At 60.9% G+C, this 41,980-nt stretch carries 37 protein-coding genes and 1 pseudogene (1 of these 38 cut by a window edge); 21 read left to right on the top strand and 17 right to left on the bottom strand.

Features of this window, described 5'->3' with window-relative positions; translation table 11 throughout:
* Positions 1-417: 417 nt before the first annotated feature.
* Positions 418-1,737, top strand: a complete 1,320-nt coding sequence (locus FIV38_RS11350; RefSeq protein WP_029295432.1) for an MFS transporter — start codon at positions 418-420, stop codon at positions 1,735-1,737.
* A 183-nt stretch (positions 1,738-1,920) separates the two neighbouring features.
* Positions 1,921-2,553 carry a flavin reductase family protein gene (locus FIV38_RS11345; protein WP_029295430.1) on the top strand — a complete coding sequence of 211 codons (633 nt, stop codon included), beginning with the start codon at positions 1,921-1,923 and terminating at the stop codon, positions 2,551-2,553.
* A gap of 164 nt (positions 2,554-2,717) precedes the next feature.
* On the opposite strand, the gene FIV38_RS11340 is transcribed toward FIV38_RS11345, so the two are convergent.
* Together FIV38_RS11340 and FIV38_RS11335 are read right to left on the bottom strand one after the other, a co-directional pair.
* Positions 2,718-2,999, bottom strand: coding sequence for a hypothetical protein (locus tag FIV38_RS11340; protein ID WP_032866945.1), 282 nt, complete (start codon positions 2,997-2,999; stop codon positions 2,718-2,720).
* Between the two features lie 8 nt (positions 3,000-3,007).
* On the bottom strand, positions 3,008-3,349 hold the full coding sequence (locus FIV38_RS11335; protein WP_029295426.1) for an antibiotic biosynthesis monooxygenase family protein: 342 nt from the start codon (positions 3,347-3,349) through the stop codon (positions 3,008-3,010).
* 327 nt (positions 3,350-3,676) lie between these two features.
* Between FIV38_RS11335 and FIV38_RS11330 the strand changes: the two genes are divergently transcribed.
* Positions 3,677-4,606 (top strand): AraC family transcriptional regulator, encoded by a 930-nt coding sequence (locus FIV38_RS11330; RefSeq protein WP_029295424.1) that lies wholly within the window; start codon positions 3,677-3,679, stop codon positions 4,604-4,606.
* A 32-nt stretch (positions 4,607-4,638) separates the two neighbouring features.
* Here FIV38_RS11330 and FIV38_RS11325 read toward each other — a convergent pair whose 3' ends face one another.
* The 4 genes from FIV38_RS11325 to edd all read right to left on the bottom strand — a co-directional run bounded on the left by FIV38_RS11325 (position 4,639) and on the right by edd (position 9,732).
* On the bottom strand, positions 4,639-6,066 hold the full coding sequence (locus FIV38_RS11325; protein ID WP_166647890.1) for an ATP-binding protein: 1,428 nt from the start codon (positions 6,064-6,066) through the stop codon (positions 4,639-4,641).
* A gap of 16 nt (positions 6,067-6,082) precedes the next feature.
* Positions 6,083-6,853, bottom strand: a complete 771-nt coding sequence (locus FIV38_RS11320; RefSeq protein WP_186350717.1) for a response regulator — start codon at positions 6,851-6,853, stop codon at positions 6,083-6,085.
* Positions 6,854-6,952: 99 nt separating this feature from the next.
* Positions 6,953-7,909: a glucokinase gene (locus tag FIV38_RS11315; protein WP_146492555.1), complete on the bottom strand. Its 957-nt coding sequence runs from the start codon at positions 7,907-7,909 to the stop codon at positions 6,953-6,955.
* On the bottom strand, positions 7,906-9,732 hold the full coding sequence (gene edd, locus FIV38_RS11310; RefSeq protein ID WP_146492553.1) for a phosphogluconate dehydratase: 1,827 nt from the start codon (positions 9,730-9,732) through the stop codon (positions 7,906-7,908). The genes FIV38_RS11315 and edd overlap by 4 nt, the downstream gene beginning before the upstream one ends.
* Positions 9,733-9,953: 221 nt before the next feature.
* Here edd and gap point away from each other — a divergent pair, with 221 nt between their 5' ends.
* From gap to FIV38_RS30915, 8 genes and pseudogenes are all read left to right on the top strand, one after another.
* Entirely contained in the window at positions 9,954-10,955 is a 1,002-nt protein-coding gene (gene gap / locus FIV38_RS11305) for a type I glyceraldehyde-3-phosphate dehydrogenase (protein ID WP_029295415.1), read from the top strand.
* 217 nt (positions 10,956-11,172) lie between these two features.
* Positions 11,173-11,691 carry an RNA polymerase sigma factor gene (locus FIV38_RS11295; protein ID WP_092237871.1) on the top strand — a complete coding sequence of 173 codons (519 nt, stop codon included), beginning with the start codon at positions 11,173-11,175 and terminating at the stop codon, positions 11,689-11,691.
* Between the two features lie 82 nt (positions 11,692-11,773).
* Positions 11,774-12,742: a FecR family protein gene (locus FIV38_RS11290; protein WP_070994454.1), complete on the top strand. Its 969-nt coding sequence runs from the start codon at positions 11,774-11,776 to the stop codon at positions 12,740-12,742.
* A gap of 115 nt (positions 12,743-12,857) precedes the next feature.
* Positions 12,858-15,425, top strand: coding sequence for a TonB-dependent receptor (locus FIV38_RS11285; protein WP_092237874.1), 2,568 nt, complete (start codon positions 12,858-12,860; stop codon positions 15,423-15,425).
* Positions 15,426-15,552: 127 nt separating this feature from the next.
* Complete coding sequence (locus FIV38_RS11280) at positions 15,553-16,161, top strand: biliverdin-producing heme oxygenase (protein ID WP_092237877.1); 609 nt, start codon at positions 15,553-15,555, stop codon at positions 16,159-16,161.
* Positions 16,162-16,390: 229 nt separating this feature from the next.
* Entirely contained in the window at positions 16,391-16,795 is a 405-nt protein-coding gene (locus FIV38_RS11275) for a YbaN family protein (protein WP_092237880.1), read from the top strand.
* Between the two features lie 124 nt (positions 16,796-16,919).
* A pseudogene (locus tag FIV38_RS30920) lies at positions 16,920-18,200 on the top strand (methyl-accepting chemotaxis protein); the annotation flags it as partial.
* A gap of 102 nt (positions 18,201-18,302) precedes the next feature.
* A complete protein-coding gene (locus FIV38_RS30915; protein ID WP_371128906.1) occupies positions 18,303-19,058 on the top strand; it encodes a methyl-accepting chemotaxis protein in 756 nt (251 codons plus the stop codon).
* A 43-nt stretch (positions 19,059-19,101) separates the two neighbouring features.
* On the opposite strand, the gene FIV38_RS11265 is transcribed toward FIV38_RS30915, so the two are convergent.
* Positions 19,102-19,665 (bottom strand): nitroreductase family protein, encoded by a 564-nt coding sequence (locus tag FIV38_RS11265; RefSeq protein ID WP_092237887.1) that lies wholly within the window; start codon positions 19,663-19,665, stop codon positions 19,102-19,104.
* A 148-nt stretch (positions 19,666-19,813) separates the two neighbouring features.
* Between FIV38_RS11265 and FIV38_RS11260 the strand changes: the two genes are divergently transcribed.
* The 5 genes from FIV38_RS11260 to FIV38_RS11240 all read left to right on the top strand — a co-directional run bounded on the left by FIV38_RS11260 (position 19,814) and on the right by FIV38_RS11240 (position 27,775).
* Positions 19,814-21,244 carry a di-heme oxidoreductase family protein gene (locus FIV38_RS11260; RefSeq protein ID WP_070994459.1) on the top strand — a complete coding sequence of 477 codons (1,431 nt, stop codon included), beginning with the start codon at positions 19,814-19,816 and terminating at the stop codon, positions 21,242-21,244.
* A gap of 31 nt (positions 21,245-21,275) precedes the next feature.
* A complete protein-coding gene (locus FIV38_RS11255) occupies positions 21,276-22,340 on the top strand; it encodes an imelysin family protein (RefSeq protein WP_029295394.1) in 1,065 nt (354 codons plus the stop codon).
* Between the two features lie 2 nt (positions 22,341-22,342).
* Positions 22,343-23,440: a DUF1513 domain-containing protein gene (locus FIV38_RS11250; RefSeq protein WP_029295392.1), complete on the top strand. Its 1,098-nt coding sequence runs from the start codon at positions 22,343-22,345 to the stop codon at positions 23,438-23,440.
* Positions 23,441-23,575: 135 nt separating this feature from the next.
* Positions 23,576-24,739, top strand: a complete 1,164-nt coding sequence (locus tag FIV38_RS11245) for an efflux RND transporter periplasmic adaptor subunit (RefSeq protein ID WP_092237889.1) — start codon at positions 23,576-23,578, stop codon at positions 24,737-24,739.
* Between the two features lie 3 nt (positions 24,740-24,742).
* Positions 24,743-27,775, top strand: coding sequence for a multidrug efflux RND transporter permease subunit (locus FIV38_RS11240; RefSeq protein ID WP_029295388.1), 3,033 nt, complete (start codon positions 24,743-24,745; stop codon positions 27,773-27,775).
* Between the two features lie 221 nt (positions 27,776-27,996).
* On the opposite strand, the gene FIV38_RS30345 is transcribed toward FIV38_RS11240, so the two are convergent.
* The 5 genes from FIV38_RS30345 to colR all read right to left on the bottom strand — a co-directional run bounded on the left by FIV38_RS30345 (position 27,997) and on the right by colR (position 31,766).
* Positions 27,997-28,224 (bottom strand): hypothetical protein, encoded by a 228-nt coding sequence (locus tag FIV38_RS30345; RefSeq protein WP_029295386.1) that lies wholly within the window; start codon positions 28,222-28,224, stop codon positions 27,997-27,999.
* Positions 28,224-28,940 carry a lipopolysaccharide kinase InaA family protein gene (locus FIV38_RS11230; RefSeq protein ID WP_070994462.1) on the bottom strand — a complete coding sequence of 239 codons (717 nt, stop codon included), beginning with the start codon at positions 28,938-28,940 and terminating at the stop codon, positions 28,224-28,226. Before FIV38_RS11230 ends, FIV38_RS30345 begins: the two co-directional genes overlap by 1 nt.
* Before the next feature lie 4 nt (positions 28,941-28,944).
* Entirely contained in the window at positions 28,945-29,625 is a 681-nt protein-coding gene (locus tag FIV38_RS11225) for a class I SAM-dependent methyltransferase (RefSeq protein ID WP_092237893.1), read from the bottom strand.
* A 187-nt stretch (positions 29,626-29,812) separates the two neighbouring features.
* Positions 29,813-31,093: a sensor histidine kinase gene (locus tag FIV38_RS11220; RefSeq protein WP_029295380.1), complete on the bottom strand. Its 1,281-nt coding sequence runs from the start codon at positions 31,091-31,093 to the stop codon at positions 29,813-29,815.
* Positions 31,083-31,766: a two-component system response regulator ColR gene (gene colR, locus FIV38_RS11215; RefSeq protein ID WP_029295378.1), complete on the bottom strand. Its 684-nt coding sequence runs from the start codon at positions 31,764-31,766 to the stop codon at positions 31,083-31,085. The genes FIV38_RS11220 and colR overlap by 11 nt, the downstream gene beginning before the upstream one ends.
* Before the next feature lie 201 nt (positions 31,767-31,967).
* Between colR and FIV38_RS11210 the strand changes: the two genes are divergently transcribed.
* On the top strand, positions 31,968-33,905 hold the full coding sequence (locus FIV38_RS11210) for an LTA synthase family protein (protein WP_092237896.1): 1,938 nt from the start codon (positions 31,968-31,970) through the stop codon (positions 33,903-33,905).
* A gap of 164 nt (positions 33,906-34,069) precedes the next feature.
* On the opposite strand, the gene groL is transcribed toward FIV38_RS11210, so the two are convergent.
* The 4 genes from groL to FIV38_RS11190 form a co-directional block, all read right to left on the bottom strand.
* Positions 34,070-35,716, bottom strand: a complete 1,647-nt coding sequence (gene groL, locus FIV38_RS11205; RefSeq protein WP_029295372.1) for a chaperonin GroEL — start codon at positions 35,714-35,716, stop codon at positions 34,070-34,072.
* A 49-nt stretch (positions 35,717-35,765) separates the two neighbouring features.
* Positions 35,766-36,062, bottom strand: coding sequence for a co-chaperone GroES (locus tag FIV38_RS11200; protein ID WP_003175874.1), 297 nt, complete (start codon positions 36,060-36,062; stop codon positions 35,766-35,768).
* A 229-nt stretch (positions 36,063-36,291) separates the two neighbouring features.
* On the bottom strand, positions 36,292-36,768 hold the full coding sequence (locus FIV38_RS11195; RefSeq protein WP_092237900.1) for an FxsA family protein: 477 nt from the start codon (positions 36,766-36,768) through the stop codon (positions 36,292-36,294).
* A gap of 66 nt (positions 36,769-36,834) precedes the next feature.
* The gene (locus tag FIV38_RS11190; protein WP_092237903.1) at positions 36,835-37,566 is read right to left on the bottom strand and encodes a HugZ family pyridoxamine 5'-phosphate oxidase; all 732 of its coding nucleotides are present in this window, start codon (positions 37,564-37,566) and stop codon (positions 36,835-36,837) included.
* Positions 37,567-37,641: 75 nt separating this feature from the next.
* Between FIV38_RS11190 and FIV38_RS11185 the strand changes: the two genes are divergently transcribed.
* Entirely contained in the window at positions 37,642-38,400 is a 759-nt protein-coding gene (locus FIV38_RS11185) for an SDR family oxidoreductase (RefSeq protein WP_029295359.1), read from the top strand.
* A 96-nt stretch (positions 38,401-38,496) separates the two neighbouring features.
* Here the strand turns inward: FIV38_RS11185 and FIV38_RS11180 are convergent, their stop codons facing one another.
* Positions 38,497-39,504, bottom strand: a complete 1,008-nt coding sequence (locus tag FIV38_RS11180; RefSeq protein WP_029295357.1) for a DUF481 domain-containing protein — start codon at positions 39,502-39,504, stop codon at positions 38,497-38,499.
* A 165-nt stretch (positions 39,505-39,669) separates the two neighbouring features.
* Between FIV38_RS11180 and FIV38_RS11175 the strand changes: the two genes are divergently transcribed.
* From FIV38_RS11175 to FIV38_RS11165, 3 genes are all read left to right on the top strand, one after another.
* Positions 39,670-40,023: an MGMT family protein gene (locus FIV38_RS11175; protein ID WP_029295355.1), complete on the top strand. Its 354-nt coding sequence runs from the start codon at positions 39,670-39,672 to the stop codon at positions 40,021-40,023.
* A gap of 43 nt (positions 40,024-40,066) precedes the next feature.
* Entirely contained in the window at positions 40,067-41,599 is a 1,533-nt protein-coding gene (locus FIV38_RS11170; RefSeq protein WP_029295353.1) for an AmpG family muropeptide MFS transporter, read from the top strand.
* Between the two features lie 220 nt (positions 41,600-41,819).
* Positions 41,820-41,980, top strand: partial view of a proline--tRNA ligase gene (locus FIV38_RS11165; protein WP_029295351.1) — the 5' portion only. It continues 1,555 nt past the right edge of the window; 161 of the gene's 1,716 nt are visible here — the first part of the coding sequence; its start codon is at positions 41,820-41,822; its stop codon lies off the right edge, out of view.

Genomic DNA, 41,980 nt, shown 5'->3' with positions numbered 1-41,980 from the left:
ACGGCCTCATCGCTGCTATCTACACAACTTTCAGAAACTGACGAACTCTCCTGTGGCGAGAGGGCTTGCCCCGCGCTGGGCTGCGAAGCAGCCCCAAAACCAGCCGCTGCGGTGTATCTGGTACAACGCATTCTGCTTATTGGGGCTGCTTCGCAGCCCAGCGCGGGGCAAGCCCGCTCGCCACAGGGAAGGTCGTCAGTCTCGGAAGGTTGTGTAGATACCGATGCTGCGATAAGGACAGTCGCCATAAGCGGATTTCCGCTCATCACCCAGAAATCATCAGCGACTTTCCGCTCAAAAATTCCCCCCAACCCTTCTAAACCGGGCCTTCACCTGCTTGGCACAGCTCCTGCTATAGCTTGCGCCAGGCTGCGCTGACGCGCGCTCCACAAAAACAATGACATGAAGGATCCTTCAATGGATAACTCCAACTCCCTGCCTCTGGGGTCGGCCGCCGTGCCGGCAAAAGAACGCACTACCTCCAGCCGGATCAAGTCGATCTTCAGCGGATCGGTCGGCAACATGGTCGAGTGGTACGATTGGTACGTCTACGCCGCCTTCTCGCTGTACTTCGCAAAAACCTTCTTCCCGAAAGGCGACACCACTGCCCAACTGCTCAATACCGCCGCGATCTTCGCCGTAGGCTTCCTGATGCGCCCGATCGGCGGCTGGTTGATGGGGCTGTACGCTGACAAAGTCGGGCGTAAAAAGGCCCTGATGGCCTCGGTCTACCTGATGTGCTTCGGCTCATTGCTGATTGCCCTGAGCCCGGGCTATGAAATCATCGGTATCGGCGCGCCGATCCTGCTGGTATTTGCCCGTTTGCTGCAGGGCCTGTCGGTGGGCGGCGAATACGGCACCTCCGCCACTTACCTCAGCGAGATGGCGACCAAGGAACGTCGTGGTTTCTACTCCAGCTTCCAATACGTGACCCTGATCTCTGGCCAGCTCATCGCATTGGCGGTGCTGATCGTGCTGCAACAGCTCCTCACCACCGAAGAACTGTATGCCTGGGGCTGGCGTATCCCGTTCGCCATTGGTGCCCTGTGCGCGGTGGTGGCCCTGTACCTGCGACGCGGCATGGAAGAAACCGAATCGTTCACCAAGAAGGAAAAAGCCAAGGAAAGCGCCATGCGCACCTTGATGCGCCACCCCAAGGAACTGATGACCGTGGTCGGCCTGACCATGGGCGGCACCCTGGCCTTCTACACCTACACCACCTACATGCAGAAGTACCTGGTGAACACAGTCGGCATGAGCATCTCCGACTCCACCACCATTTCTGCGGCCACGCTGTTCCTGTTCATGTGCTTGCAACCGATTGTCGGCGGCCTGTCGGACAAGGTCGGTCGCCGACCGATCCTGATTGCCTTCGGCATCCTCGGGACGCTGTTCACCGTGCCGATCCTCACCACCCTGCACACCGTCCAGACCTGGTGGGGTGCGTTCTTCCTGATCATGGCGGCGCTGATCATCGTCAGCGGCTACACCTCGATCAACGCGGTGGTGAAAGCCGAGCTGTTCCCTACCGAAATCCGTGCACTGGGTGTAGGCCTGCCTTACGCACTGACCGTGTCGATCTTCGGCGGCACCGCCGAATACATCGCGCTGTGGTTCAAGAGCATCGGCATGGAAACCGGCTACTACTGGTACGTGACCGCGTGTATTGCCGTGTCGTTGCTGGTCTACATCACCATGAAAGACACCCGCAAGCATTCGCGGATCACCACCGACTGACCAGCAAGATGCAGTAAACCCTGTGGGAGCGGGCTTGCCCGCGATAGCGGTGAATCAGTCAACGGATGTATCGACTGACACTCAGTTATCGCGGGCAAGCCCGCTCCCACATTGGGTTTCGCAGTTCACACAATTGCGTGCACTATCGTGTCCTTTCCGGAACCACCAGCAGGAACCCTGTCCATGCCCGACGATATCCACTTCTACGAACCCGCCAACGGCCACGGCCTGCCCCATGACCCGTTCAACGCCATCGTCGGCCCGCGGCCAATTGGCTGGATTTCCTCCCAGGACAACGAAGGCCGCCTGAACCTGGCGCCCTACAGTTTTTTCAACGCGTTCAACTACATTCCGCCGATCATTGGTTTTTCCAGCGTCGGGCGCAAAGACAGCCTGAACAACATCGAGCAGACCGGCGAATTTGTCTGGAACCTGGCCACGCGCCCACTGGCCGAGCAGATGAACCAGAGCTGCGCCGCCGTGTCACCCGAGGTCAACGAGTTTGAACTGGCCGGGCTGACGCCGGTGGCGTCCAAGGTGATTGCCGTGCCCCGAGTGGGCGAAAGCCCGGTGTCATTCGAGTGCAAGGTTACGCAGATCATTCAGCTGCAGCGGGCTGACAAGGAACTGGTGCCCAGTTGGCTGGTGCTTGGCGAAGTGGTCGCGGTGCATATCGCCAAATGGCTGCTCAAGGATGGGGTATACGACACGGCGGCTGCCGAGCCGATTCTGCGAGGTGGTGGGCCGGCGGATTACTTCCAACTGGGCCCGGAAGCGCTGTTCAAGATGTACCGCCCTGGTGCCGGCAAACCCTGATTGGATGGAATGCAATTAAAAATGTGGGAGCGGGCTTGTGTGGGAGCGGGCTTGCCCGCGATAGCGGTGTATCAGTCGACTCATGTATCGACTGACACTCAGTCATCGCGGGCAAGCCCGCTCCCACACAAAACCCGCTCTCACATTTGGAGCAGTGGCGCTCTTTAGTTTGCTGCGGTCGCCCAGGCCAACTGACCCTCTTCATCGATATCGATCAAGCGCTCCAATTGCTGGGCCGCCGCATCGTCAGCGTCATCAGCAGTCTTGAACAATTGGCCATCGAGGATCTTGTGAAAGCGCGGGGCGCTCATGCCATCCAGTGCCTTGACGGCGATGGCGGCGCTATAGCCCCCCTGGTCTTCACGCACTAGGGCGGAAACAGCTTCGTGGTGGGCAAACTCTTTACGTGCCATGTTGCAGGTCCTGGCCAATGGAAAGTCGGCCATTCTAAACCCTAACCGGCCAATTGCAGGTACTCGCCGTAGGCATTGGCCGCGGATGCGTCGGTGAAGGTCTGGAAGTCCATGCTGCGCACGACCATGTCGTTCAACAGCTCGGTAAACAGCATCAAGGCCGGCGAGTTGAAGTAGGCACTCATCGCCTGTTCACTGCTCCAGAAACCTGAGACCAGCCATACATCGGGGTCAACCTGAGAGTGCTGCAACGAGAACTGCAGGCAACCCTGAGCCTGGCGGCCCGGTTCGATCAAACTGCTCAAGCGCGCACCCAGTTCGGTGCTGCACCCGCTGCGGGCGCGGATAAAGGCCATATGGCTCGCGGGAATGGGGGTGGACATGTTCGACTCTCCCGTTGAGAAGTGATGCTCGGCAGGCACTGTGGGGGCGTGCTGCCACAGGATCAAAGATACGGGCGCCTGCCCCTGGCCGGTTAGTCGATTCCTGCCGGCTTATTGCACAATCCTGCCAGAAGCCTGGAAAGACGGTTTGGCGCCCGCCTTTATTCCACGCATAGGCGCCTTGTTTCAGGGAGATGACAGGCCATGGGCTTGCCTGATTCAAGACGCGCCGCAGGATCAGGCAAGGATTGTGCAGAATCGACCTAACACGACTGGAACACGCACCGCTAAGCTGTGCCCATCAAAGAAGCATGCAGAGGACGCCCCATGTCGTCGCCCGAACAGCAGTCCATTCCCCTCGATGCCGAGATGGAAAAACAGCGCGCCGAACTGGCCGGTATCGTGCACAGGCATACCTGGGAGGACGGTTCCTACGGCACGGCGATCACGTCGTTGTACCTGAACCGCCACAACACGCCGCGCGATTTCATGCCGGTGCTGGTGGAACCCGCCCTGTGCATCCTCGCCAACGGCAGCAAGGAGGTGCGCCTGGCCGACGAAATCTTTGCCTACGACCCGCTCAACTACCTGGTGTTCTCGGTCGCAATGCCGGTGGCCGGGCGGGTCATCGACGCCACGCCCGAAGACCCCAACCTGTCGGTGCGGATCAATATCGACCCGGCGCAACTGACCGCCTTGATTGCCGAAGCCGGCCCGATGGGCGTGCCTACACGCCCGACATCGCGCGGGATGTATGTCGACCGGATCGACACCCAGTTGCTTGATGCCGTACTGCGCCTGGCACGCCTGCTGGATACGCCCAAAGACATCGCGATGTTGGCGCCGTTGATCAATCGCGAAATTCTCTACCGTCTGCTGCGTGGGCCACAGGGCTATCGCCTGTACGAAATTGCCGTGGCCAATAGCCAAAGCCATCGGGTCAGCCGTGCGATCACCTGGTTGAACGGTAACTACGAACAACCGCTGCGCATCGACGACCTGGCCAAGGAAGTGAATCTGAGCGTGTCGACCCTGCACCATCGCTTCAAGGCCATCACCGCCATGAGCCCGCTGCAGTACCAGAAACAGCTACGCCTGCAGGAAGCACGACGGCTGATGATCGCCGAAGGCCTGGAGGCCTCGGCGGCGGGGTATCGGGTGGGGTATGAAAGCCCGTCGCAGTTCAGCCGGGAATACAGCCGTTTGTTTGGCGCGCCGCCGTTGCGCGACTTGGCCAGGCTACGCCAGAGCATCTGACCCAATGCTCCTACAGGGTGACGCGGTGTTGTTTAGTCCAGGGTCCGGGGCAGTTGCAAGGTCACCCGTAGGCCACCTTCGCGCAAATTCTGCAGGCTGACTTCGCCGCCATGGCTGTGGGCGATATTGCGTGCAATCCCCAACCCCAAGCCATAGCCCTGCTGCTGACCGGCCAGGCGAAAGTGCGGTTCGAAGACCTGTTCCAAACGCTGTTCCGGCACACCCGGCCCCTCGTCATCCACATGCAGGATGAACTGCGCACCATCGTCCTCGATACGCAGGTGAGCGTTCTGCCCGTACTTCAAAGCATTGTCGATCAGGTTGCCAATGCAGCGCTTGAGCGCCAGCGGCTTGCCCGGGTAGGCCGTCAGCGCCCGACCGTGCTGCGTCACCCGCCCATTGCCATGGGGCGCCAGGTACGGTTCCACCAGACAGTCGAGCACATGATTGAGGTCCACCGGCTCGATGTTCTCGTGGATATCGGTGTCCTTGACGCACTGCAACGCGCCCTTGACCAACAGTTCCAGCTCATCCAGGTCACGGCCGAACTTGGCTTGCAGCTTTTCATCTTCCAGCAGCTCCACGCGCAGCCGCAGGCGTGTGATCGGCGTGCGCAGGTCGTGGGAAATTGCGCTGAACAACTGGCTACGTTCGGTCAGGTAGCGGCTGATCCGCTCGCGCATGGCATTGAACGCACGCCCCACTTCCACCACTTCGCTACCACCACCTTCGGCCACCGGTTCCACGTCGGCGCCCAGGGACAGGTCCCGCGCCGCCCGCGCCAGGCGCTTGAGCGGCCGGCTCTGCCAATGCACCAGCAAACCGATAAACAGCAGCAGGAAGCCACTGGTCAGCACGATAAACCACACCTGTTGGGAGGGCAGGCCCTGTTCTTCGAGGCTGGTGTAGGGTTCGGGCAGCAACGAGGCGATATACAGCCACTCGCCGGCGCCCAACTCGATCTGCGTCACCAGCACCGGCGGGTTGACCGGTTCCAGGGTCAATGCGTAATGCGCCCAGGAACGTGGCAACTCATCGAGCTTGAGCCCGGCATTGAAAATGCGCAGGTCTTCGGCACTGACAAACTCCACCGAAAAATGCACGTCACTGCCCAGGGTCTGGCGCAGCACTTCATCCACGGCACCGAGCACCGCCTGTTTGCGCGGGGTTTGCGGCAGGATCTGCATATCCAGGGGCTTGTCGTTGAGCGTTACGACAAAGCGCGTACCGCCCATGCTGCGCAACTGGTCAAGCACCAGCGGCCGATAAGCCACCGGCAGTGAGCGGAAATAGCTGACGCTGGCAGTCATCGAGTGGGCCAGGCTGCGGGCGCTGGTGACCAGGCCTTCGAGCTGGGTAGCGCGCAATTGCGACACCCAGATCACACTGGATAAAGCCTGGGCAAACAGCACTGCCAACAGGGTCAGCAGCAGCATGCGCCCCAGCAATGAGCGCGGCACCGGAATACGCCGGCGCTCAGTGGGCATTGCTGGCAACCACACTGGCCGCCAGTTGGTAACCGCTGCCACGTACGGTGCGGATCAACCGTGGAGGTTTCTCGGTATCGCGTAGGCGTTGTCGCAGGCGGCTGACCGCCATATCCACAATTCGATCGAGGGGCATCAGGTCACGGCCACGGGTGGCGTTGCCAATGGTGTCGCGATCAAGGATTTGCTGCGGATGATCAAGGAACAGCTTGAGCAGGGCAAAGTCGGCGCCGGACAGGATGACTTCCTCACCATCGAGGTGAAACAGCCGATGGCTGATCATATCCAGCCGCCACTCATCGAACACCAGCACATCGCCGCCGGTACGTTCCTGGCCAAACTGGCAGCGGCGCAGCAGGGCCTTGATGCGGGCCTGCAATTCTCGCGGGCTGAAAGGTTTGCCGATGTAATCGTCGGCGCCCAGTTCCAGGCCGATGACCCGGTCGGCTTCGTCGGAACTGGCGGTGAGCATGATGATCGGCACCTGGGCCTGGCGCGGGTGCTGGCGTACCCAGCGGCAGAGGCTGAAGCCGTCTTCGTCGGGCAGCATCACGTCGAGGATCACCAAGTCGCACGGAGCCTCGTCCATGGCCTGGCGAAACCCCGCGCCATTGGGCACGCCCCGCACCTGAAAGCCGGCGCGGCTGAGGTAGGTTTGCAGCAACTCGCGGATTTCCTCGTCGTCATCGACGAGGAGAATGGATTTACTGATTACGCTCACGGGGGCCTCCTTGTTGTTATGGGCCAAGCCTTGAAGCATGGGTTGTTCTCAGGGGCCTCATCGCGGGCAAGCCCGCTCCCACCGTTGGAATGCATTCTCCTGTGGGAGCGGGCTTGCCCGCGATGAGGCCATCACTGCCTACGCAAATGCCTGTTCGAGCGCCACACCCGCGCCGGTCAACCCCGAATACGGCGCCGTCACCAACCACACCGGGATCCCCTTGAAGTAGTCACTCATGCAGCCTTTGTCAGAAAAGCTCTTGGCAAAGCCACTGTTGATAAAAAACTCGGCAAACCGCGGGATCACCCCACCCACGATATACACACCGCCCCGGGCACCCGTGGTCAGCACGTTATTGCCGGCGACGCGGCCCAGCCAGATGCTGAACTGGTCGAGGACCTCCAGCGCAACCGGATCGCCAGCCAGCCCCGCCGCTGTAATCGCCTCTGGGGTTTCCATTACCGCCGGATGACCGTCCACCGCACAGATCGCCCGGTACAAACGTGGCAATCCGCCGCCGCTCAGGGCCGTTTCGGCGCTGACATGCCCGATCTCGTTGTAGATGTGCTGCCACAACTGGGTTTCCCGGGGGCTGCTCAAGGGCAGGTCGACATGCCCGCCCTCCCCCGGCAACGCTGCCCAACGGCCGGCGCCCAGGTCGAGCAAGGTGCCCACGCCCAAGCCCGTTCCAGGGCCAATCACCACCGCCGGGCGCCATGGTTCCGGGGTGCCGGCGCACACCACGCGGTATTCGTCGGGTTGCAGGCGGGTCATGCCCAGGGCCATGGCCGAGAAGTCATTGACCAGCAGTAGCTCGTCCACTTGCAGGGCCTTGCAGAACGCGGTCTTGCTCAGGCGCCAGTGGTTGTTGGTGAACTTGAACTCATCACCGCTTACCGGCCCGGCGACCGACAGGCACACCGCGCCTATGGAGCCCGGCTCCAAGCCTTCCTCGGCGAGGTAGACCTTGATCGCTTCCTCGGGGCTGGCGTGATCCGCCGTGGCCAACACTCGGATCGAATGCAGTGCCTGGTCCCGCCACAACGCGAACCGGGCGTTGGTACCGCCAATATCACCTACCAGCGCAAGCTTCACTTAAGTGTCTCCAGGGCAGAGGTAAAGGCGCTGGCGCCCTGCTCTGCGGAGCTTGCGGCCAGACGCATAAATGCAAACAGCTCGCGACCGGCCCCCACGTTATTGCCCAACAGGCCCGTGGCAGGCGCGCGCGCTGCAAATTCTTCGGCGTCCACCTTAAGCTCCAGGGTGCCTTTGACGCCATCGACGCGAATGATATCGCCATCCCGGACCCGCGCCAGCGCCCCACCGCGCTGCGCTTCGGGGCTGACGTGAATCGCGGCGGGAATCTTACCCGAGGCGCCGGACATGCGCCCGTCTGTCACCAGTGCCACCTTGAAGCCACGGTCCTGGAGCACGCCGAGGAACGGCGTCATCTTGTGCAATTCCGGCATGCCATTGGAGCGCGGGCCCTGGAAGCGCATCACGGCGACGAAATCCTTCTCCAACTGGCCGGCCTTGAACGCATCGGCCAGGTCCTGCTGGTCCTGGAACACCACGGCCGGCGCTTCGACGATTTGATGTTCGAGGGCCACCGCCGAGACTTTCATTACCCCACGGCCGAGGTTGCCTTGCATCACACGCAAGCCGCCCTCCGGGGAGAAGGCACGGGCGACGGGGCGCAGGATGGTTTCGTCGAGGCTTTCGATCGGGCCTTCGCGCCAGACCAGTTCACCGTCCACCAGGAACGGCTCGCGGGTGTAGCGGCTCAGGCCGTGACCGGCGACGGTGTTGACGTCTTCGTGGAGCAGCCCGGCTTCCAGCAGCTCGCGGATCAGGAACGACATGCCGCCCGCCGCCTGGAAGTGGTTGATGTCAGCCTTGCCGTTCGGGTAGACGTGGGACAGCGTCGGCACCACTTCCGAGAGGTCGGCCATGTCCTGCCAGGTAAGAATGATGCCCGCCGCCATGGCGATCGCCGGCATATGCAGGGTGTGGTTGGTCGAACCGCCGGTGGCGTTGAGGGCGACGATGGAGTTGACCAGGGATTTTTCGTCGACGATCTCGCCAATCGGCGTGAAGTTGCCATTGGCCTTGGTCAAGCGCGTGACCTGGTGCGCAGCTTCACGGGTCAGCGCATCGCGCAGCGGCGTGTACGGGTTGACGAACGAGGCGCCCGGCAAGTGCAGGCCCATGACTTCCATCAGCAACTGGTTGGTATTGGCGGTGCCGTAGAAGGTGCAGGTGCCGGGGCTGTGGTAGGACTTCATCTCCGATTCCAGCAGCTCTTCACGGCTGGCCTTGCCTTCGGCATAGCGCTGACGCACGTCGGCCTTCTGCTTGTTGGAGATCCCCGACGGCATCGGCCCACCGGGCACGAAGATCATCGGCAGGTGGCCATAACGCAGGGCGCCCATCATCAGGCCTGGGACGATCTTGTCGCAGATCCCCAGCATCAGCGCGGCGTCAAACATGTTGTGGGACAGCGCTACCGCCGTGGACATGGCAATCACTTCGCGGCTCAGCAGGCTCAGCTCCATCCCAGGCTCGCCCTGGGTCACGCCGTCGCACATGGCCGGGGTGCCACCGGCGAACTGGCCGACCGAGCCAACCTCGCGCAGGGCTTTCTTGATCTGTTCCGGGAAGTGTTCGTAGGGCTGGTGCGCCGAGAGCATGTCGTTATATGACGAAACAATTGCCACGTTGGCAGCGTTCATCATTCGCAGGCTGTTTTTGTCTTCGGTGCCGCATCCGGCCACGCCGTGGGCAAAGTTGGCGCATTGCAGCTTGCCGCGCATCGGCCCGTCGCTGGCCGCGCCGCGAATCAGCGCAAGGTACGCCTCACGGGTTGCCCGGCTGCGGGCGATAAGGCGTTCGGTGACCTCAAGTACGCGGGGATGCATGTGTAGAACTCCAGGCTAACGGATGTGGCGACCTGAAAGTCTATGCTGGTCAAAAGCCCGCCGCGCAGAGGTTGGCAGGGAGTTACTTGACCAATCGGACCAGTTGATTCAGGTCACTCGTTGTAGATTGAACAAAATATTGCCACTAAAAAGGCTTGTTTTCTATTTTTATGCGAATAATCTTGTAATTCTTACAACAAATCGACGACAGGCGCTTTCAAATGACTCTTCGAATTGCAATCAATGGTTTTGGCCGCATTGGCCGCAACGTCCTGCGCGCACTTTATACCCAAGGCTACCGCCAGGATTTGCAGATCGTCGCCATCAACGATCTGGGCGACAGTTCGATCAATGCCCACCTGCTCAAATACGACACCGTCCATGGCACTTTCGATGCAGAGGTCGCTCACGATCAGGAAAGCCTGACCGTCAATGGCGACCGGATTGCCGTCAGCGCCATTCGCAACCCCGCCGACCTGCCGTGGGCTGCACACAAGATCGACGTGGTGTTCGAATGCACCGGCCTGTTCACCGATCGTGACAAGGCTGCCGCCCATATTAGCGCCGGTGCGCGCAAGGTGATCATCTCTGCCCCGGCCAAGGGCGCGGATGCGACCGTGGTCTACGGGGTGAACCATGACATTTTGCGTCAATCGCACCAGATCATCTCCAATGCGTCCTGCACCACCAACTGCCTGGCGCCTGTCGCCCAGGTGCTGCACCGCGAACTGGGCATTGAAAGCGGCCTGATGACCACCATCCACGCCTACACCAATGACCAGAACCTGACCGACGTCTACCACACCGACCCGTACCGCGCCCGTTCGGCCACGCAGAACATGATCCCGAGCAAGACCGGCGCCGCCGAGGCGGTGGGCCTGGTACTCCCGGAACTGGCCGGCAAGCTGACCGGCATGGCGGTGCGGGTGCCGGTGATCAACGTGTCGCTGGTGGACCTGACCGTGCAATTGAAAAAAGAAGCCACGGCCGATGAGGTCAACGCGCTGCTCAAGGAAGCCAGCCAACACTCGAAAATCCTCGGTTACAACACCTTGCCGCTGGTTTCCAGCGACTTCAACCATAACCCGCTGTCGTCGATCTTCGATGCCAACCACACCAAGTCCAGCGGCAAGCTGCTCAAGGTATTGGCTTGGTACGACAACGAATGGGGCTTCTCCAACCGCATGCTGGATAACTGCCTGGCGCTGTGTAACGCCGAATAACTCCACTGAAAACCTGATCGACCCGATCACTGTAGGAGCGAGCTTGCTCGCGAGAAACGCAAAGGCGCCACGCTCATTCAGGATGCCAGCGTTATCGTTGACGATCTTCGCGAGCAAGCTCGCTCCTACAGGGTTGAGCAGATTGCAGCAAAGTGATACTTGCCATTTGCGTTGATGATAAGCATTATCATTAACTGCCTATCGGTCTGGTACCCCCGTGAGCCTATCTCGCTTCAATCAAGTCTTCCTCAGCCAACGGCTGGTGCTGCTGCGAACCCTGCAGCGGATGGTGAACAACCACAGCACCGCCGAGGACCTGTTGCAGGAAACCTACCTGCGCGTGACGCGGGCCCTCAGCGAACGACCGATTGATCACCTCGAACCTTTCGTGTTCCAGACCGCGCGCAACCTGGCTCTGGATCATCTGCGCTCGCGCAGGATCCAGTCCCGCACCTTGCAGGAAGATGTCCCGATGGACGTTCTGCAAAGCGTCGCCTCCCCAGTCACCGCCCCTGAAGATGCCGCCCACGCCGAGCAATTGCTGGAGCACCTGAGCGTCAGCCTCGGGCAGTTGAGCGCCCGTCAGCAACAGATCTTTATCCTCAGCCGCCTGCACGGCTGCAGCTATCAAGAGATCGCCGACCAGTTGCAAGTGTCCTTGAGCACCGTGCAAAAGGAACTGAAGTTGATCATGGCCATCTGCATAGGTGTGGCCGAACGACTCGATCACCCTTAAGCTTTGTCGGGACAAGCCGACAGAAATGTCGCAAAAATACGCAAGACACTGAATAAAACGTGGCGAAGACCCGAGGAACACCGTGACGGACCCGAACAAACTGCATCCCCATGAGCTGGCTCATGAGGTGTTGCAACATGCGGCTATGGACCAAGCCCTCGACTGGCTGATCGCGTTGCAGTGCCCGCAGCCTGGGCAGCAAGCCGAGTTCCAGGCCTGGCTGGATGCCGACCCGAGTCACGCCCAAGCCTTCGCCAAGGCCCAGGCCGCCTGGGGCGGTGCGCCCGTGCACAGCGCCGCCGTGGCCCTCAATGCACCACGCAAACCCAGCGCCTGGCGGCGGATCAAGCCGCACTGGAAGCCCCTGGCCACGGCGGCGGTGTTGCTGCTCGGGCTGTTCAGCTTCAGCAACCTGCCGGTACGCCTGCAAGCCGACCATTTGACCGTGGTCGGCGAGCGCCAGCGCTTGCAACTGGATGACGGCTCCAAGGTACTGCTCAATACCAATTCGGCGTTTTCCAGCACCATCGACGAGCATCAGCGCATTGCCCGCCTGTATCAGGGCGAGGCGTTTTTCGAAGTCGCCGCCAACCGCGGCCTGCCCCTGCAAATCGACGCCGGCCCGGTGCGCGCCAGCGTCAGCGATACGGCATTTGCCGTGCGCTACCTCAACGGTGAGGCGCAGGTCCAGGTGCAACGCGGGGATGTCGACCTGAGTACCACTTTCGGCAACAACCGGGTGCGCCTGAGTGCCGGCGAGAGCATCCGCGTCGGCCCCAAGGGCTTCGGCCAGCCAGCCAAGCTCGATGCCACCAAGGAACTGGCGTGGGTCCAGGGCCGGCTGATCTTTGAAAACTGCCCGATGAGCGAGGTGCTGGCTGAGCTGCGGCGCTATTACCCGGGCTGGATCGTCAATACCAATGAGCAACTGGCCAGCGTCGCCGTGACCGGCAATTACCGCCTGGACCAGCCGCTGGACGTGGTGCGCTCCCTGGCCCACATCACCTCGGCCAAGCTCTCGGAATTCCCGGCGCTAGTCATTCTCAACTGAGAATAATTATTTTTACTCGATAGCCCCTGCTGGTACGTCTCGTCTTAGCCAATGCAACTGATTCCTATTTGATTCAGGCTCGCAACTATAAGACTCGTCCCTCGGAGCGCTCTCGATGTCCTCTCGTTTCAACCGCCGGTCCTCTTCGCCTACGCTGTGCCTGCTGACCGCTGCCATCCTGCTGGCGGGCAGCCCGATGCTGACGGCCAATGCCGCCGAACCTGCAGCGCGCAGCCACGCCAATTACACTTTCAGCATCGAGCAGCAACCCCTGGTATCGGCACTCAACGCCTTTACCGCCGTCACCGGCTGGCAGATCGGCCTGCCAGCCGAACTGGGCCAAGGGGTTTCCTCCCCCGGCGCGCGCGGTTCGCTGACCCCGGAAAAAGCCCTGGACCGGCTGTTGGTGGGGACCAATCTGAACTACCGCAAACTGGGCAATAACAACATCGTCCTGGAAAAGCGCACGGCGGGGAGTGCCATCACCCTGCAACAAATGACCATCAGCGCCACCCGCACGGAACAGGCGGTCGATAGCGTGCCCAGCACCGTCAGCGTGCATGAGCGCGAGGAACTGGACCGCCAGAACGTCAACACCATCCGCGAACTGGTGCGCTACGAGCCCGGTGTCTCGGTCGGCGGTGCCGGCACCCGCTCCGGTAATTCGGGCTACAACATCCGTGGTATCGACGGTGACCGCATCCTCACCCAGGTGGACGGCGTAGAAGTCCCGGACAACTTCTTCAACGGCCCGTACGCCAAGACCCGCCGCAACTATGTCGACCCGGAAATCGTCAAGCGTGTGGAAATCATCCGCGGCCCGGCCTCGGCCCTGTACGGCAGCAGCGCCATCGGCGGCGCCGTCAGCTACTTCACCCTAGACCCAGATGACATCATCAAGCCCGGCCAGGACGTGGGCGCACGCCTGAAGACCGGCTACAGCTCAGCCGACGAAAGCTGGCTGACCTCCGGCACCGTCGCCGGGCGCGTCCAGGACTTCGATGGCTTGCTGCACCTGAGCCAGCGCAATGGTCACGAGATGGAGTCCCACAACGGCAACAACGCCACCGGCCTGGCCCGCACCGGCGCCAACCCGGAAGACGTACGCACCACCAACGTGCTGGCCAAGCTGGGCTGGAACTACGGCGATGAAAACCGCCTGGGCCTGACGTACGAAAAGTACAAGGACGATCGCGACATCAATCAGAAAAGCGCGGTGGGTGGGCTTTTCCTCCAAGGTCAAGGCATGAACTTCTATCGTGACCGTCGCGGTAACGACACCATCACCCGCGAACGTTTTGGCCTGGAAAACAAGTTTGCACTCGACGCCCCGTTTGCCGATCACATCAAGACCAGCCTCAACTACCAGATTGCCAAGACCGACCAGTCCACCGCCGAGATCTATCAGGTGGGCCGTCGCGTGCTGCGTACCCGTGACACTCTCTACGAAGAAAAACAGTGGGTGTTCGACGCCCAACTGGACAAAGCCTTCGCCATCGGCGACACCGATCATGTCGTGACCTATGGCACCACGATCAAGCAACAGAAAGTCACCGGTTCGCGCGAAGGCGCGGCGACCTGCCTGGCTGTCGGTGCCGGCTGTACGGCCATCGGTGCCCCAAGCCCATCGCCCAGCGACAGCGTGAAAAAAGCCAGCGACTTCCCTGACCCAACCATCAACAGCTACGCGCTGTTCGCCCAGGATCAGATCAGCTGGAACGACTGGACCTTCCTGCCCAGCCTGCGCTACGACTACATCCAGCTCAAACCCAAGCTGACCGAAGAGTTCCTCAACACCACCGACCCGGACCGTGAGTTTCCCCACGACGACTCGAATAAAACCTGGCACCGCTTCTCGCCGAAACTCGGCGTGACCTACGCGTTGACCGAGCAATACACCTGGTTCGGCCAGTACGCCGAAGGTTTCCGCACACCATCGGCCAAAGCGTTGTACGGCCGCTTTGAAAACCTGGATGTAGGCTATGTCGTCGAGCCCAACTCCAACCTCAAGCCGGAAACCAGCAAGAGCTATGAAACCGGGATTCGTGGCAATTTCGACGCCGGTAATTTCGACGTCGCGGTGTTCTACAACAAGTACCGCGACTTCATCGACGAAGACAACGCCGCGCTGGGCCCGTCTGGCACCATCTTCCAGCCAGGCAACATCAAGCGCGCCACCATCAAGGGCATGGAAGTCAAAGGCCGCTTGAACCTGGACGCCTTCGGCGCACCGCAAGGCCTGTACACCAAAGGCGCGATTGCGTACGCCCACGGTCGCAATGACGAAACCGGCCAGCCGCTCAACAGCGTCAACCCGCTCAAGGGTGTGTTTGGCCTGGGCTACGACCAGGATAACTACGGTGCGCTGGTCAGTTGGACCCTGGTCAAGCAACAGAATCGAGTGGACAGCACCACCTTCTTTGCACCGGACGGCATCACCGCCAACGGCCCGTTCAAGACTCCGGGCTTTGGCATCGTCGACCTGACGGGTTTCTACAAAGTCACCAACGATCTGACCGTCAACGGCGGCCTGTACAACCTGACCGACAAGAAATACTGGAACTGGGATGACGTGCGCAGCTACGACGGTGTGGGTGAAGCCGGCGTGACCTCGCCGGCCAGCCTGGACCGGCTGACCCAGCCCGGTCGCAACTTCGCGATCAACCTGATCTGGGACATCTGATCCCTGCAACCCCACCCCGCCGGATTTATCGCCAGCGGGGTGAGGTTTTTTTACTGTGACGCGTCTTCTTGTTCGTCTAGTAATAACAGCCTGGCAATAAGGCGCTTTTCCTTCTCAAGGACATCCCATGACCGCTTCCACCACCGCAGAACGTGCAAGCCTGCGCTCCCAGCGCCTGAACCAGATCACCAACGAGCCACACACCAAGCTCGACGCACTGGTCAAGGCCCACGCCCCGTTCGAAACCCAGGCCAACTTCGCCCGTTTTGTCGTCGCCCAGTACCTGTTCCAGTCGGAACTGGTGGCGCTGTACAACGATCCCGAGCTGATCAAGCTGTTCCCGGACCTGGCCGAGCGCTGCCGCGCCGAAGCCGCCAAACTGGACCTGGCCGACCTGGAAACCGAAGTACCCGCCCCTGTGGCCGGTGCCGTGCATAACCCGAGCAAGGCCCAAGCCCTGGGCTGGCTGTTCGTGTCCGAAGGTTCCAAGCTTGGCGCTGCGTTCCTGATCAAGCGCGCCGTCGGCCTGGGCCTGAGCGAAACCTTCGGTGCCCGCCACCTGGGCGAACCAGCCGGTGGCCGTGCCGAAGGCTGGAAGAGCTTCACCCGTACCCTCGACGGCCTGGAACTGAGCGCCGAAGAAGAAGCGGCAGCGGAAAAAGGTGCGGTGGATGCATTCGTACGCTTCACCGTGTTGCTGGAACAGGCGTACGCTAGCGCCCCAGAACTGGCCTGATCCCCTGCTGGTGTAGGAACCAGCTTGTTTAGGAACCAGCTGTTTAGGAGCTGGCTTGTGTGGGAGCTGGCTTGCCTGCGATGCAGGCGCCTCGGTGTATCAGGTGGACCGAGGCGATGCCATCGCAGGCAAGCCAGCTCCCACACAAGCCAGCTCCCACACAGGCCAGCCTCTACATATTGATCGCACTGCACTTTCAGATTTTTCGCACCCCATACAAATCGTACCTATGACCGGCACAACCCAATCCTCCTCCAAACTCGCCCGAATCCTGTTCGGCCTGCTGGCCTACGTCAGCCTGGGGATCGGCTTGATTGCGATTGTCGTGCCGGGCCTGCCCACCACCGAATTCATCCTGCTGGCTGCCTGGGCTGCCACCAAGAGTTCGCCACGCCTGAGCGCCTGGCTGGAAAACCACCGCCTGTTCGGGCCGATCCTGTTCAACTGGCGCAACGGCAAGATCATTGCCCGCCGGGCCAAGGTCAGCGCCACCGTGAGCATGCTGCTGTGTGCCGGCCTGATGCTGGTGGTGCTCGATCACGGCTGGCCGATCTACCTGGCCATCGCCGGGATGAGCCTGGGCAACCTGTGGATCTGGTCACGCCCCGAACGCCTCGCGCAAACCGCGACCTGAGCGCTACCGCTGATCGCCTGCCCCTCATGAATTACCCGCCGGTGCCGATGTTGCGGGCATAGCGCCGAATGGACTTGGCCGTTGCCCTGCTTGCACACCAACAAGTCCAATCGCGAGTAAGCCCATGTTCGACACCCTCTCCATCCGCTTGAAAATCGTGCTGCTGTCTGGCCTCTGCCTGTTGGGGGTGATTGCATTGATCGTCAGCCTGAACATCTACCAGACCAACCGGAACGACCAACTGGTCAGCGCCTCCAGCTCGCGCATGCTCACCACCAGCGTGGAGAACCTGCTCCAGTCCAAGGCCGCCGAGCAAGCCGTGCAGCTACAGAAAGCCTTCGGCGAGAGCCTGTTGGTGGTCACCGCCCTCGCCGACCAGGTCAAGGACTTGCGCAACATGGCCGCCAAGCGCTCGCTGGAAGCCGGGGCCGTGCGCGAGGAGCTCAACCAGCGGATCAAGACCGCCTTCGAGCGCAATACCAAGGTGCTGGGGATCTGGTTGTCGTTTGAACCCAACGGCCTGGATGGCAGGGACAGCGAATTTGTCGACGACAAACTGCGCGCTTCCAACGAAGTCGGGCGCTTTTCCAGCTACTGGAGCCGCGCCGGCGGTGAAGGCCTGAACACGGTGATGGTGGAAGCGGACCTGACCAAGACCACCCTCAACCTTAGCGGTACGCCCTACAACATCTGGTACACCTGCCCACGGGATACCCGCAACGTTTGCCTGCTGGACCCGTACGCCGACGAAGTCGCCGGCAAGGCGATGCTGATGACCACTATCTCGCTGCCGCTGCTGGCAGATGGCAAGGTGATTGGTGTGATCGGCGTCGATATTGCGCTGGACGCCCTGCAAGCGGCGGCCAATACCGCGCAAAAAGAATTGTTCGATGGCGCGGGGATCATGGAAATCCTCTCCAGCAGCGGCCTGATCGCCAGTTACAGCGGTGAGCCGGACAAGGTCGGCAAAAGCATCGTTGATGTGCTGGGTGGCGAAGGCAAAGAGATCGTGCAACTGCTGGCCAGTGACACGCGCAAGGTGCGCGAGCAAGACGACACGATCCGCGCGGTGTACCCAGTCAAGCCGATTGCCGAGGCCAAGCCCTGGGGCGTGGTGATCAAGCTACCCAAGGACGTGCTGCTGGCCGATTCGGTCAAGTTGCAAGGCGTGCTCCACGACGCCCAGGCCCGAGGCACACTGCAAGCGCTGCTGGTGGGCGCCGCAGCCGGCCTGCTGGGGCTGTTGCTGATATGGCTGACGGCCACAGGCGTGACTCGCCCGATCAACAGCGTGGCAGCGATGCTCAAGGACATTGCCAGCGGCGACGGCGACCTGACCCAACGCCTGGCCTACACGAAAAAAGATGAACTGGGGGAGTTGGTCAGTTGGTTCAACCGCTTCCTCGACAAGCTGCAACCGACCATTGCCCAGATCAAGCAGAGCATCACCGAAGCCCGAGGCACTGCCGATCAATCCTCGGAAATCGCGCGCCAGACCAGTGAAGGCATGCAGGTGCAGTTCCGCGAGATCGACCAGGTGGCAACCGCCTCCAACGAGATGAGCGCCACCGCCCATGATGTGGCCAACAGCGCCTCTAACGCTGCCAGTGCAGCTCGCGGCGCCGATCAGTCAGCCCGCGAGGGCCTGGCGATCATCGAACGCAGCACCCGCGATATCACCACCCTTGCCGAGGAAGTCAGCAAGGCCGTGACCGAAGTTGAAGCCCTGGCGGTCAACAGCGAGCAGATCGGCTCGGTGCTGGAAGTGATCCGCAGCATTGCCGAGCAGACCAACCTGCTGGCCCTCAACGCCGCAATTGAAGCCGCGCGCGCCGGGGAAAGCGGGCGGGGTTTTGCGGTGGTCGCAGACGAAGTGCGCAACCTGGCGCGACGCACCCAGGATTCGGTGGAGGAAATCCGCCTGGTGATCGAACGCATCCAGAGCGCGACCCGTGGGGTGGTGACCACCATGCATTCGAGCCAGAGCCAGGCGCAGAGCAATGCCGGGCAGATCCAACAAGCCGTACAGGCCCTGGGCAAGATCAGTGATGCGGTGACGGTGATCAGCGACATGAACCTGCAAATCGCCAGCGCCGCCGAAGAACAAAGCGCCGTGGCCGAAGAGGTCAACCGCAACGTCTCGGCGATCCGTACCGTGACCGAGACCCTGACCGGCCAGGCGACAGAATCAGCGGCGATCAGCAGCCAGTTGAATGCATTGGCCAACCAGCAGATGAAACTGATGGATCAGTTCCGGGTGTAGACCCAAATACCCATGTGGGAGCCAGCTCCCACACAGTGTGAGGTTAGAGCCCGGTCCAGGCACTGACAAACGCGGTGAGGTCTTCCTTTGCCGCCGTACGCGGCGGGTTCTGCGCGGTACCCAGATACAGGAAGCCAATCACCTCCTCACCCGCGCTCAACCCCAACCCCTTGGCCACATGCGCCGAATACGACAACTCCCCGGTGCGCCACACTGCGCCAATCCCCTGGGCATAGGCCGCCAGCAGAATACCGTGGGCCGCACAGGCCGCCGCCAGCAGTTGCTCGGACTTGGGCACCTTGAAGTGTTCTTGCAGACGGGCAATCACCACCACCACCAACGGTGCACGCAACGGGCCGTTCTGTGCCTTGTCGATCACCGCTTGCGGGGCCGCGGGGTCTTGCAGGCGGGCCGCTTCGGCCAGCAGAGTGCCCATCTGCTCGCGAGCCGGGCCTTCCACGGTGAGAAAACGCCAAGGCCGCAACTGGCCATGATCCGGCGCACGCATGGCTGCCGCGAACAGCACTTCGCGCTGTTCGGCAGTCGGCGCCGGCTCCAGCAGGCGCGGCACGGAAACACGGTTGAGCAAAGCGTCGAGAGCCTGCATTGGCCACCTCCAGGAAAAATGTGCGGCCATTCTAGCGGGAATGCATCAGATTGGAGCAAACGATAATTGCTCTTATTCAATCCGCCCCGCCCTGTTAGACTTTGCCCCCTGAATTTCATCCACCGTCGCCCGTCTTCCAGGATTATCGATGCCCCGTTTGCTTCTTCGCCTGTCTGCACTCTTGGTGGCCGTGAGCCTGAGTGCCTGCGATGACGCCGCGCCGCCGACGTTTACCCAGGCGGAGCCGGGTGAGGCGCGTTCGGGAGGCAGCACGACGGTAAGGAAGACAGACCAGAATGCCTTTTCGCTGCCTTCAGCGAACCTGGCGCCGACCCGTCGCCTGGACTTCAGCGTCGGCAACAGCTTTTTCCGCAATCCGTGGGTGATCGCCCCGGCCACTACCACCGCCCGCGATGGGCTGGGGCCGCTGTTCAACACCAATGCCTGCCAGAACTGCCACATCAAGGACGGGCGCGGCCATCCGCCCTTGCCCGAGGCCAGCAATGCGGTGTCGATGTTGGTACGTCTGTCGATCCCGGATTCGCCGCCCTATGCCAAGGTCATCGAGCAACTGGGTATCGTCCCCGAGCCGGTGTACGGCGGGCAGTTGCAGGACATGGCCGTGCCCGGCGTAGTCCCGGAAGGCAAGGTGCGGGTCGACTACACGCCGGTCAACGTCACATTCAAGGACGGCACAGTGGTCGAGTTGCGCAAGCCGAGCCTGCAGATTACCCAGCTCGGCTACGGGGCGATGCACCCCGATACGCGGTTTTCCGCCCGCGTGGCTCCGCCGATGATCGGCCTGGGTTTGCTCGAAGCCATCAGCGACGCAGACATCCTGCAAAACGCCAGCAAACGCCCGGACAAAAACGGCGTGTTCGGCCGCCCGAACTGGGTCTGGGATGATGCCCGACAAAAAACCGTGCTCGGCCGTTTCGGCTGGAAAGCCGGGCAACCGAACCTCAATCAACAAAATGTTCACGCGTTTTCGGGTGACATGGGCCTGACGACCAGCCTGCGCCCCTTCGATGACTGCACCGACGCACAGGTTGCCTGTAAGCAGGCGCCCAACGGCAACGGCGAAAATGGCGAGCAGGAAGTCAGCGATAACATCCTGCGCCTGGTGCTGTTCTATACCCGCAACCTGGCCGTACCGGCGCGCCGTGATGTCAACGAACAACAAGTGCTGGCCGGCAAGAACCTGTTCTTCCAGGCTGGCTGCCAGTCGTGCCATACGCCGAAATTCACCACCGCAGCCAACGCCGCTGAACCTGAGCTGGCCAACCAAGTGATCCGCCCCTACACCGACCTGTTGCTGCACGATATGGGCGAGGGCCTGGCCGATAACCGTACCGAATTCAAGGCCGGTGGCCGCGACTGGCGCACGCCGCCGTTGTGGGGCATCGGCCTGACGCAAAACGTCAGTGGCCACACCCAGTTCCTGCATGACGGCCGCGCCCGCAACCTGCTTGAAGCCGTGCTGTGGCACGGCGGTGAAGCCCAGGCGGCGCAGCAGCATGTGTTGTCATTTAGCGCCGAGCAGCGCGCCGCGTTGCTCGCGTTCCTGAATTCTCTATAAGCTTTGCCCCAATTAATGAAGGGAGCTCGACATGTTCCGTCCCAAGTTGTTGTTCACCAGCCTTGCCGCCCTCGCCCTGGGCGCTTGCTCGCCACAGGATCCGCAAGCGGTTACTTCGGCCGCCATCGCCAAGCAAGTGATCCTGCCGACCTACAGCCGTTGGGTCGAAGCTGACCGGCAACTGGCCGTCAGCGCCCTGGCTTACTGCCAAGGCAAGGAATCCCTGGAAACCGCCCGCGCCGACTTCCTCCACGCGCAAAAAGCCTGGGCCGAGTTGCAACCGCTGCTGATCGGCCCGCTGGCCGAGGGCAATCGTGCCTGGCAGGTGCAGTTCTGGCCCGACAAGAAAAACCTCGTCGGCCGCCAGGTCGAGCAACTGGCCACCGCCCAGCCGCAGATCGATGCCGCCGCCCTGGCCAAGTCCAGCGTCGTGGTGCAAGGCCTGTCGGCCTACGAATACATCCTGTATGACGCCAAGACCGACATCGCCAACGACGCCCAGAAAGCCCGCTACTGCCCGCTGCTGATCGCCATCGGCGAGCGTCAGAAACAACTCGCCGAGGAAATCCTCGCCAGTTGGAACAGCACCGACGGCATGCTCGCGCAGATGACCAAGTTCCCCAACCAGCGCTACGCCGATTCCCACGAAGCCATCGCCGAACTGTTGCGCGTGCAGGTCACGGCCCTCGACACCCTGAAGAAAAAGCTCGGCACGCCCATGGGTCGCCTGTCCAAGGGCATCCCCCAGCCGTTCCAGGCCGATGCGTGGCGCAGCCAGTCGTCCCTGCAAGGCTTGCGAGCCAGCCTCGCGGCGGCCCAGACCGTGTGGGTCGGGGTCGACAACAAAGGCCTGCGCGGTCTGCTGCCCGCCGACCAGAAGCCGTTGGCCGAGAAGGTCGATGCGGCCTACGCTGCTTCCCTGAAACTGTTCGACAGCAACCAGCGCTCGCTCAACGACCTGCTGGCCGACGACGCCGGGCGCCAGCAACTCAACGATATCTACGACAGCCTCAACGTCGTCCACCGCCTGCACGAAGGCGAATTGGCCAAGGCGCTGGGCATCCAACTGGGCTTCAACGCCAACGACGGTGACTGATGATGCTCAGGCGACAGGCTTTGGCCATCGGCAGCGTGCTGCTCAGTGCAATTACTCTGGGCGGCTGGACGCTGTTCAAGCGCAAGGGCGACAGCCCGCTGCTGCTGTCGGCCCGGGATGATGGCGACGGCAAGCACTACGCCGTGGGCTATCGCCTGGATGGCACCCAGGTGTTCGCCACCCAGGTCGGCCAGCGCTGCCACGACATCATCAACCACCCGACCCTGCCCATCGCCCTGTTCGTGGCCCGCCGCCCAGGCACCGAGAGCTACCTGGTGGACCTGCGCGACGGCACGCTCCTGCAAACCGTGACGTCCCAGGCCAACCGGCACTTCTACGGCCATGCGGTGATCCACAAGAGCGGCGACTGGCTGTACGCCACCGAAAACGACACCACTGACCCGGGTCGCGGCCTGTTGGGCGTGTACAAGTTCGAAGGTGAGCGCCTGGTGCACACGGGTGAGATTTCAACCCACGGCATCGGCCCGCACCAGGTGTCGTGGATGCCCGACGGTGAAACCCTGATCGTGGCCAATGGCGGTATTCGCACCGAGGCCGAGAGCCGGGTCGAGATGAACCTCGACGCCATGGAGCCCAGCCTGGTGCTGATGCAGCGCGACGGTACGCTGTTGAGCAAGGAAACCCTCGGCCAGCAGATGAACAGCGTGCGCCATATGGGGATCGCCAGCGATGGCACGATCCTCACCGGGCAACAGTTCATGGGCCCGTCCCAGGAGCGTTCCGAGCTGTTGGCGATCAAGCGTCCGGGCCAGCCGTTCGTGGCGTTCCCGGTGGCCGACGAGCAATTGCAGGCCATGGGGCACTACACCGCCAGCGTAGCCGTGCACAGTGAGTTGCGCCTGGTGGCACTGACCGCACCACGGGGCAATCGCTTTTTTATCTGGGACATGGACAGCGGCGAGCTGCGCCTGGACGGGCCGTTGCCCGACTGCGCCGGCGTGGGTGCAGTGGCGGATGGGTTTGTCGTGACTTCAGGCCAGGGCCGCTGCCGCTTCTACGATTGCCGGCAGCCACAACTGGTGGCCAAGCCCCTGGAATTGCCGGCAGGGCTCTGGGACAACCATCTGCATCTGATCTGATCGCAGGCGCCGGCTTGCCGGCGCCTACAGGGGGGCTGACGGCAAAAAATGCCAGTTGGAATCCCCCAGGCACTCGGAGTAATGTGCCAAATCGTTCGTCTTCGTCTGCCTCAGTTTTTTCCAAGGAACCGGAATATGCTGCGTCGTCGCATGCTGATCATGTTGGCCGTTGCCCTGCTAATCGTCCTGCTGTTGGCGGGCTATAAGGCCTTTTCCATCTATCAGCAGATTCAGGTCTTTTCCGCGCCCAAACCACCGATCAGCGTGGCGGTGGCCACGGCGGTCGAACAGCCCTGGCAACAGCGCCTGCCGGCGGTGGGTACACTCAAGGCGTTGCAAGGGGTGAACCTCGCCCTGGAGATTGCCGGCACCGTCAAGAACGTGCAGTTCGAGTCCGGGCAAAAGGTCAAGGCCGGGCAACCGCTGGTGCAACTGGACAGCGCAGTGGAAGACGCCCTGCTGCAAACCGCCCAGGCCGACCTCGGCCTGGCCCAACTCGACTACGGGCGCGGCAGCCAACTGGTGGGCAGCCAGGCGATCTCCAAGGGCGAGTTCGACCGACTCTCGGCGCAACTGCAAAAAAACAAGGCCACGGTCAACCAGCTCAAGGCGTCCCTGGCCAAGAAACACATCGTCGCGCCATTCAGCGGCACCATCGGCATTCGCCAGGTGGACGTCGGCGACTATCTGGCCAGCGGCACGGTGATCGCCACCTTGCAGGACCTGAGCAGCCTCTACGTGGACTTCTATGCGCCCGAGCAATCGGTGCCCAAGCTGGCGGTCGGCCAGGAGGTACAGGTGCATGTCTCGGCCTACCCGACACTGACCTTCCCCGGCACCCTCAGCGCCATCAACCCCAAAGTCGAAAGCAGCACCCGTAACGTACTGGTGCGGGCAACCCTGGCCAACCCGGATAACAAACTGCTGCCGGGCATGTTCAGCAGCCTGCAAGTGCTGTTGCCCGATCCGCAGGCACAGGTGGTGATCCCGGAAAGTGCGATCACCTACACCCTCTACGGCAACTCGGCCTATGTGGTGGCGCAGAAGAAGAGCGAAGACGGCAGCCTCGAAAAGGATGCCAACGGTCAACCGATATTGATCGCCGAACGGCGCTTTATCGAGACCGGCGAGCGGCGTGACGGCCTGGTGCTGGTGACCAAGGGCCTGAGCAGCGGCGAGCAAGTGGTCAGCGCCGGCCAACTCAAGCTCGACACCGGCGCGCATATTGCTATCACCGCAGACAAAAACCTGCCGGCCACTCCTGGCCAACCTCCGCGCAACGACGGTTCAAGGAACTGAGCCATGGCGTTTACCGACACGTTTATCCGCCGTCCGGTGCTGGCCATGGTGGTCAGCCTGCTGATCGTGCTGCTGGGTTTCCAGGCCTACAGCAAACTACCGTTGCGCCAATACCCGTCCATGGAAAATGCGCTGATCACGGTGACCACCGCTTACCCGGGGGCCAATGCCGAGACCATCCAGGGCTACATCACACAGCCGTTGCAGCAAAGCCTGGCGAGCGCCGAAGGCATCGACTACATGACCTCGGTCAGTCGCCAGAACTTCTCGGTGATTTCCATCTATGCGCGGATCGGCGCCAACAGCGACCGCCTGTTCACCGAACTGTTGGCCAAGGCCAACGAGGTGAAGAACAAGCTGCCGCAAGACGCTGAAGATCCGGTGTTGAGTAAAGAGGCCGCAGATGCTTCGGCCCTGATGTACATCAGCTTCTCCAGCCAACAACTGAGCAACCCGCAGATCACCGACTACCTGTCGCGGGTGATCCAGCCCAAGTTGGCGACCCTGCCTGGCATGGCCGAAGCCGAGATCCTCGGCAATCAGGTATTTGCCATGCGCCTGTGGCTGGACCCGGTCAAGCTCGCGGGTTTCGGCCTGAGCGCCGGCGACGTGACCAATGCCGTGCGCAACTACAACTTTCTCTCTGCCGCCGGTGAAGTGAAAGGCGAGTATGTGGTCACCAGCATCAATGCCAACACCGACCTCAAGACCGCCGAAGCCTTCGCTGCCATCACCGTGAAGACCGATGGCGACAGCCGGGTGCTGCTCGGCGACGTGGCCCGGGTGGAAATGGGCGCGGAAAACTACAACGCCATCAGCTCCTTTGGCGGCACGCCCTCGGTGTATATCGGCATCAAGGCCACGCCCAGCGCCAACCCGCTGGATGTGATCAAAGAGGTGCGCAAGATCATGCCGGAGCTGGAATCCCAGCTACCGCCCAACCTCAAGGCAGAAATTGCCTACGACGCCACGCTGTTTATCCAGGCGTCCATCAACGAGGTGGTCAAGACCCTGTTTGAAGCGGTGCTGATCGTGATCGTCGTGGTGTTCCTGTTTCTCGGGGCGCTGCGCTCGGTGGTGATCCCGGTGGTTACCATTCCGCTGTCGATGATTGGCGTGCTGTTTTTCATGCAACTGATGGGCTACTCCATCAACCTGCTGACGCTGCTGGCTATGGTCCTGGCCATCGGCCTGGTGGTGGACGATGCGATTGTGGTGGTGGAGAACATCCACCGCCATATCGAAGACGGCAAGAAACCACTGGACGCCGCGCTGGAAGGCGCGCGGGAGATTGCGGTGCCGGTGGTGTCGATGACCATCACCCTGGCGGCGGTGTATGCACCCATCGGCTTCCTGGAGGGGCTGACCGGGGCCCTGTTCAAGGAGTTCGCCCTGACCCTGGCCGGGGCGGTGGTGATTTCCGGTATCGTCGCCCTGACCCTGTCGCCGATGATGTGCGCCCTGCTGTTGCGCCACGACGAAAACCCCAGCGGCCTGGCCCATCGGCTGGATCGGATCTTCGAAGGCCTCAAGCGCCGCTACCAGAGCCTGTTGCACGGCACCTTGAACACCCGGCCGGTGGTGATCGTGTTTGCCCTGATCGTGCTGTGCCTGATCCCGGTGTTCCTCAAGTTCACCCAGTCGCAACTGGCCCCGGACGAAGACCAGGGCATTATCTTCATGATGGCCAGCGCACCGCAGCCGACCAACCTGGACTACCTGAACACCTACACCGACGAGTTCATCGCGATCTTCAAGGACTTCCCGGAGTATTACTCCTCGTTCCAGATCAATGGCTTCAATGGCGTGCAATCGGGTATCGGCGGGTTCCTGCTCAAGCCGTGGAACGAGCGCGAGCGCACCCAGATGCAAATCCTGCCGGAGGTGCAAAAGCGCCTGGAGCAGATTCCGGGCTTGCAGGTATTTGGCTTCAACCTGCCATCGCTGCCGGGCACTGGCGAAGGCCTGCCTTTTGGTTTTGTGATCAACACGCCCAATGACTATGAGTCATTGCTGCAAGTGGCCGATCGTGTGAAAAAGCGCGCCATGGAGTCGGGCAAGTTCGCCTTCGTGGACATCGACCTGGCGTTCGACAAACCCGAGGTGGTGGTGGATATCGACCGAGCCAAGGCGGCGCAGATGGGCGTCTCGATGCAGGACCTGGGCAGCACCCTGGCGACTTTGCTGGCGGAAGCGGAAATCAACCGGTTCACCATTGATGGCCGCAGCTACAAGGTCATCGCCCAAGTCGAGCGGGCCTACCGGGACAACCCCGAATGGCTGAACAATTACTACGTGAAAAACACCCAGGGCGAACTGCTGCCGCTGTCGACCCTGATCAGCGTCAGCGACCGCGCACGGCCGCGTCAACTGAACCAGTTCCAGCAACTCAACTCGGCGCTGATCTCGGGCTTTCCGATTGTCAGCATGGGCGAGGCCATCGACACCGTGCGCCAGATCGCCCTCGAAGAAACCCCGGCCGGCTACGCCTTCGACTACAGCGGCGCCTCGCGCCAGTTCATCCAGGAAGGCAGCGCACTGTGGGTCACCTTTGGCCTGGCACTGGCGATCATCTTCCTGGTGCTGGCGGCGCAGTTCGAGAGCTTCCGTGACCCGCTGGTGATACTGGTGACAGTGCCACTGTCGATCTGTGGGGCGTTGATCCCGTTGTTCCTTGGTTGGTCGAGCATGAACATCTACACCCAGGTGGGGTTGGTGACGTTGATCGGGCTGATCAGCAAGCACGGGATTCTGATCGTCGAGTTTGCCAACCAGTTGCGCAAGGACAAGGGGCTGACAGCCCGCGAAGCAGTGGAAGAAGCGGCAGCGATTCGCCTGCGCCCGGTATTGATGACCACGGCAGCGATGGTGTTTGGCATGGTGCCGTTGATCTTTGCCACCGGGGCCGGGGCGGTCAGCCGGTTTGATATCGGGATGGTGATTGCCACGGGGATGTCGGTGGGCACCTTGTTTACTTTGTTTGTATTGCCGTGTGTGTATACGTTGCTGGCCAAGCGTGATCCCTTGGCGGATTGAGTACCTATCCATTTGTGCGTACTTGTGGCGAGGGGGCTAGTCCCCCGTTGGGCTGCGAAGCAGCCCCAAAGCCTGTCACCTCGGCGTATCTGATCAGCCGCAGTGGAGCTTAAAGATTGGGGCTGCTTCGCAGCCCAACGGGGGACTAGCCCCCTCGCCACAGGTATGCACAAAACAAAAGGCCTCGCTATGCGAGGCCTTTTATCGGGGGGTCAATCTCTTCAACTCGCAGGCCTCATCCCTTGGGACATCCCGAACATGAACAGCAAAAGCTGATGGTCAGGCTGCGTAACCCCCGTGGTTTTGGCGATCCGTGGTAGCGGGCATTGCCCGCCACTGTGCACCGCGCTGAGGACTTCTGTGCGGGGCTGCTCCCAGGCAGCCAGGGCCAGGGAGGCGATGCCCAAGGCCCCCAACAGAAACAAACCTCGTGCTATTTCTAGCTTCATTAGGTTAAACCCTTGATAGCGCTGCCAAACGCCGCTTCGTAAAAGTAGCTGAGTTTTTGCCAGTCAGCGGCATTCCACGACGAATGGCGACGCAATTGCTGCATGTCATGGGCTGCGGCCCGTCGGGCGGTCAAACGCTGGCGGCACTTTTCCAGGTCCAGCAGCGCCACTTCGACCGTCGCGCCCTCTCCCGCACCGCTGACCCGCACAAAGATATGCTTGCTGTACAAGCAGCCATGCTGCCAACGCCCTTTGTGCATGCGCGCCAGGGTTTGCGCCAGTTCATCAAGCAGCCGCTCATGCACCAGTTCCCCGCATTGCTTGCGGCCACCGGCGGCGTACCAGTTGTCGATTTCCTCGAAACCATCCAATGACGCCGTCACCAACAAGGCCTTCCATTGATGTTCAGGGTCACGTCGGGCGCCACAGAACACCAGCTCCGGAACGCCGACATCGAGCAAACGCAGGCCCCTGAGCGCATCACGCTCACGCAGCACCGTAGGCCGCCCGAAAGGGTGCAGCCAGCTGCGATAGGTATGGCCGGTCTGACGCTTGCTGTAGAGCAGCCGCCCATTGGTCCCGATCACCCGCTGCACACCGCTTTCGCCACCTCGACGACGATTGGGTGCCTCAACCCACTCGCCCTGCTGCCGCCAGAAATATTCGAACCGCTCTTCGGGAGCTACGTGACTGCCTGCTACGTACTCAACCACCATCCTGCTACCTCTTGCGCAATACATACACTCGCCACATGGCATACAGCGGTATGAAGTCCAAATACTCCTGGACGCGGAAACCAGCTTGCTCAAACTCAGCCTCAACAGTAGCAGCCGGTAACACAAATCGATTTCGGTAACTCTCCTGCTCACTTTTGTTGCGGCGCTGCACTTCCAGGCGCTTGCGTTTCCAGGCCTTGAAGTTGCCATCTACCCACAATGAAATGATCACGCTGTCGCGGGTAACTCGTTGAAATTCCTTCAATATCGCCATTCGGTGGGCCGGCTCGCCGATGTGGTGCAATAGGCGCATGCAAAAAATGCTGTCCACGGCGCTGTCTGGCAAATCGATATCAAAGGCAGATGTCTGCAAGGGTCGTACCTGCTTGACCACATCCGCCGGTTGCGCCCCCATGGCGATGTTCAGCATGGCCTCGGAATTGTCCGCACCGATAACGATCCGGTTGGGCTTTTCTGTGAGTAACGGCCAGAAACGCCCGGCGCCGCACGGCAAGTCCAATACCAGGCCAGGCTCACCGGCCATCGCCAGCGCACCACGGGCCAATTGTTCGTCGCGTTTGTGGGACAGCCGGCGCGCCAACGTGTCCTGGTGTTTGAGCAAATATTGCTGAGCGTGGCGGTCGTCGTACTTTGCGGAAAATTCAAGCTTGATCGGAGTAGCCATCAACGAGTCTCCTGGACTGATGCCTACGACTTTAAGCAGCCGCACGTCATCCACAGGTCAACCCTTTGTGAAAAAAACGTCCCGTCTAACCCTAAAGAATTACAAAGTTTTACAGGGAAAAAGCATGGCAGGAAGCCATCTTCGTCGAACAGCAGGGAGTCTGCCCCAGGATAGGGGCAAGAAGGGATCAAGGTTTGACGTGGCTCAATTCAACATGGAAACGGCAGCCGCTAGGCTCCATGGTGCTGAGGCTGACCACCCAGCCCTGGTTATCGCAGATCCGCTGCACCAGCGACAAACCCAGGCCCAGGCCATCGCCGCGTTTTTCATTGCCGCGCACAAAGGGCTCGAACATCGCTTCGCGCTTGTCCTCGGGGATGCCCACGCCGGTGTCTTCCACTACAAACCCCGTGGGTTCCAGGGTCAGGCGGATAAAGCCCTGCTCCGTGTAGTGCAGGGCGTTGCGCAACAGGTTCCCCATCACCGCATGCAAAAAGGTGGCGTTGTAGCGGATATCGAGGGGGTTGCCCGGTTGGTAGAACAGCTCGATGCCCTTGCGTTCGATGGGTTCACGCCAGATCCCCAGCAAGTCCTCCGCGACCTGGGCCAGGGTGACTTGGGGTGACATGGTGGTGTCGTCATGCTGGGCGCGGGCGAGCATCAGGAAGGTCTGCACCAGTTCGCGCATTTCCTCGCAGGCCCGGGCGATGCGCTCGACCTGTTTGCGCCCCCGTGAATCAATGGCCGGGTTTTCCAGCAACAGTTCGCAGGAGCTGGCCAGCACCATCAGTGGCGTCCGCAGTTCATGGCTGACATCACTGGTAAACAGGCGCTCACGGGTCAGTGCCTGGCGCAGGCGGCCCAGGGTGGCGTCGAAGGCCACTGCCAGCTCGCCCACTTCGTCGGCGGCGTAGTCCGGGGCCAACGGCGGGGCCAGGCCCAGCAGTTGGTCACGATGACGCACCTGGCGCGCCAGGCGTACCACTGGGGCCATTACCTTGCGGGCCAGGACCCAGCCGAGGAATACCGCCAGCGCCAGGCTGAGGACAAACCCCACCAGCACCACCGCAAACAGCACACGCTCACGCTCTTCGAAATCGCTCTGGTCTTGCAGTAGGACATAACGCCGGCCGTCGACGATCTCAACCATGGCATGGTAGGACAGCGCTTCGCGAAACACTTCGTGAAAGCCCGCATCCAGATGCCGCAAGTCCTTGGGCAGCTCAAAATCGCCGCGCCCGCCGCTGAAGTAGAACAACTGGTCCGGCTCGGGCCGGTGGCGCCAGTCTTCGACACTGTCCATCAGCAGCAAGCGTTGCAAGTCGCCGCCCAGGCCCGCCGAAATCAGTTTTTCTTCCACCAGGTGCACCGTGGCGACGATGCCCATGGCAAAGGCCCCCGCCACCAGCGCGCTCATCAGCGCAAAGGCGATGATGATCCGCTGGGCAAGGCTTTGCTTAAACTCCATCACGGCCCTCGGCCAAGCGATAACCCACGCCATGCACGGTTTGCAGCAATGGTTTGGCAAATGGCTTGTCGATCACCTGGCGCAGTTGGTGGACATGGCTGCGCAGGCTGTCGCTGTCCGGGCAGTCATCGCCCCACAGGGCTTCTTCCAACACTTCGCGACGCAGGACGTGAGGGCTTTTCTGCATCAGCACGGCGAGCAATTTCAGGCCGACCGGGTTGAGCTTGAGCAAACGCCCTTCGCGGGTCACTTCCAGGGTATCGAGGTCGTAGGACAGATCGCCGACTTGCAGCTCACGCCGCCCGCCGCCCTGGGCCCGGCGCAGCACCGCTTCGATGCGTGCGGCCAACTCCGATAGGGCAAACGGCTTGAGCAGATAGTCGTCGGCACCCGACTTGAAACCTTGCAGGCGGTCGTCCAATTGATCACGGGCGGTGAGCATGATCACCGGCGTATCGCGACGCGCATCTTCACGCAGGCGTTTGCACAAGGTGTAGCCATCAATGCCGGGCAGCATGATATCGAGCACGATCAGGTCGTAATGCTCGGTGGCGGCCAGATGCAGGCCCGACAAACCGTCCTGCGCACAGTCCACGGTATAACCCTTGAGCCCCAGGTAATCCGCCAGGTTGGCCAGAATATCGCGGTTGTCTTCAACCAATAAAATTCGCATGGGCAGTGTCTCCGTACGCGGTAACGGCCGTGTTGGCTCGCGCAGCTTAAGGCCAAGTATGGCTTACCGCTAGGCCTGAACGAGCAACCGATTACTGTTTTCAACCGATTAAGCAGCTTAACGAGTTTTTCACTATAGGTTCACAAGCCGACCACAGTGCCAGGGTGAATATCGCCGCCCATCGCTCTCAGGAATCTAGACATGGGCCTGCCCAAGACTGCGCCAATGCGTTATTTGCTACTGCTGACCAGCATCTGGTTGGGCATTTTTCTACTGACCCGCAGCGTACTGCTCATCACCCATCTGGATGAAGTCAGCGGCAACCTGCTGCCAGTATTCGGCGTGGGCCTGCTCTATGACCTGGGTTTTTTGGCCTACGCTGCATTACCCTTGGGCCTGTATCTGCTGCTGTGTCCGCCTGCTCTATGGCGGCGGCGCGGCCATCGCTGGTTCCTGCAAGGCGTACTGACCGTCAGCCTGTTCGCCATGTTGTTCACCTCGGTGGCCGAATGGCTGTTCTGGGATGAGTTCGGCGTGCGCTTCAACTTTATTGCCGTCGATTACCTAGTGTATTCCGATGAGGTGTTGAACAACCTGTTGGAGTCCTACCCGATCGGCAAACTGTTGAGCCTGTTGGCGATACTGGCGATTGTCCTGAGCCTGGCCTTGCGCAAACCGTTCAACGCAGCACTCGACTCGCCCCTGCCGGCCATGCGCGGGCGCGTGCTCAATGCCTTGGGATTGCTGCTGGTTGCCGGCCTGAGCCTGCAGTTGGTCAGCCAGGACAGCCCGCGCACCCAGGGTGGCAACGCCTATAACAACGAACTGGCCAGCAATGGCCCTTACCAATTCTTCGCCGCGTTCCGCAACAATGAACTGGACTACAGCCAGTTCTACAAAAGCCTGCCGGCCGATATCGTAGCCCGCCAACTGCGGGCGGAACTCAGTGAACCCAATGCCCGTTTCATCGGCACTGACCCACTGGATATCCGCCGCGCCATCGACAACCCCGGCACCCTGCGCAAACCCAATATCGTCCTGGTGACCATCGAAAGTTTCAGCGCCAAATACATGGGCAGTAACGGCGATGGACGCAACCTGACCCCCAACCTTGATGAGTTGCGTAAACACAGCCTGTATTTCAACAACTTCTACGCCACCGGTACCCGCACCGACCGCGGCCTGGAAGCCATTACCCTGGCCATCCCGCCCACTCCGGGGCGCTCCATCGTCAAGCGGATTGGCCGGGAAAGCGGCTTTGCCAGCCTAGGCCAACAACTTAGTGCAATCGGTTATGACAGCGTGTTTGTGTATGGTGGCCGCGGCTACTTCGACAATATGAATGCGTTTTTCAGCGGCAACGGTTACCGAGTGGTCGACCAGAGCAGTGTCAACGAATCCGAAATCAGCTTTAAAAACGCCTGGGGCATGGCCGATGAGGACCTCTTCAAGCAAACCTTGAAGCTGGCGGATGCCGGTTATGCCAAGCAGCAACCGTTCCTGTTGCAGTTGATGACCACTTCAAACCATCGGCCCTATACCTACCCGGACGGCCGGATCGACATCCAGTCCGGCAATGGTCGCGACGGTGCGGTGAAATACACCGACTACGCCATCGGTCAGTTCCTGCAGGCTGCACGCCAAAAACCGTGGTTCGACAATACGATCTTCGTGTTTGTCGCCGACCACACTGCCGGCAGCGCGGGCAAGGAAGACTTGCCCATCGCCAACTACCAGATTCCGTTGTTTATCTATGCGCCGAAATTGATCGAGGCCCGGGAAAGCGCGCAACTGGCCAGCCAGATCGACATCGCCCCGACCCTTCTGGGCCTGTTGAACCTGAGCTATGAATCGACGTTTTTCGGCCGCAACCTGTTGCAGGACAACCCGCTGCCACCTCGTGTGGTGGTCGGCAACTATCAGCACCTGGGCTTGTTTGACGGTACCAACCTGGCCATCCTCAGCCCCCGCCAAGGCCTGCGGCGCCACGAGCAGGCCCTGGGTGCAAGCCAGGAATCGCGGAGCAACAGCGATGATCCGCTGATCCAGCGCGCGATCACTTACTACCAGGCGGCCAGTTATGACTTCAAGCAACACTTGCTCAGTTGGAAGTTACACAAGAACGCCGCAGCCCTGTAGGAGCGAGCTTGCTCGCGAAGAACGTCAACGATAATGCGTTCACCATGAACAAACGCATCGCCCTCAGGTTCTTCGCGAGCAAGCTCGCTCCTACACAAGGCACATAAAAAAGCCCCGCCAGCATGACGCTGGCGGGGCTTTTTCAGTACAGGGGTAAGGCTGGCTTACATCATGCCGCCCATGCCACCCATGCCGCCCATGTCTGGCATACCGCCGCCAGCCGAGCTTTCTTTCTTCGGTGCATCAGCGATCGCAGCTTCGGTGGTCAGGATCAGACCGCCGATGGAGGATGCCGCTTGCAGCGCGGAACGAGTCACCTTGGTAGGGTCCAGGATGCCCATTTCGATCATGTCGCCGTAGATGCCAGTCGCAGCGTTGTAACCGTAGTTACCTTTGCCGTTCTTGACTTCGTTGACCACAACGCTTGGCTCGTCGCCGGAGTTGGCAGCGATCTGACGCAGCGGTGCTTCAACAGCACGACGCAGTACAGCAATACCGACGTTCTGGTCAGCATTGTCGCCGGTCAGACCGGTCAGGGCTTCCAGAGCACGGATCAGCGCAACGCCACCGCCAGGTACCACGCCTTCTTCAACGGCTGCACGGGTTGCGTGCAGGGCGTCTTCAACGCGGGCTTTCTTCTCTTTCATTTCAACTTCGGAACCAGCGCCAACCTTGATCACTGCAACGCCGCCAGACAGCTTGGCCAGACGCTCTTGCAGTTTTTCACGGTCGTAGTCCGAGGAGGTTTCAGCAACCTGGGCACGGATCTGGGTGATGCGCGCCTGGATGTCCTGCTCAACGCCAGCACCGTCAACGATGATGGTGTTTTCCTTGGAGATGGTCACGCGCTTGGCGCTACCCAGGTTTTCCAGGGTGGCACTTTCCAGGCTCAGGCCGATCTCTTCGGAGATAACGGTACCGCCAGTCAGGACTGCGATGTCCTGCAGCATGGCCTTGCGACGGTCGCCGAAGCCTGGAGCCTTGACGGCTGCGACTTTGACGATGCCACGCATGTTGTTCACAACCAGAGTCGCCAGGGCTTCGCCTTCAACGTCTTCGGAAACGATCAGCAGTGGGCGGCCGGCTTTGGCAACGGCTTCCAGCACTGGCAGCATTTCACGGATGTTCGAGATCTTTTTGTCGACCAGCAGGATCAGCGGGCTGTCCAGCTCGGCAACCATGGTCTCAGGCTTGTTGACGAAGTACGGGGACAGGTAGCCACGGTCGAACTGCATGCCTTCTACAACCGACAGTTCGTTTTCCAGGCCAGTGCCTTCTTCAACGGTGATCACGCCTTCTTTACCGACTTTTTCCATGGCTTCGGCAATGATGTCGCCGATGGAGCTGTCGGAGTTGGCGGAGATGGTGCCTACCTGAGCGATAGCCTTGGTGTCGGCGCATGGCTTGGACAGGTTTTTCAGCTCAGCAACGATGGCGATGGTGGCCTTGTCGATGCCGCGCTTGAGGTCCATTGGGTTCATGCCGGCAGCGACGGCTTTGTAGCCTTCGTTGACGATTGCCTGAGCCAGAACGGTGGCGGTGGTAGTACCGTCGCCTGCGTCATCGTTGGCACGGGAGGCAACGTCTTTGACCAGCTGCGCGCCCATGTTTTCGAAACGGTCTTCCAGTTCGATTTCTTTTGCTACGGAAACGCCGTCCTTGGTGATGGTCGGAGCGCCGAAGCTCTTCTCGATGATCACGTTACGGCCTTTCGGGCCCAGGGTCGCTTTTACTGCGTCAGCCAGGATGTTGACACCGGTGAGCATTTTCTTACGGGCGGAATCGCCGAATTTAACTTCTTTAGCAGCCATGATCGATATTCCTTAAATACTTTGTAGTAACGGGAAAATGAGCGGGGAATCAGTCTTCCAGAACAGCGAGAATCTCGTTCTCAGCCATAACCAGCAGGTCTTCGCCGTCGACTTTCACAGTGTTGCTGCCGGAGTAAGGACCGAATACAACCTTGTCACCGACTTTAACGGCCAGCGCACGCACGTCACCATTTTCCAGAGTCTTGCCTGGGCCTGCAGCGACGATCACACCGTGGTTGGCTTTTTCAGCAGCCGAACCTGGCAGAACGATACCGCCAGCGGTTTTCTTTTCTTCTTCGCTGCGACGGATAACGACGCGGTCGTGCAGAGGACGAAGCTTGCTCATTGTCGATCTCTCCTAATTGTAAGTTTCATCGGCCGGTATCAGTACCGGCTGGTGGTATTCCGGCGGGGCCGGTCGCGGTTCGCCAGGCGAAACGCGGAAGTCTGTCTGGTGTCGCCACCAGAAACCTTGCGGTGACCGTTACATAAGGGCGTATATGCTTATTACAAGGGCCACAGGTGAAAATTTTTGTGTCAGCAGGGCACCCGAAGGCACCCTACCTGGCATGGCGTTACTTGGAGTCGCGGTGCTCGAACTCGCCTTCGATCACATCACCTTCACGCCCCAGCGGCTGGCGAGGTGCCGGGCCGCCGCGTGGCTGCAGGTCGTCGGCAAAGGCGCGCTGGCGCACCGCCGCTTCTTCGGCACGCTGGCGCAACTTGCCTGCCAGCAACCGACGAGTGGATGGCAGCAGCAGAATCAAGCCCAGCACATCGCTGACAAAACCCGGCACGATCAGCAGGCCACCGGCCAAGGCCATCATCAGGCCTTCAAGCATGGTCTGGGCCGGCAGTTCGCCGCGATTCAGGCTTTCACGGGCACGCAGTGCGGTGGCCAGTCCGGCGATGCGCAGCACGAACACGCCGAGCATCGAGCCGAGAATGATCAGCAGCAGCGCCGGGAAAAACCCGATAGCCCCGCTGACCTTGACGAATACGAACAGCTCCAGCGCCGGAAACAGCAGAAAGAGCAATAAAAAAGGGCGCATCAAATGGTTCCTCAACGCAAGAATGCCTTGCTACTAGACCTTAGATGACGTCGCCCTTTCGTGAATTCAAGCTTGGGTGGTGGATTTTTTCGGCCATTGCTCGGCGTGAGCCAGGAAAACCAAGGCTTCGCGCACTTGTGTCGGCGTATTGCAAGTCGCCGCAAACGGCAACCAGTGCAAGCCCTGGCCGATGCGCAGGTGCATGCCTTCACTATCGATACCCGCCAGCTGCGCGGGCTCGGAGGTCGACAGGCCGGCCAACTCGACATAGTGGGCAATGGCTTTGGTGTGATCGCTGTTCATGTGCTCGATCATGCTCAACTCGGCCTTGCCGGCAAACGGGTTGGCCAGGGTCAGTTGGTCGACCCAATGGATCGCGCCGAAACCGCCGATGTAGCGATGACGCACCGGCTTGAGCACCCAGAAATCAAAGTCATGGGCTTTATGGTAGTTAGCCGAGTCGGGGAAATACCGGTAGTAACGCTCGGCGGCGGCGGCGATGGCCTCCTCGTCCTCGAGTTTTTCGGCTTCAGCCAGGTAAGTCAGGCGGCCCACGGCCTGCACATCATCTGCCTCACGCTCGCCTACCAGCAACGAGCATTTCGGATCTTTTTGCAGGTTGTGGGTGTGCTGGGCGATACGGCTGATCAGGATCAACGGCCGGCCCTCTGCGTCCAGGCAATAAGGCACTACCGAACCAAAGGGAAAACCGGGCATGGCCTTGGAGTGCGTGGCGAGCGCCCCACGGTATTCCTTGAGCAGTAGTTCTCGGGCATTCTTGGCAACGTGGACGCTCAACTTATGACTCCTTCGATAAGATCCGTCACAAAACGGACTTGGACAACCGCTTAAATCTGCTCACAGGACATGCGAATGCATCTCAACGACAAAGTAATCATTATCACCGGCGGTTGCCAGGGTTTGGGCCGCTCCATGGCCGAGTATTTTGCAAGCAAAGGTGCCCACCTGGCGCTGGTGGACCTCAATCAGGAAAAGCTCGATGCCGCGGTGGCTGCATGCCAGTCCCATGGCGTCACCGCACGCAGCTATCTATGCAACGTGGCGGATGAAGAACAGGTGACCCATACCGTGGCACGGATCGCCGATGACTTTGGCGCGATCCATGGTTTGATCAACAACGCCGGGATCCTGCGCGATGGCTTGCTGCTCAAGGTCAAGGACGGCGAGATGACCAAGATGAGCCTGGCCCAGTGGCAGGCGGTGATCGACGTCAATCTGACCGGCGTGTTCCTCTGCACCCGTGAAGTGGCGGCGAAGATGGTGGAGCTGAAAAACCAGGGCGCCATTATCAACATCTCGTCCATCTCCCGCGCGGGCAATGTGGGCCAGACCAACTATTCGGCGGCCAAGGCCGGCGTGGCCGCAGCGACGGTGACCTGGGCCAGGGAGCTGGCGCGTTATGGCATACGTGTGGCGGGGATTGCGCCGGGCTTTATCGAGACCGAAATGACCCTGGGCATGAAGCCCGAAGCATTGGAGAAGATGACGTCGGGGATCCCGCTCAAGCGCATGGGCCGGCCGCAAGAGATCGCCCACTCGGCGGCCTATATCTTCGAGAACGACTACTACACCGGGCGCATCCTGGAGTTGGATGGCGGGTTGCGCCTGTAACACCACTGAAAAACAAATCAGGGGGGGCGCTACGCGCCCCAACGCGGGCGATGCGGCGTTCCGACAAGCCGGCTCGCCACAAAAGCACTGGCAGGCTTACCAGGTCACGCCAAACCCTGCGGTGTAGCGGGTCTTGCTCAAGTCGCTGTCCGAACCGCCGCTGATGATGTCGCGCTCGGCCTTGAGGTTGAGCGAGGCCCATTCGGTGACTTTGTAGCGCAGGCCCATTTCGGCATCGAGCGCGTAGTCGGCGGGGCCGGCCAAGGGCTTGCCCACTTCACCGTTGGTGAAGAACTCCACGGTCTTGCCGATCAGATAGCGGTTGTAGTCCCACTTCATCGCCAGGGAATAGAAGTTGTCCTTGCCGCCATCCTGGTACTCGTAGTCAGTGCGGTTGAGCAATGACCCCAGGGAGAACGCCCCCAGCTCATCATCCCAGAACTGATAACCCGGACCGGTACCGACGGTGCGCTGGCGACGCAGGTCTTCGACCTTGTCGTGCTTGTAGGTCAGGCGCCCCTGCCAGAACCACTGGTCGGTGATAAAGCGGTCCAGCGCGTACTCGGCGCTCCAGTTATCGGTGGTGACCACATCGTTCTGGAATTCGCGGTTGTATTCGCCTTCTGCTATATGGCGCCACTTGCCGTGACGGGCAGTGGTCTTGAAGTCGATGTCATAGTCGTCGGTGTCTTTTTCCGCACGCTTGTAGTCCAGCGCCACGTCGACATTGCCCTTCCACACCAGGTCCTCGATCACAGGCTTGGGCTTGATGATCTGCTGGATACTGGCCAACTCCACCGTCTTCGGTGTTTCGCCGTTGGCCAGGACCACCTTGCCGTCCTCGGCCGGATGCAGGGACTTGGCCTTCTCGCCGATATAGGCATCCTGCTTGACCAGCAACTCCTGGTCGCTTTCCAGGGTTTTCACCTGTTTCCAGTCCACCGGGATCGCGCCCGCGTATTCGGTCTGGATCAGCAGCTTGCCGCCGTCGAAAACCTTGATCTTGCCGGTCAGGCGATCACCGTTTTTCAACCAGACCGTATCGGCCAGCACAGGGGTAGAAGCAGTAAAGACAGCGAGGCACAGCAGGGTTCTGGACAACATAAGCGGTTACGGGGCTCAAGTTTGGCGAAAAAGGAGGCATTATCGGCGTAGCTGAAGTCTTAGCAAGGACTGACTCAAGGTTTTGTATTGAGTTCAATTCTCAACGGCATCTTTACAGACGTTTCTTACATATCCACGACTATTTTCAACTGAGCCGCCAGAACAGTGAACGAGCCCGCCGACACCCCGCAAAACCCGGCCGAAATGCGCCGAACCGCGCTGTACCTGACCTTGGCCCAAGTGCCCGAAGGCTGCGTGGTCAGCTACGGCGAACTGGCGCACCTGGCCGGTCTGGGGCGGGCCGCACGCTTCGTGGGCCGTACGTTGAGCCAACTTCCCGAGGGTTCGAAGTTGCCCTGGCACCGGGTGGTCGCCGCCGGCGGTCGGATAAGTCTGCCGGTGGGCAGCGTCTCGGGCGATGAACAACGTGCGCGTTTACGCAGTGAAGGTGTCAGTATCCTGAACAATCGCGTTGATATTCAGCGTCATGGCTGGCGCCCGGTAGAGCACAGCGGTTAGAGTGCGCGCTTTGTTTCCGTAAATCTGAGGCAGACTCCAGCCCATGCCCCGTAAAACCTGGCGCGCCGCGCTCGCTGCCTATGCCAGCCCCTCGACATTAGTGCTGTTACTGCTCGGCTTTGCCGCCGGCCTGCCTTACATGTTGGTGTTCTCGACGCTCTCGGTCTGGTTGCGCGAAGCCGGTGTGGCACGCGAGACCATCGGCTATGCGAGCCTGATCGGCCTGGCGTATGCGTTCAAGTGGGTCTGGTCACCGCTGCTGGACCAATGGCGCCTGCCGCTGTTGGGTAAGCTGGGACGTCGTCGTTCCTGGCTGGTGCTGTCCCAATCCCTGGTGATTCTCGGCTTGATCGGCATGGGCTTCTGCGACCCGCAGAAACACCTGTCCTGGCTGATCGCCATTGCCGTTATCGTCGCATTTGCCTCCGCAACCCAAGACATCGCGGTGGACGCCTATCGCCTGGAAATCGCCGACGACAGCCGCCAGGCCGCCCTGGCCGCCAGCTATATGTCCGGCTATCGCATCGCCGCTCTGCTGGCCACGGCGGGCGCGCTGTTCTTCGCCGAAGGCTTTGGCTCCACGGGGTTCAACTACAAGCATTCGGCGTGGACCGGCACCTACGTGCTGTTCGGCGTGCTGATGATCCCGGCCCTGCTCACCAGCTTTTTCATGCGTGAACCCGATGTGCCCCTGCGCACCCAGTTGCAGGCCGGGCGCTATACGTTTGCCCACCAACTGATGTCGGTATTTGTACTGATCATCTTGTTGGTGTCGGTACCGGCGATGTTCACCCAGTTGTACAACACCGACTTCGCCAGCGTGCTGTTCGAAGGCGTGAGCCTGCTCGACCTGTTGCTGGAAGACCGCGCCTTCCTGCGCGCCATCCTCTATATCACCCTCACCGCCCTGTGCCTCTCGGCCATGGGCCGCCGGGGTCTGGCGCCTGTGCTGACGCCGGTCAACGACTTTATCCTGCGCTACCGCTGGCAGGCCCTGCTGCTGTTGGGGCTGATCGCCACCTACCGGATGTCGGACACGGTGATGGGCGTGATGGCCAACGTGTTCTATATCGACCAGGGGTTCACCAAGGACCAGATCGCCAGCGTCAGCAAGATCTTCGGCCTGATCATGACCCTGGTCGGCGCCGGTATGGGCGGCCTGCTGATCGTGCGGTTCGGCATCCTGCCGATCCTGTTTATCGGCGGCATCACCTCGGCCGGCACCAACCTGCTGTTCCTGATGCTCGCCGACATGGGCGCCGACCTGCAGATGCTGATCTTCACCATCTCCCTGGACAACTTCAGCTCAGGCCTGGCGACCTCGGCATTCGTCGCCTATCTGTCGAGCCTGACCAACCTGAAGTTCTCCGCCACCCAGTACGCCCTGCTCAGCTCGATCATGTTGCTGTTGCCACGGCTGATCGGCGGCTACTCGGGGGTCATGGTGGAAAAGTTCGGCTATCACAACTTCTTCCTGATCACCGCACTGCTCGGCGTGCCAACGCTGCTGCTGATTGCCTTGCACTGGTACCAGGAAAGCCGGCGGATCCGCTTGAATCCCCCCGAAGAAGGCTGACACCTGCAGGGCCGGGCTTGTGTGGGAGCGGGCTTGCCCGCGATAGCATCACTGCGGTTTGCCTGACACACCGAGGCGCCTGCATCGCGGGCAAGCCCGCTCCCACATTGACGCCGGCGCCCCACAGAAATCCCGTCACCACCTGATGCCTGTACTCTGGCGGCGACCGCCCGTACAATCCCAGGTCACTTCAAGTCCAAGCAACCGACAACGGCCTACCATGCGCACCAGTCAATATTTGCTCGCCACACAGAAAGAAACGCCTTCCGACGCGGTCGTGATCAGCCACCAGCTGATGCTGCGCGCCGGCATGATCCGCAAACTGGCCTCCGGCCTGTACACCTGGCTGCCCATGGGCTTGAAGGTGATGCGCAAGGTCGA

The sequence above is a fragment of the Pseudomonas proteolytica genome, from assembly GCF_007858275.1.
GTDB lineage: Bacteria > Pseudomonadota > Gammaproteobacteria > Pseudomonadales > Pseudomonadaceae > Aquipseudomonas > Aquipseudomonas proteolytica.
The sequence above is the reverse complement of the archived record's forward strand: the minus strand, read 5'-3'. Positions and strand labels throughout refer to the sequence as shown.

Bases quoted from the DNA above. Each gene is read 5' to 3' on its own strand.
- FIV38_RS11240 (WP_029295388.1), top strand. From the start codon at position 24,743: ATGGCGTTTACCGACACGTTTATCCGCCGTCCGGTGCTGGCCATGGTG.
- FIV38_RS11230 (WP_070994462.1), bottom strand. From the start codon at position 28,940: ATGGTGGTTGAGTACGTAGCAGGCAGTCACGTAGCTCCCGAAGAGCGG.
- FIV38_RS11225 (WP_092237893.1), bottom strand. From the start codon at position 29,625: ATGGCTACTCCGATCAAGCTTGAATTTTCCGCAAAGTACGACGACCGC.
- FIV38_RS11340 (WP_032866945.1), bottom strand. From the start codon at position 2,999: ATGGCCGACTTTCCATTGGCCAGGACCTGCAACATGGCACGTAAAGAG.
- FIV38_RS11180 (WP_029295357.1), bottom strand. From the start codon at position 39,504: ATGTTGTCCAGAACCCTGCTGTGCCTCGCTGTCTTTACTGCTTCTACC.
- FIV38_RS11250 (WP_029295392.1), top strand. From the start codon at position 22,343: ATGCTCAGGCGACAGGCTTTGGCCATCGGCAGCGTGCTGCTCAGTGCA.
- FIV38_RS11260 (WP_070994459.1), top strand. From the start codon at position 19,814: ATGCCCCGTTTGCTTCTTCGCCTGTCTGCACTCTTGGTGGCCGTGAGC.
- FIV38_RS11210 (WP_092237896.1), top strand. From the start codon at position 31,968: ATGGGCCTGCCCAAGACTGCGCCAATGCGTTATTTGCTACTGCTGACC.
- FIV38_RS11320 (WP_186350717.1), bottom strand. From the start codon at position 6,853: ATGCTTCAAGGCTTGGCCCATAACAACAAGGAGGCCCCCGTGAGCGTA.
- FIV38_RS11330 (WP_029295424.1), top strand. From the start codon at position 3,677: ATGTCGTCGCCCGAACAGCAGTCCATTCCCCTCGATGCCGAGATGGAA.
- edd (WP_146492553.1), bottom strand. From the start codon at position 9,732: ATGCATCCCCGCGTACTTGAGGTCACCGAACGCCTTATCGCCCGCAGC.
- FIV38_RS11350 (WP_029295432.1), top strand. From the start codon at position 418: ATGGATAACTCCAACTCCCTGCCTCTGGGGTCGGCCGCCGTGCCGGCA.
- FIV38_RS11220 (WP_029295380.1), bottom strand. From the start codon at position 31,093: ATGGAGTTTAAGCAAAGCCTTGCCCAGCGGATCATCATCGCCTTTGCG.
- FIV38_RS11285 (WP_092237874.1), top strand. From the start codon at position 12,858: ATGTCCTCTCGTTTCAACCGCCGGTCCTCTTCGCCTACGCTGTGCCTG.
- FIV38_RS11200 (WP_003175874.1), bottom strand. From the start codon at position 36,062: ATGAGCAAGCTTCGTCCTCTGCACGACCGCGTCGTTATCCGTCGCAGC.
- FIV38_RS11275 (WP_092237880.1), top strand. From the start codon at position 16,391: ATGACCGGCACAACCCAATCCTCCTCCAAACTCGCCCGAATCCTGTTC.
- FIV38_RS11265 (WP_092237887.1), bottom strand. From the start codon at position 19,665: ATGCAGGCTCTCGACGCTTTGCTCAACCGTGTTTCCGTGCCGCGCCTG.
- FIV38_RS11255 (WP_029295394.1), top strand. From the start codon at position 21,276: ATGTTCCGTCCCAAGTTGTTGTTCACCAGCCTTGCCGCCCTCGCCCTG.
- FIV38_RS30345 (WP_029295386.1), bottom strand. From the start codon at position 28,224: ATGAAGCTAGAAATAGCACGAGGTTTGTTTCTGTTGGGGGCCTTGGGC.
- groL (WP_029295372.1), bottom strand. From the start codon at position 35,716: ATGGCTGCTAAAGAAGTTAAATTCGGCGATTCCGCCCGTAAGAAAATG.
- FIV38_RS11245 (WP_092237889.1), top strand. From the start codon at position 23,576: ATGCTGCGTCGTCGCATGCTGATCATGTTGGCCGTTGCCCTGCTAATC.
- FIV38_RS11345 (WP_029295430.1), top strand. From the start codon at position 1,921: ATGCCCGACGATATCCACTTCTACGAACCCGCCAACGGCCACGGCCTG.
- FIV38_RS11185 (WP_029295359.1), top strand. From the start codon at position 37,642: ATGCATCTCAACGACAAAGTAATCATTATCACCGGCGGTTGCCAGGGT.
- FIV38_RS11170 (WP_029295353.1), top strand. From the start codon at position 40,067: ATGCCCCGTAAAACCTGGCGCGCCGCGCTCGCTGCCTATGCCAGCCCC.
- gap (WP_029295415.1), top strand. From the start codon at position 9,954: ATGACTCTTCGAATTGCAATCAATGGTTTTGGCCGCATTGGCCGCAAC.
- FIV38_RS11335 (WP_029295426.1), bottom strand. From the start codon at position 3,349: ATGTCCACCCCCATTCCCGCGAGCCATATGGCCTTTATCCGCGCCCGC.
- FIV38_RS11280 (WP_092237877.1), top strand. From the start codon at position 15,553: ATGACCGCTTCCACCACCGCAGAACGTGCAAGCCTGCGCTCCCAGCGC.
- FIV38_RS11195 (WP_092237900.1), bottom strand. From the start codon at position 36,768: ATGCGCCCTTTTTTATTGCTCTTTCTGCTGTTTCCGGCGCTGGAGCTG.
- FIV38_RS30915 (WP_371128906.1), top strand. From the start codon at position 18,303: ATGCAGGTGCAGTTCCGCGAGATCGACCAGGTGGCAACCGCCTCCAAC.
- colR (WP_029295378.1), bottom strand. From the start codon at position 31,766: ATGCGAATTTTATTGGTTGAAGACAACCGCGATATTCTGGCCAACCTG.